This window comes from Streptococcus sp. NPS 308, from assembly GCF_002355895.1.
Taxonomy (GTDB): Bacteria; Bacillota; Bacilli; order Lactobacillales; family Streptococcaceae; genus Streptococcus.
On the sequence record NZ_AP017652.1, the window covers coordinates 1,786,476 to 1,844,146 of the forward strand.

At 43.3% G+C, this 57,671-nt stretch carries 49 protein-coding genes (1 of these 49 only partly in view); 14 read left to right on the forward strand and 35 right to left on the reverse strand.

The annotated features are described in order from the left end of the window. Nucleotides 1-487, forward strand: partial view of an HAD-IA family hydrolase gene (locus tag SNAG_RS09075; RefSeq protein WP_096408588.1) — the 3' portion only. The gene continues 143 nt to the left of window position 1, outside the view; the window shows 487 of its 630 coding nt (coding positions 144-630); the start codon falls outside the window, past its left edge; its stop codon occupies nt 485-487. Nucleotides 488-619: 132 nt separating this feature from the next. On the opposite strand, the gene SNAG_RS09080 is transcribed toward SNAG_RS09075, so the two are convergent. From SNAG_RS09080 to SNAG_RS09090, 3 genes are all read right to left on the reverse strand, one after another. Next, on the reverse strand, nt 620-1,042 hold the full coding sequence (locus SNAG_RS09080) for a DUF805 domain-containing protein (protein WP_096408590.1): 423 nt from the start codon (nt 1,040-1,042) through the stop codon (nt 620-622). Between the two features lie 166 nt (nt 1,043-1,208). Next, nucleotides 1,209-3,065, reverse strand: a complete 1,857-nt coding sequence (locus SNAG_RS09085) for a polysaccharide biosynthesis protein (RefSeq protein ID WP_096408593.1) — start codon at nt 3,063-3,065, stop codon at nt 1,209-1,211. An 82-nt stretch (nt 3,066-3,147) separates the two neighbouring features. Then, nucleotides 3,148-3,978, reverse strand: coding sequence for a glycosyltransferase (locus tag SNAG_RS09090; protein ID WP_096408595.1), 831 nt, complete (start codon nt 3,976-3,978; stop codon nt 3,148-3,150). Nucleotides 3,979-4,199: 221 nt separating this feature from the next. Between SNAG_RS09090 and SNAG_RS09095 the strand changes: the two genes are divergently transcribed. The 5 genes from SNAG_RS09095 (at nt 4,200) to SNAG_RS09115 (ending at nt 8,355) form a co-directional block, all read left to right on the forward strand. After that, on the forward strand, nt 4,200-5,366 hold the full coding sequence (locus tag SNAG_RS09095) for a CynX/NimT family MFS transporter (protein ID WP_096408598.1): 1,167 nt from the start codon (nt 4,200-4,202) through the stop codon (nt 5,364-5,366). A 135-nt stretch (nt 5,367-5,501) separates the two neighbouring features. Continuing rightward, nucleotides 5,502-5,828, forward strand: a complete 327-nt coding sequence (locus SNAG_RS09100) for a PadR family transcriptional regulator (protein WP_000273861.1) — start codon at nt 5,502-5,504, stop codon at nt 5,826-5,828. Beyond that, entirely contained in the window at nt 5,815-6,408 is a 594-nt protein-coding gene (locus SNAG_RS09105; RefSeq protein ID WP_096408600.1) for a DUF1700 domain-containing protein, read from the forward strand. The genes SNAG_RS09100 and SNAG_RS09105 overlap by 14 nt, the downstream gene beginning before the upstream one ends. Next, nucleotides 6,401-7,330 carry a DUF4097 family beta strand repeat-containing protein gene (locus SNAG_RS09110; protein ID WP_096408603.1) on the forward strand — a complete coding sequence of 310 codons (930 nt, stop codon included), beginning with the start codon at nt 6,401-6,403 and terminating at the stop codon, nt 7,328-7,330. Before SNAG_RS09105 ends, SNAG_RS09110 begins: the two co-directional genes overlap by 8 nt. A gap of 62 nt (nt 7,331-7,392) precedes the next feature. Then, the gene (locus SNAG_RS09115) at nt 7,393-8,355 is read left to right on the forward strand and encodes a DUF6574 domain-containing protein (RefSeq protein WP_096408604.1); all 963 of its coding nucleotides are present in this window, start codon (nt 7,393-7,395) and stop codon (nt 8,353-8,355) included. Between the two features lie 62 nt (nt 8,356-8,417). Here SNAG_RS09115 and SNAG_RS09120 read toward each other — a convergent pair whose 3' ends face one another. The 14 genes from SNAG_RS09120 to SNAG_RS09190 form a co-directional block, all read right to left on the reverse strand. Beyond that, nucleotides 8,418-9,278 carry a DUF4299 family protein gene (locus SNAG_RS09120; protein ID WP_096408607.1) on the reverse strand — a complete coding sequence of 287 codons (861 nt, stop codon included), beginning with the start codon at nt 9,276-9,278 and terminating at the stop codon, nt 8,418-8,420. A gap of 423 nt (nt 9,279-9,701) precedes the next feature. Beyond that, entirely contained in the window at nt 9,702-10,076 is a 375-nt protein-coding gene (locus SNAG_RS09125; RefSeq protein WP_096408609.1) for a TfoX/Sxy family protein, read from the reverse strand. 9 nt (nt 10,077-10,085) lie between these two features. Next, a complete protein-coding gene (locus SNAG_RS09130; protein ID WP_096408612.1) occupies nt 10,086-10,499 on the reverse strand; it encodes a VOC family protein in 414 nt (137 codons plus the stop codon). Nucleotides 10,500-10,555: 56 nt separating this feature from the next. Beyond that, a complete protein-coding gene (locus SNAG_RS09135; protein ID WP_096408614.1) occupies nt 10,556-11,359 on the reverse strand; it encodes a helix-turn-helix transcriptional regulator in 804 nt (267 codons plus the stop codon). Nucleotides 11,360-11,599: 240 nt separating this feature from the next. Continuing rightward, a complete protein-coding gene (locus SNAG_RS09140) occupies nt 11,600-11,908 on the reverse strand; it encodes a putative quinol monooxygenase (RefSeq protein ID WP_096408617.1) in 309 nt (102 codons plus the stop codon). A gap of 15 nt (nt 11,909-11,923) precedes the next feature. After that, nucleotides 11,924-12,910 carry an oxygen-dependent tRNA uridine(34) hydroxylase TrhO gene (trhO, locus tag SNAG_RS09145; protein WP_096408619.1) on the reverse strand — a complete coding sequence of 329 codons (987 nt, stop codon included), beginning with the start codon at nt 12,908-12,910 and terminating at the stop codon, nt 11,924-11,926. A 173-nt stretch (nt 12,911-13,083) separates the two neighbouring features. Continuing rightward, nucleotides 13,084-14,277: an L-lactate MFS transporter gene (locus tag SNAG_RS09150; protein ID WP_096408622.1), complete on the reverse strand. Its 1,194-nt coding sequence runs from the start codon at nt 14,275-14,277 to the stop codon at nt 13,084-13,086. Nucleotides 14,278-14,716: 439 nt separating this feature from the next. Next, on the reverse strand, nt 14,717-16,201 hold the full coding sequence (locus SNAG_RS09155) for an ABC transporter substrate-binding protein (protein WP_000800426.1): 1,485 nt from the start codon (nt 16,199-16,201) through the stop codon (nt 14,717-14,719). Between the two features lie 107 nt (nt 16,202-16,308). Next, nucleotides 16,309-17,229 (reverse strand): carbohydrate ABC transporter permease, encoded by a 921-nt coding sequence (locus SNAG_RS09160; RefSeq protein ID WP_096408625.1) that lies wholly within the window; start codon nt 17,227-17,229, stop codon nt 16,309-16,311. Nucleotides 17,230-17,242: 13 nt separating this feature from the next. Next, complete coding sequence (locus SNAG_RS09165) at nt 17,243-18,172, reverse strand: ABC transporter permease (RefSeq protein ID WP_049538037.1); 930 nt, start codon at nt 18,170-18,172, stop codon at nt 17,243-17,245. A 357-nt stretch (nt 18,173-18,529) separates the two neighbouring features. Beyond that, nucleotides 18,530-20,410 (reverse strand): beta-N-acetylhexosaminidase, encoded by a 1,881-nt coding sequence (locus tag SNAG_RS09175; RefSeq protein ID WP_096408627.1) that lies wholly within the window; start codon nt 20,408-20,410, stop codon nt 18,530-18,532. Then, nucleotides 20,404-21,273 carry an ROK family protein gene (locus tag SNAG_RS09180; RefSeq protein ID WP_096408630.1) on the reverse strand — a complete coding sequence of 290 codons (870 nt, stop codon included), beginning with the start codon at nt 21,271-21,273 and terminating at the stop codon, nt 20,404-20,406. Before SNAG_RS09180 ends, SNAG_RS09175 begins: the two co-directional genes overlap by 7 nt. A 96-nt stretch (nt 21,274-21,369) precedes the next feature. Continuing rightward, on the reverse strand, nt 21,370-24,015 hold the full coding sequence (locus SNAG_RS09185) for an alpha-mannosidase (protein ID WP_096408632.1): 2,646 nt from the start codon (nt 24,013-24,015) through the stop codon (nt 21,370-21,372). A 250-nt stretch (nt 24,016-24,265) separates the two neighbouring features. Next, nucleotides 24,266-25,546 carry a glycoside hydrolase family 125 protein gene (locus tag SNAG_RS09190; protein WP_096408635.1) on the reverse strand — a complete coding sequence of 427 codons (1,281 nt, stop codon included), beginning with the start codon at nt 25,544-25,546 and terminating at the stop codon, nt 24,266-24,268. 171 nt (nt 25,547-25,717) lie between these two features. Here SNAG_RS09190 and SNAG_RS09195 point away from each other — a divergent pair, with 171 nt between their 5' ends. After that, nucleotides 25,718-27,802 (forward strand): GH92 family glycosyl hydrolase, encoded by a 2,085-nt coding sequence (locus SNAG_RS09195; RefSeq protein ID WP_096408637.1) that lies wholly within the window; start codon nt 25,718-25,720, stop codon nt 27,800-27,802. A 39-nt stretch (nt 27,803-27,841) separates the two neighbouring features. Here SNAG_RS09195 and SNAG_RS09200 read toward each other — a convergent pair whose 3' ends face one another. Continuing rightward, the gene (locus SNAG_RS09200; RefSeq protein WP_172842419.1) at nt 27,842-29,521 is read right to left on the reverse strand and encodes an alpha-L-fucosidase; all 1,680 of its coding nucleotides are present in this window, start codon (nt 29,519-29,521) and stop codon (nt 27,842-27,844) included. Between the two features lie 752 nt (nt 29,522-30,273). Between SNAG_RS09200 and arcA the strand changes: the two genes are divergently transcribed. The 5 genes from arcA to SNAG_RS09225 all read left to right on the forward strand — a co-directional run bounded on the left by arcA (nt 30,274) and on the right by SNAG_RS09225 (nt 36,805). Then, nucleotides 30,274-31,500, forward strand: coding sequence for an arginine deiminase (gene arcA / locus SNAG_RS09205; protein WP_000094628.1), 1,227 nt, complete (start codon nt 30,274-30,276; stop codon nt 31,498-31,500). Between the two features lie 77 nt (nt 31,501-31,577). Next, on the forward strand, nt 31,578-32,594 hold the full coding sequence (gene argF, locus SNAG_RS09210) for an ornithine carbamoyltransferase (protein ID WP_049538027.1): 1,017 nt from the start codon (nt 31,578-31,580) through the stop codon (nt 32,592-32,594). Between the two features lie 312 nt (nt 32,595-32,906). Further along, on the forward strand, nt 32,907-33,854 hold the full coding sequence (gene arcC / locus SNAG_RS09215) for a carbamate kinase (RefSeq protein WP_096408642.1): 948 nt from the start codon (nt 32,907-32,909) through the stop codon (nt 33,852-33,854). Nucleotides 33,855-33,944: 90 nt separating this feature from the next. Then, nucleotides 33,945-35,456: a YfcC family protein gene (locus tag SNAG_RS09220; protein WP_096408645.1), complete on the forward strand. Its 1,512-nt coding sequence runs from the start codon at nt 33,945-33,947 to the stop codon at nt 35,454-35,456. 20 nt (nt 35,457-35,476) lie between these two features. Continuing rightward, complete coding sequence (locus SNAG_RS09225; protein ID WP_096408647.1) at nt 35,477-36,805, forward strand: dipeptidase; 1,329 nt, start codon at nt 35,477-35,479, stop codon at nt 36,803-36,805. A gap of 54 nt (nt 36,806-36,859) precedes the next feature. Here the strand turns inward: SNAG_RS09225 and SNAG_RS09230 are convergent, their stop codons facing one another. The 14 genes from SNAG_RS09230 to SNAG_RS09295 all read right to left on the reverse strand — a co-directional run bounded on the left by SNAG_RS09230 (nt 36,860) and on the right by SNAG_RS09295 (nt 53,064). Next, complete coding sequence (locus tag SNAG_RS09230) at nt 36,860-38,365, reverse strand: zinc ABC transporter substrate-binding protein AdcA (RefSeq protein WP_096408650.1); 1,506 nt, start codon at nt 38,363-38,365, stop codon at nt 36,860-36,862. Nucleotides 38,366-38,374: 9 nt separating this feature from the next. Next, entirely contained in the window at nt 38,375-39,181 is an 807-nt protein-coding gene (locus SNAG_RS09235; RefSeq protein ID WP_000950023.1) for a metal ABC transporter permease, read from the reverse strand. Continuing rightward, nucleotides 39,174-39,878: a metal ABC transporter ATP-binding protein gene (locus SNAG_RS09240; RefSeq protein WP_096408652.1), complete on the reverse strand. Its 705-nt coding sequence runs from the start codon at nt 39,876-39,878 to the stop codon at nt 39,174-39,176. The genes SNAG_RS09235 and SNAG_RS09240 overlap by 8 nt, the downstream gene beginning before the upstream one ends. Beyond that, on the reverse strand, nt 39,878-40,318 hold the full coding sequence (adcR, locus tag SNAG_RS09245; RefSeq protein WP_001249321.1) for a zinc-dependent transcriptional regulator AdcR: 441 nt from the start codon (nt 40,316-40,318) through the stop codon (nt 39,878-39,880). Before adcR ends, SNAG_RS09240 begins: the two co-directional genes overlap by 1 nt. 148 nt (nt 40,319-40,466) lie before the next feature. Then, the gene (gene nt5e, locus SNAG_RS09250; protein ID WP_096408655.1) at nt 40,467-42,503 is read right to left on the reverse strand and encodes a cell surface ecto-5'-nucleotidase Nt5e; all 2,037 of its coding nucleotides are present in this window, start codon (nt 42,501-42,503) and stop codon (nt 40,467-40,469) included. Between the two features lie 140 nt (nt 42,504-42,643). Next, nucleotides 42,644-43,912: a D-alanyl-lipoteichoic acid biosynthesis protein DltD gene (dltD, locus tag SNAG_RS09255; protein WP_096408657.1), complete on the reverse strand. Its 1,269-nt coding sequence runs from the start codon at nt 43,910-43,912 to the stop codon at nt 42,644-42,646. Beyond that, nucleotides 43,905-44,144, reverse strand: coding sequence for a D-alanine--poly(phosphoribitol) ligase subunit DltC (gene dltC, locus SNAG_RS09260; protein ID WP_061853292.1), 240 nt, complete (start codon nt 44,142-44,144; stop codon nt 43,905-43,907). Before dltC ends, dltD begins: the two co-directional genes overlap by 8 nt. A gap of 13 nt (nt 44,145-44,157) precedes the next feature. Next, a complete protein-coding gene (gene dltB / locus SNAG_RS09265; protein ID WP_096408660.1) occupies nt 44,158-45,402 on the reverse strand; it encodes a D-alanyl-lipoteichoic acid biosynthesis protein DltB in 1,245 nt (414 codons plus the stop codon). Beyond that, nucleotides 45,399-46,949: a D-alanine--poly(phosphoribitol) ligase subunit DltA gene (gene dltA / locus SNAG_RS09270; RefSeq protein ID WP_096408662.1), complete on the reverse strand. Its 1,551-nt coding sequence runs from the start codon at nt 46,947-46,949 to the stop codon at nt 45,399-45,401. The genes dltB and dltA overlap by 4 nt, the downstream gene beginning before the upstream one ends. Nucleotides 46,950-46,969: 20 nt before the next feature. Continuing rightward, nucleotides 46,970-47,101, reverse strand: coding sequence for a teichoic acid D-Ala incorporation-associated protein DltX (locus SNAG_RS09275; protein ID WP_061407648.1), 132 nt, complete (start codon nt 47,099-47,101; stop codon nt 46,970-46,972). A 226-nt stretch (nt 47,102-47,327) separates the two neighbouring features. Continuing rightward, nucleotides 47,328-48,032: an MIP/aquaporin family protein gene (locus SNAG_RS09280; RefSeq protein ID WP_096408665.1), complete on the reverse strand. Its 705-nt coding sequence runs from the start codon at nt 48,030-48,032 to the stop codon at nt 47,328-47,330. Between the two features lie 70 nt (nt 48,033-48,102). Continuing rightward, the gene (gene glpO, locus SNAG_RS09285) at nt 48,103-49,929 is read right to left on the reverse strand and encodes a type 1 glycerol-3-phosphate oxidase (RefSeq protein WP_096408668.1); all 1,827 of its coding nucleotides are present in this window, start codon (nt 49,927-49,929) and stop codon (nt 48,103-48,105) included. Between the two features lie 41 nt (nt 49,930-49,970). Beyond that, nucleotides 49,971-51,479 (reverse strand): glycerol kinase GlpK, encoded by a 1,509-nt coding sequence (glpK, locus tag SNAG_RS09290; RefSeq protein WP_061853297.1) that lies wholly within the window; start codon nt 51,477-51,479, stop codon nt 49,971-49,973. 157 nt (nt 51,480-51,636) lie between these two features. Beyond that, nucleotides 51,637-53,064 (reverse strand): helix-turn-helix domain-containing protein, encoded by a 1,428-nt coding sequence (locus SNAG_RS09295; RefSeq protein WP_096408670.1) that lies wholly within the window; start codon nt 53,062-53,064, stop codon nt 51,637-51,639. Between the two features lie 164 nt (nt 53,065-53,228). Between SNAG_RS09295 and hslO the strand changes: the two genes are divergently transcribed. Next, complete coding sequence (gene hslO / locus SNAG_RS09300; protein WP_096408673.1) at nt 53,229-54,101, forward strand: Hsp33 family molecular chaperone HslO; 873 nt, start codon at nt 53,229-53,231, stop codon at nt 54,099-54,101. Next, on the forward strand, nt 54,088-55,068 hold the full coding sequence (gene dusB, locus SNAG_RS09305; RefSeq protein WP_000183317.1) for a tRNA dihydrouridine synthase DusB: 981 nt from the start codon (nt 54,088-54,090) through the stop codon (nt 55,066-55,068). The genes hslO and dusB overlap by 14 nt, the downstream gene beginning before the upstream one ends. Before the next feature lie 65 nt (nt 55,069-55,133). Here the strand turns inward: dusB and SNAG_RS09310 are convergent, their stop codons facing one another. From SNAG_RS09310 to pnuC, 3 genes are all read right to left on the reverse strand, one after another. Beyond that, nucleotides 55,134-55,817: a hypothetical protein gene (locus tag SNAG_RS09310; protein WP_000730902.1), complete on the reverse strand. Its 684-nt coding sequence runs from the start codon at nt 55,815-55,817 to the stop codon at nt 55,134-55,136. Between the two features lie 297 nt (nt 55,818-56,114). Then, entirely contained in the window at nt 56,115-56,888 is a 774-nt protein-coding gene (locus SNAG_RS09315) for an NUDIX domain-containing protein (RefSeq protein ID WP_042767589.1), read from the reverse strand. 1 nt (nt 56,889) lies between these two features. Then, nucleotides 56,890-57,669, reverse strand: coding sequence for a nicotinamide riboside transporter PnuC (gene pnuC, locus SNAG_RS09320; RefSeq protein WP_096408675.1), 780 nt, complete (start codon nt 57,667-57,669; stop codon nt 56,890-56,892). Between the last annotated feature and the right edge of the window lie 2 nt (nt 57,670-57,671).

The window sequence follows — 57,671 nt, forward strand, 5'->3', positions numbered from 1 at the left end:
TCCGCCTCTTGAAAGTAGTTTTGCGACCTGCCTTCCCAAGGAACAAATCTCAGAAGCTGTTCAAATCTACCGTTCTTACTACAAGAAAAAAGGAATCCACGAAGCGCAGCTTTTCCCCCGAATGACGGAATTGCTCCAAGAACTCTCTCAAAACTACCCTCTCTATATCACTACAACAAAGAATACTCCTACTGCTCATGATATGACTAAAAATCTGGGAATCCATCATTTCTTTGATGGCATTTACGGCTCTAGTCCTGAAACGCCGCACAAGGCGGATGTCATCCGTTATGCCTTGCAGATGCATCAACTGCCCGCAGACCAAGTCCTCATCATCGGAGACACCAAGTTTGATATGATCGGAGCCCAAGAAACTGGCATTAAAAAGTTCGCTGTTACTTGGGGATTTGGAGAGGAGGCTGATTTACTCAGCTATCAACCTGACTGGATTGCCCATACCATTGACGATATCATTAACCAGCTATAAATGATACACCATACAAAAATACTCCTAACACTAGTGAACTAGGTTGAGGAGTATTTTTTTGTATAGGTTGTTACTATAAGCGATTATTTGCTGTGAAACGACTCAGCCGTTTTTAACTAGACTAAAAATAGCTTAATATTTTCGTACCATGTCTTCAAACTGAGAGTCTTTCTTATTCTCTTCATTTTTTTCACTATTTTTTATTACTTTTTCTTCAAAGCGTTGACTGGGCATAGCGAGCATAATTAACAGTGTTAATGCACCCAAAGGGACAAATACAATAAAGATATAGGCCCAATGGATACCCACATCTCGTAAGCGACGTACTATCAGTGCTAGTAGAGGAACAAACTCAACTAGCAACAAAATAATATACATACTGAAAAGCGCTATATTGATGATGGGGTTGTCAAATTCTAATCCAGTGAACAGCGAGTAGTAGACGGGAAAGAAAATCACCATATTTAGCAGCCAAACCCACCAAAACTCTGGACGTGTAGAATGACCAGAAAAATTTAAATACCCCTTCCAAAAATTTTTATAAGCATTCAGCATGCATGGACCTCCTTTCATTATATCTATTCACCATCTAGCCCATATCTTTATCTTGGTTTCGAAAATAAATCTATCGTTTCAGATCTACTTAATTCTCAAAAACCAGCCTCCTGCTTTAAACAGAAAACTGGTTTAGCATTTTCATTTTAAAAATCAGTCGAAATCCTTACTCAGCATGGGTTGTCTCATTTGCAAAAGAAATGATTGCTTCTTTGAGCTCATCTCCACTGAGTGAACGGAACTCCTCTATTTTTTGATTGATGGCTTCTAGAGGCATGACATTTACCTTACCAACGAAAATCTTGTCCATGACTTGATTATCAACCAATTCGGTCGAAACCAAGAGTTCTTCATAGAGTTTTTCCCCTGGTCGAATCCCAACTTCAACGATTGGAATTTCACTTTCTGTATGTCCGCTTAGAAGGACCATTTTCTTAGCCAAGTCATAGATCTTGACTGGTTTGCCCATATCAAGGATAAAGACTTCTCCGTCCTTGGCATAAGCGCCAGCATGAATTACCAGACGACTGGCCTCTGGAATGGTCATGAAGTAACGTGTCATACGGAAGTCTGTCACCGTAACAGGACCACCTTCAGCAATTTGACGTTCAAAGACAGGAATCACGCTACCACGGCTACCAAGAACATTTCCAAAACGAACTGCACAGTAGGTTGATTTGCTACGTTGGTTAAAGCCAGTGACAATCAATTCTGCCACGCGCTTGGTTGCCCCCATAACATTGGGTGGATTGACCGCCTTGTCAGTCGAAATCATGACCATCTTAGGTACTTTGGCCTCATCCACAGCATTGGCAACATTGTAGGTTCCGAGGATATTGTTTTTGAAGGCTTCTTTTGGATTGCGCTCCATCATCGGAACGTGCTTGTGGGCAGCAGCATGGTAGACAATGGCTGGCTTGTACTGCTCAAACACTTGTAAGAGACGGTCATAATCCTGAATATCTGCAATGACAGGAACATAATCAATCCCTTGGAATGTACGGATCAATTCATGATAAACGAGGTAGATGGAGTTTTCGCCATGCCCCAGCAAGATGACACGCTCTGGATTGAAGCGGCTAACCTGACGACAAATCTCCGAACCAATCGAACCACCAGCTCCTGTCACCAAGATAGTCTTGCCTGTCAGTTCTGAACCCAGACGGGACTCATCCAGACGTATTTCCTGGCGTCCTAAAAGGTCTGTAATATCAATTTTCTGGAAGCCGCTGCCTCCACCCGGTTGGTGAAGTCCTTGCACAACTGTCTCAACCTTAGGCATCTTGTAACATTTAACGCCTAGCTTATTACACATCTGCAAGATGCGTTCGTACTCTGAAGGGTCAAGTGAAGGAATCGCTACGATGACACGCTCGATTTGGTGACGTTTAGCCAATTCAGGCAGATTGTCATAGGAACCCAAAACTGGGATGCCACCTAGTTTTTGTCCCTTTTTCTTTTCATCATTATCCAAAATTCCCACTAGTTCAAGCTCGCTAGTTGGATGTTGGTAGCTGTTCATAAAGAGGGCACCACCATCACCAGCACCAATCAAGAAGGTCCGACGGTGTTCTCCATCTCCACTACCTTTTTTACGTTTGGAGTAAATCAATTGCCAAGTGATACGAGGAAGCAAGATGAGGAAGGTACTCAACAAGATGAAGAGCACGATGAAACGGATAGAAAACAATGGAAGAAAGGCATAGCAGATTCCATAGGAAAGAACACTACTAAATGTTACTCCAAAAAAGATTTTCATGAAATCCGTAATCTTACTGTAGCGGCTAATACTAGCATTCAGCCCCCAAAAAGCAATCATGATTTGATAGAAGAAGAAGGCTAAAAGAGTGTAGATCACGTAGTCCACAGGCGCAGGATTTATTAGGCCATAAAACAAGATATAAGATACGATGATGGAAACCACCATACTCAGAATGTCGAATATCCCCCAAAACACCTGTTTTTGTTGTTTATTCAAAATTTCAACCAGATCAATAACATAATCTGCTAGTTTTTTATTCATCGAAGTTTACTCCCCCTTAAAAGAGTCGGATAAAGCTGTTTTCATCATAATATGCCTCGTTTCATCATACTCAATCCGAGGCTTATTTGCTTTTTCTTAGAAGTTTGACAAAGATAAACTGACGTACAAAGCCTGGGCAGAGTGCAACGATTGCTTGAATGGCAATGCTTTTTGCATATTCCATGTAGGAAATTTGCCCTCTCTCAAGCATGCGCTGACGAGCCTGGCGATAGAGTTTGAGGTAGCGCAAACCACCACGACGTTCAAACATCCCTGCTCCGACACGAACCTGACACAAGATCTGATCCAGATTTCCAATCTTAGCTCCTGCGGCAATCATATTGAGCCAGAGGAGATCATCCTCCATGTAAAGGCCATCTTCATAGTTACCCGCCTTGAGGACCATGTCCTTTTTGAACATCACTGTCATATGGTTGAAGGCACTTCTCATTCTTTGGTAAGCCACAATGTCTGCATGCCGAGTTGGGACACGACGGTAAGAAACAATCTCGTCAGGATTGTCAATAAATTCTGCAATATGTCCACCTAAGAGATCCAGATTTTCCTGTTCCATTAGTTGGACTTGCTTTTCAAAGCGGTCAGGTACTGCTATATCATCTGTATCCATACGAGCGATGATATCGTACTGACACTGTAAAACACCGTATCGAAGAGCCAAGCCTAAACCTTGATTTTCTTCTAAGGGGCAACGCTTAACTGGAATTTCTGACTGAGCTTCCACTTCATCTAGCACCTGATAGAGTTCTGGTGTGAGAGGCCCATCCTCTACGAGAACAAGCTCACTCGGTTTTAAGGTCTGGTTTTGAACACTTTTGATGGCATCTCTCAAAAATGTCGGATTTTCCTTTACATAGACCGACATCAAGACGCTAATTTTTTGCTTTTCAGACACAGTTTTTCTCCAATATATAGATTTCCTTCCACTATTTTATCACAAAATTTCCTAGTTTCCTATTTTTATATCAAATCAAGAAAAATTCTAGTAAAGAAATCTGTCTTCTTTCTGTATATTTTCAGTTAAATCTTTCCAGCTTTCCTCCCAGTCTTTACTTGACATTATGTAGAAAAAACCTTAAAATAAGCTGTTATTAAAGTCGTCTTATCGAGGTTTTCATGAAAAAACAATCACTCTTTTTTGTTCTTGGAATTGTCTTAATCGGGACTGTTTTACGCTCTCCTTTTACTGCTCTTCCAACCATTTTAGGAGACATTGCTCAGGGACTAGGAGTTGAGGTCAGTTCTCTTGGGATTTTAACCAGTCTCCCTCTCTTGATGTTCGCCCTTCTCTCTACTTTTACGAGTCGCTTGGCGCAAAAGATTGGGCTAGAGCATCTCTTTACTTACTGTCTTCTTCTCTTAACTATTGGCTCTGTCATTCGGATTTTCAATCTTCCCCTTCTCTATCTAGGAACTCTAATCATCGGAGCGAGCATCGCTATTTTTAATGTTCTTCTCCCAAGTATGATTCAGGCAAATCAGCCTCAAAAGATTAGTTTCCTAACAACTCTCTATGTCACTGCTATGGGAATTTCGACAGCCATCGCTTCTTATCTTTCGGTCCCTATCACCCAAGCTAGTTCTTGGAAGGGACTCATCCTCGTTCTCAGCTTTCTCTGTCTGGTCACTCTGCTAGTCTGGTTTCCAAATCATCGCCACAACCACTATCTAGAAGGACAAAAAGAAAATCAAGTCAAAGAGAATATTCTAAAAAGTAAAGATGTCTGGGCTATCATTATCTTTGGCGGGCTTCAGTCCTTGCTCTTTTATACAAGTATGACCTGGTTGCCAACTATGGCTGTTAGCGCTGGTATTTCTAATAGTGATGCTGCTCTTCTGGCTTCTATCTTCTCGCTGATCAGCATTCCTTTTTCGATGACCGTTCCAAGTCTGACTACTCGTCTGTCAGATGGTCATCGTCGAATCATGCTGGCAATTATCTCTATCGCTGGGATGATAGGAATTGCTATGCTGTTGTATCCAGCCAATAATTTCCTCTACTGGTTAGTCGTCCATCTCTTGATTGGGACTGCCTGCAGTGCTCTCTTTCCCTACCTCATGGTTTGCTTCTCTCTTAAGACCAGCTCGCCTGAAAAGACTGCGCAACTCTCAGGTCTAGCGCAAACAGGGGGCTACATCTTAGCTGCTTTTGGTCCTACCTTGTTTGGTTATAGTTTTGACATGTTCCAATCTTGGGTCCCTGCTGTTTTGGCCCTCCTCATCATTGACATCATCATGACGATCTCCCTCTTTATGGTGGATCGGGCTGATAAGATTCTTTAAACTTCTAGTTTTTACTAGGAGTTTTTTATATGTAAAATTTTTACACATATCTCTTGACAGGGCTTTCATATTGAGATACAATATATTTGAAAAGAGTATATATAAAATTTTTATATAATATAAAGGAGGTTTCCCATGTACTTCCCAACATCCTCTGCCTTGATCGAGTTTCTCATCTTGGCTGTACTGGAGCAGGGGGATTCTTATGGTTATGAGATTAGTCAAACCATTAAGCTCATCGCCAATATCAAAGAATCTACGCTCTATCCTATTCTCAAAAAATTGGAAGCCAGTGGCTTTCTGACCACCTACTCTAGAGAGTTTCAGGGGCGTATGCGCAAATACTACTCCTTGACCAATCGGGGCGTAGAGCAGCTCGTTACTCTAAAGGAAGAGTGGACGCTCTATACCGAAACCGTCAACGGCATCATAGAAGGGAGTATCCGCCATGACAAGAACTGACTATCTGACTCAGTTAGAAACCTATCTCCATAAACTACCTGAAGCTGACCGCATCGAAGCTATGGACTACTTTAAGGAACTATTTGACGATGCCGGTTCAGAGGGTGAAGAGGAGCTCATCGCCAGTCTGGGAACACCAAAAGAAGCGGCTCATGATGTTTTATCTAACCTCCTCGACAAAAAGGTCAATGAAGCTCCTGCTCAAAAGAATGACCGCCAACTGCTACACATTGCCCTACTTGCCTTACTAGCAGCCCCTATCGGAATTCCTGTCGGAATTGCAATTATCTTAACCATTATCGGGCTTTTTATCGCAGCCGCCTCCGTCATTCTAGCCTTCTTTACCGTCTCTGTGACGGGTATCCTGCTAGGTGGACTCTTTATCATAGAGAGCTTTAGTGTTCTGGTCGAAGCCAAATCTGCCTTTATTTTGATTTTCGGAGCCGGTTTGCTTGCTATCGGTGCTTCTTCTCTTGTTCTACTAGGCATCTCCTATGTAGCTCGTTTCTTTGGGCTCCTGGTCGTCCGCTTGGTGCAATGGATTCTTAAAAAAGGAAAGAGAGGTGACAGACATGCGTAAATTGACAAAAGGATTTCTCATCTTTGGTGTGGTTTCTACAATCCTTGGTTTTATCATGATCATTGTAGGCGCCCAGTCCAATGGTATTCAAAGTTTGCTTGCCATGTCAAAAGACCCCGTCTATGACAGTCGTATCGAAGAAGTGACCTTTGGAAGCGAAGTGGAAAAACTTGATTTGACCCTTGAAGAACATAGCCTAACCATCACAGAGTCTGTAGATGACAAGATCCATATCAGCTATCATCCTTCCGTATCTGGTCGTCACGATCTGACTACTGGCATGAGTGACAAAACGCTGACCGTCACTGATAAACAAGCCTCCCAACATCGCTTTCTAGGTTCAGGGATCGAAGGCCTACTTCGTATTGCCAGCAGTTATTCTCATCGTTTTGACGAAGTCGTTCTCTCCCTACCCAAAGGAAGAAAGCTGCAAGCTATCACCGTCTCAGCTAATCGTGGACAAACTAATATTCGTCAAGCCAATCTTGAAAATGCGACAATTAAAACAAAAGGCTATCTCTTAAGACTAACAGAAAGTTCTATCAAGAACAGCACACTAACGACACCCCATATCATCAATATCTTTGATACCGAATTGACAGATAGTCAGGTCAAGACGGAGGGGGGACACATCTATGCTGAAAATATTCAGGTTCACGGTAAGGTTGAGCTAGAGGCCCATTCCACTCTAACACTCATTCTCTCCCAGAAAGAGACCGACCGTATCAATCTAGAAATTTCTTCTCAGCATGGTGGTATCTATCGTCAACCCAAAGAAGAACATCGTGGACAAAAAGAGAATGTACTTGCCAACCCTTATAAAACCGAAAAAGCCGATGTCAAGGACCTACTCATTGCAAAAGCCAACCAAGATATCTACCTACCAAAAGAGGAGCACTCTGCTCCATCTAGAAACCATTGACAAAAACGCTTTCATCTGCTAATCTAAAAATAGAAAACGACCATTAAAAAGGAGGTTCCACCATGACACAAGAATGGTTTGAAAGCGCCGATCTTGAGAAGAAATCAGCTCAGACGAAATCGGAAATCCAGCCCGACCAACCAGAGACTTCGGATACTGTAGAGACCGAACCACAAGCAAGCCAAGAAACTCCTATCTCACCTAAAGAGTCGGAAACGCATGAGGAGGAAGCTCCCGAAACGATAGAAGAAACCCAAACCGAGGAAGAGGGAGAAGGGAAAGCTGAAGAGGAACACAAGCAAGAAAAACCTGCAAAAGAAAAAAGCATCCTCAGCAAGGCTTTAGAAAGTCCCTATATCCCAGACATTGACCCCCGCAAAACTGCTCGATTCAAAGAAGAAATCGCACTATTTTGGACTTGGCTGCTGGACGCTATCCAAGAACCAACTACCAGCAAGAATACGGACCAAAAGCATCGTTATAGTGTCTTTGCCCTACTCACCTTGCTGTCGTCAATCAACCTTTTCTTTAGTATCTATCATATCAAGCACCTCTACTATGGCTATATGGCCTCTATTGCCAATAGTTTACCTAACCAGCTCCCACCTTTAAATCTCTTTGCTGGACTCTCCATCTTGGTCGCTAGCGCTCTATTTTACTTTTCCATCATTCTGGGAGGCTTTACTGTCCGACGTGTGCTGGATCAGGAGAGTGACTTCACATTCCAAGAAGCCTTTGATCGGTATAGCAGACTCTTTGCTATCCCGCTTGTCCTCACAGCTCTAGCAAGTTTCTTTGCACTCTTTGGTGGCTTGCGATTCGCTGGCATCCTCACTCTTCTAAGTATGGCCATCTTTGCTCTTGGCAATCTCTTTGTGATTAGCAAGCCAAGTAAGACCAGTAGCCTGGACCCATTTTATCGATTCTTGCTAGCTGTCTTACTTGATGGCGCTATTCTCTTGCCCTTCTTCATTGCAGAGCTCGCGCTGACAGTGGACTACCTTCGCATCCTGACATTCTTTTAACCAAAATCCCTGCCATTTATTAATGACAGGGATTTTTATGCTTACTCTTTTTTGAACAATGTCTACTTGATAGTTGCCAATCCTTCAAAGTCTTGTCCTAGGATGGCTTGTACTTCTAATTGATTAGCATCTATTTGCTGGTAAAATGCTTTTGGTAGTGACTCTAGGAATTTTTCATAATCCAAGCGGACAATGGCTTCATAATCTTCTGCTTTTGAGCCATCACCAGAAATCTTCACTAGGTCAATCTCCCAAACAAGCTCCTTGCCTGCTAGCTGCTCGGTATAGGGTGCTGGTACAAAGGGTTCCTTTGGCAAAATCGTCTTGACTCCCTGGGCTAGGTGGTAGATACCGTGCACCTTGCCTTGGGCGTCTGGGTAAAATTTCACACTGGCAAGGTAGGCATCAGAGCCTTGAACCTTCTTGACTAGCTCTTCAAAACGTGCCAATCCATCCTCAACCAAAAAGCTCTCGAGGTATTCCTTGTTAAGATAGATAGGGGCCAAGAGCCCTTGGCAATAGACTAGACGAGCTGCTTTGTCAGCTAGATAATTCTGAACTATTTGTCGGAAATAAGCTTCAAAGTCAAAGTCTTCTAGCCCTTCTACCGCTTCCCCCAACTTGTTTGATAGGGCTTGGAGGAGAGCTTCTACAATCTCCCAATCCTCTCTAGTAAGGAAGTCTGGAATCACCACTTGATAGCCTTTTCGACTATCCGCATAGTTGATTTTGAAAAGAAATTGCGACTGGCCTACAATCCCACACTCCATGTATTCGAGACGATTGAGGGGCTGACGGAGATAGACTGCATCATAACTATGCGACTCCAAGCCCTCCACCAAGGCCAAGATGGACTTGGCAGTCAAGACCTCCTGTTGTCCTAGAATACTATCTTTATTTGGGATAAAAAATGTTTTCGCCATAACTGGTCTCCTTTGAAATCGTTTACATACAGTATAACCTATTTTCCTGAAAGATACAGAAACAAACTTTAGTTTTTTAGATAAAAAGCATAGAAAAACAGCCCCTGAAAATTGCTTGACATTCAGCAGACTAAAAGTAATCGGTATTCACACACCCCAGAAATGCAATAAAGACGACCAAAGGAATCGTCTTTATTTAAGGTAAGTATTTCTTTATAATCTTATATATCTTTTTATGATTGTAGATCTTTTTAATTTGCTTATCAATTTAATTGCCTATATGTTCCTTCTTAGCATCATTTCTTCGTATAGGATTTATTTTCATAAAATCTTGCTAATTAAAGTCACAAAATCAATACATATTCTGAGAATATATTTGAACTTCATAAAAAGGCAATGAATAAACTTCTAAGAAAGCAAGACTCATTCTGAGCTCTTCTTACTTTTATCCTGCTGCGTCAGCTCCTGATTATAGGACAAGGCTAGACCAATCCAGTAAGACAGTTCTTTTTGTGCTTCACCATCTAAATCAATATAGCCATGATAAAGCCTACCCTTCATTAAAGTCACGCTAGCACCATTTTTAGACAGGACCTGCTTTTCCATTTCCTTACCAATGCGTACCATGACGAGCTCTTGACTTCTCGAACTAACAGTAACGGCCATCTTACCACGGACCATAAAAGCCAAACCACCAAACATCTTCTTCTCTTCCACCTCTTCTTCAAAAACATGAGGAGGAAGTTCAGTAGCTAAAATGGCACGGACTTGCTGGGCTAAGGATTCACTATAAGCCATCCTTCTACCTCATTTCATCACATCCCAGCCGATACCAAAGCGGTCAATCAAGCGACCATAAAACTCTGCGAAAGCTTGTTCCTCTAAAGGATAGAGAATTTGACCACCTTCAGCAAGCTTAGCAAAAAGTTCATCAGCTTCTTCTCTACTGTCTGGGCTCAGAACCAACCATTGATTGGGCTGGTGATTGCTAGGAATAGATAGGTCGTTAAAAATGCCTACATCTTCACCATTCAGGGTTAAGTTTTCCGTATCTAAGGCAATCCAAGCAAGCTTATCCCGTTTTTCTGCAGGAAGGTCAGCTGGACCCATCATCTCACTGGCTCGGACAAGTCCCTTAATCTCTGTCTGAAAAAGGTCAGCATAAAAACGAAAAGCTTCTTCGGCCTGACCATTAAAACTTAAAAACACGTCTAATTTCATTATTGTTCCTCCAATTTTATATATCTGAGAATAAATCTCTAGTATCAGTTTATCAATTAAGATAAAAATTTTCTTATTCTCAATTGCGCTTGTTTGGCTAGAGAGCGCATGATTAAAACTGGAAGATTAACTGTAATAGGGGGATCGCTGGGCAAGGGCCTGCGCATGCTGATTTCCTCTTGATAGATGCTATCGCCTGCAAAAATGAGAGGCTCATCGCTGCCCCAGCGAAAGTTATGCTTCAAGATATAGTTTTTAGACAGGCGTAAATCCTCCAGCAATTCACAGGCCAAAAGATAGTAGCGACCATCTGGTACATTTTCAAAAGTAAACTGTCTCTCCTGACTTAGTGCCACTCCGATAACTGGCTCTTCTTTAGGTATGCGGGTTTTAAAAAGCCCAATACAGCTAAGGCGCGGTTCATAGCCCTCAGGATAAGATAGCGCCACAGTCAATCGATTGCCACTTTTACAGTCGGGATCCTGATGCAATAAAGCTCCCTTCTCATCCAGCTGTTTTACCATAAAATCATAAGCCTTGGTTGATTCTTGGTAGTATTTTTTAGGCGAGAGTCCAGTATGCCGCTTAAAAGTATTGGAAAAACTGCCTAGACTATCATAACCAGCTTCCATAGATGTCTCGGTCACATTTTGCCGGCTTTCTACAATCTCCTGAATCCCTTTTTCCATCTTAAGAGCTTCCACATATTGCTTGATAGAAAATCCCATCTTTTTCTTGAAAGTTCTGGATAGATGGAAAGGACTATAATGGAAATGCTCAGCCAAATCGGTCAGACTCAGCTCTTCATCTGCATGCTGACGCAGATAGGCTGCCACTTCTTCCATGATAGCTTTAGACATAGACCTGCTCCTTTCCCATTTATTTAAGCTCATTATATCACATCAAAAAGAAAGGACAAAAAATCAAAACCGAAGAAAGAAAATCAGAAATCAAGTGATACTCCGCGAGATGCCCCAAGAACATGAGGAAATAGTCTGCTTTCCCAAATCTCTGTCCAACAAACCTTTTACCTGTAGATAAATGATGAAAAAAACTTTAGACGTTTGAATCGCCTAAAGTTTTTAGTTTTTCTTAGGAATTTAGAAACTTGCCTTACCATCAAAAATAGTCAGCTTATGCAAATTTTCTATGCCTGCAATAATGGGTCTAGCTTTTGCAATGAGATTTTGAAAAACTTCCAAGGTCAGACTGTCATTGTGAGCTTGCTCGCTCTCCCAAACTTCGTAAATATAGATGCTGTTGGGTTCATCTGCTTTCTCTCCTAAGATATAGCAGAAACAAGTATCAAGATTTTGCATTTCTTTGACAACTTCTTGCATATAAGCAGCAAGTTCCTGCGCCTTCCCTTCTTTGGCAATTAATTTACCATAAACGCAAAATTTTTCCATTAGGATCTCTCCTTATTACTGAACTACCAACGTTTCCAAGCTTTCACCGATAGCAGCTAAGCGCTCCACCACTTCTGCTTGTGTCAATTCATTTTCTGAAACATAGCGGTTGCGTGGGTGAACACGACACTCGTGTGAGCATCCACGAAGGTACTTGTCTTCATTTTCTTCTGATGTTAGGATACGACGGTTACAGAAGGGATTTCCACAGTTGACATAACGTTCACATGGTGTTCCATCAAACCAGTCTTTCCCTACGATGGTTGGGTTAACATGGTTAACATCAACGGCGATACGCTCGTCAAAGACGTACATTTTCCCATCCCAAAGTTCACCTTGGACTTCTGGGTCTTTACCGTAAGTTGCGATTCCTCCGTGCAATTGACCGACATCTTTGTAGCCTTCACGGACCATCCAGCCTGAGAATTTCTCACAGCGAACGCCACCTGTACAGTAAACCACGACACGCTTGTCCATGAATTTTTCCTTGTTGTCACGGACCCATTGTGGCAACTCACGGAAGTTGCGGATGTCTGGGCGGATAGCCCCACGGAAATGTCCTAGGTCGTACTCATAATCGTTACGTGTGTCAAGGACAACGGTATCTTCGTCAAGAAGGGCTTCTTTGAACTCTTTTGGAGACAAGTAAGCACCCGTTGTTTCAAGTGGGTTGATGTCGTTGTCAAAGTCATTATCTTCCAAACCAAGGTGGACAATTTCTTTCTTGTAGCGAACAAACATCTTCTTGAAGGCTTGTTCATTTTCTTCGTCAATCTTGAACCAGAGGTCTTCCATTCCTGGGAGGCTGTGAACATAGTCCATGTATTTTTGAGTTGTTTCATAGTCACCTGAAACGGTTCCGTTGATTCCCTCGTCAGCGACTAAGATACGACCTTTAAGGCCGATTGATTTACAGAAAGCCAAGTGATCTGCCGCAAATTGCTCTGCATTTTCAATTGGAGTATAGAGGTAGTAAAGTAAGACACGAATATCTTTTGCCATAAGATTTGTTCTCTTTTCTATTCTTAAATTTTCAGAATTTTTCATTCAACTATTCTAGTATACCCACTTGAGAAAACGAATGCAATTTATTTGACCGGAAATTAAAAAGGAGCTAATTCCAACGAATGTCTATTCCAATTTAAAAAATCCTTGGATTTCCCAAGGATTCTTTTTTAAACCTTTTTAGCTTTAGCCATATAGAAGAGTTGGAGTAGAATACCAATGATAGCCATACCGATAACGATAAAGAAGGCCATTGTATAATCTCCTTGGTTTGCCTGTGCAAGACGTGCCCCTAACTGAGGACCAGCAATAGCAGCTACACCATAAGCAGTAAACATCCATCCATAGTTTGTCCCTACGTAGGTCACGCCCCAGTTTTCAGCAGTAATTCCTGGGAAGGAACCGAGGAAGCCACCAAATGACAAGGCAACCATCATGATTCCAAGGATGGCCAAGATGCTTCCAGGACCTTTGAATAAGGCTGTGAGCAACAAACCAGTAGCGACCGCTCCAAACATGGCAATAACGGTAGGATAGCGGCCAATCTTATCAGAAACCGTACCCCAGAAGATACGACCAAATGTATTTGCAATGGATACCAGCATAACAAAGAGGGTCGCTTCTCCAACAAGTTGGTATTGGTCTGAGATTGCTGCTGCAGTTCCGATAATCATCATTCCGCCTGTAGCACCAAGAACATAGATCAACCATAGAAGCCAGTAATTTCCATCACGGAGCATTTCTTTATAAGTTTTTCCTTCTGGTTGAGCATTCCCAGCCGTTGGAGCAACAGTAGGAGCTTTGGCCATAACTAGGGAAGATGTACAGATCACTAGTAAAAGGACAATACCTAATACCTTAAAGGTAGAGTAAATCCCCATAGAAGCAATCAAAGATTTTGCAACCGGTCCGATAATTAGTGGACCCAAGCCAAATCCTGCCGCTGTCAATCCACCAGCTAGGCCTTTTTTGTCTGGGAACCACTTTGTCGCAACGGACGTAGATGCCCCATAAGCAGAGCCGATACCAAGTCCTAGGATGACACCGTACGTTAGATAAAGCACGGGTAGTGAGTTGGCAAAACCAGTCGCAAACATCCCTGTACCAAAGAGAATACCACCTAGAAAGACAAACTTTTTAGGTCCAACCGAATCTACTTTGGGACCGAAAAGAATCATTCCAACAGGTACCATAGCAAAAGAAATGCTAAAGGCTAAGGAAGTCTGAGCTTGAACCCATCCTTGACTAGCATTGGTTTCTAGGAGTGCCTTCTGAAAGACCGACCAGGCATATCCTGCACCTAGAGAGAGATTCGTTAAAATGGCCGCAGCCAAAATTAACCATCGATTGGGTGTTTTTTTCATATGAATAACCTCATGTAATATTTCTTGTTCCCAAAAGGGATAGCAAACAACTTTTTATCGGATTTTCACTTGCTGTGTTTCACTTGAATCTTTCATAATTTACAAAATATGAACAAGCTGAAATCAGACATAAATGAAACATTTAAGAAGAAATCCTGTCCACTTCTTAAATCAAAATCCAGTTAAATTTCACAATGTTAAGCGCTTTCATCGTACTCTTATTATAAGCTAGTTCATTCTAAAAATCTACTTAATTAAACTAATAGAGGTATTAGTCCAATTAATCGATATCTATATTTTATACTGGTATTTCACAAAGTTTTTAACAAGATTTTTTTACTTTTAGCTACTCTAATAAAAAAACCACTACCTCCCCCGGGAGTCCCAGAGGAGGTAGTGATAACATTTTTTAGGAATGAATACACGAAATCAGTTTGTCTTATGATTTTTTGCTTTTCAAGAATTCGTCGTATTGTTTTTGCATTTCATCCAATACTTTTTGGTATGCACCTTCAGATTTCAGTTTTTCCATCAATTCTGGAATAGCTTTATCAGGGTCTACAGTACCAGTGTTGATAGCTGTATCGAATTGTTGCATTGTGTTAGTGATTGCAGAGATTTCAGATTTTACGCTATCAGTGTTAAAGATGAATCCAAGCGCTGGAGATTCTTTAGCTTCTGCCAATTGTTTCTTAGAATCTTCGATTTGTTGGTCTGTAACGTTTTCGTTGATGTAAAGGATCCAGTTGTTACCAGTGTTCCATCCACCCATGTGAGTGTTTCCTTTGTATCCTTCAAGGACACGTACACGGTTTTCTTTACCTGGAATTTTCTCCCAGTTCTTGCCTTCTGGACCGTAAACAAGTCCATTCAAGAGTTCAGGGTTAGTGTTCAAGAGGTTCAACACTTCCATTGATTTTTCTTTGTTCTTAGAGTTGTTTGAGATAACAAAGTTAGCAACTTGAGTTGTTTGGTTTTTCTTGATGAAGTTAGTGAATGGTTTGATTTGGATGTCTTTGTTAGCAACACGTGAGAGCAAGCTGTTACCGTAGTCAGCTGGTCCTACTGTTTCTTCACGAACGAACCAAGTGTCTTGTTGAAGGTCAAATGAAGTGTCGCTTGTTGCTACGTCTTTTGGAATGTATCCTGCTTCGTAGAATTTGTGAAGAGTCTTCAAGTGTTCTTTGAAACGAGGAACGTCGTAACGGTTTACGATCTTAGTAGTATCCCCTTCAAGGTCGATAACGAATGGAAGTCCGTTTGCTACTGGGTAGTCAAAGTTTTCAGAAGGGATGAAGTTCTTAGTAACTGCAAATGGTACTACATCTGGAGCTTTTTCTTTGATTTGTTTCAAGACTGGTTCAAGTGTTTCGTATGAATTTACACCTGAAATGTCGATACCGTATTTAGCAAGAAGAGTTCCGTTGAAGGCAAAGTTTTGTGAAGATGCAACGTTAGCCGCAACTGGAACAGCGTAGATCTTACCGTTTACAGTGTTACCTTTGATGTAAGCTGGGTCAAGTGCTTTATAAAGCTCTGCTCCTTCTTTCTTGTACAATTCTGTCAAGTCAGCATAAGCACCTTTTTGCGCGTTTACGATGTAGTTATCTGCGAAAGCGATATCGTAGTTTTCACCTGATGATGTGATAACTGACATTTTCTTACCGTAGTCACCCCATCCAAGGTATTGGATATCCAATTTAGCACCAACTTTTTCTTCGATGATTTTGTTTGCATTTTCTAGCAATTCATCCAAGTTATCTGGCTTGTCACCGATTTGGTACATTTTAATAACAGGTTTTTCTCCTGATCCTGAGTCAGCAGCTTTTTTGTTGTTACCTGAAAGGTTTCCACAAGCAGCAAGACTTGCAGCCAAAGCTACTACGCTAGCAGATGCAAAAGCATATTTTTTCCAGTTTTTCATGATAAAAACTCCTTTTTTTATTTTTAAACTTATAAACGATTTAATGATTTTAACTTCAGTCACTAAGATGAAGTTGGAAAGGGAGAAACGATGTTTCTCAGTAAGTCCTATTCTTTCACACCACCGATGGTCAAACCTTTTACAAAGTAGCGTTGGAAGAATGGATACAGAATGGCAATCGGAAGGGTTGCAACGACAACCATGGCCATACGTCCTGTTTCCTTTGGAAGAACGACTCCCAATTGACCAGAAAGGCCGACTGCTTTGGCGATGTAGTCCATATTTTGTTGGATTTGCATGAGCAAATACTGCAATGGATACAAGTTGTCACTCTTGATGTAAAGAAGGGCGTTGAACCAGTCATTCCAGAAACCAAGAGCTGTCAAAAGCGTGATGGTTGCGATACCTGGTAATGACAATGGCAAACAGATTTGGAAGAAGATCCGGGCTTCACTAGCACCATCGATACGAGCGGACTCCAGAATGGCTTCTGGAATGGTCTTCTTGAAGAAGGAACGCATCAAGATGATGTTAAATGGTGAGAGAAGCATTGGAACAATCAAGGCCCAAACTGTATCACCTAGTTGAAGCAAACGAGTTACCACGATATAGCCTGGAACCAAACCGGCGTTGAACAACATACTAAGTAGGACGAAAACTGTAAAGAATCTGCGGTACTTAAAGGTTGTCCGTGAAATGGCGTAGGCATAAGTTGTTGTGATAAAGACGTTTGTCAAGGTTCCGACTACTGTTACAAATACTGAGATAAAGAGCGCTTGTAATATCTTATCTTTAAACTGAGCCAAAAACTCGAAGCCATCTAATCCAAACTGTGATGGGAAAAAGCTATATCCATGTTGAAGGATGCTCTTTTCATCTGTGATGGAAATCATGATGACAAAGATAAAGGGCAAGATACAAGAGAGAGCAATCAATCCAGAAATAATACTGAAGAAGATATCTGCCTTCTTACTAAAGGAGTGAATGCCGACATTATCAATTTTTGCTTTTTTAATTTTTTCTGCCATGCTTTCCTCCTTTCTAGAATAGTGCTGAATTTGGATCTACTCGTCTTGCAAGTATATTTGATAAGATAACGAGAATCAAACCAACAACTGACTGATAAAGACCAGCTGCTGACGCCATACCAATATCCGCTGTCTGAGTCAAACCATTATAGACATAGACGTCTAGTACGTTGGTTACATTGTAGAGCTGACCAGCATTGTGAGGGATTTGGTAGAAAAGACCGAAGTCTGCACGGAAGATGTTTCCGACTGCAAGGATGGTCAAAACAGTTATCAGCGGTGTCAACTGTGGAATCGTTACATTGCGAATCCGTTGCCACTTGCTAGCCCCGTCCACTGTTGCTGCTTCGTAGTAGGTAGGGTCAATTCCCATGATAGTCGCATAGTACATGACACTGCTATATCCGAATCCTTTCCAGATACCTAAGAAAAGGAGAAGATATGGCCAAATACCTAAGTCAGCGTAGAAGTTAATTTCCTTCAATCCGATGGAAGAAAGGAAGTGGTTGATCACACCCTTGTCAATGTTGAGGAATGCATCTGTAAAGAAACTGATGATAACCCATGACAAGAAGTACGGGAACAACATAGACGTTTGAAAAATTTTAACCATTCTCTTAGAACGAAGCTCACTGAGGATGATGGCAATTCCAACCGACACAATCAAACCAATAAAGATGAATCCAAGGTTGTAAAGGACGGTATTTCGAGTAATGATAAAGGCATCTTTAGAACTAAACAAGAACTTAAAGTTATCGAGGCCGACCCACTTACTATTCATAATACTGTGGATAAATCCTTCACCACTCATATGGTAATCTTTAAAGGCGACCACATTTCCAAATACTGGGATATAGAAGAATAGAATCAACCAAAGTGCCCCTGGTAAAACCATCAAGAGAAAAATCCAGTTATCTCTCAAGGTCTTTGAAAACTTTTTCATAATTTCCTCCCATTTTATTCCTAAAAACTGATTTCATCGAATTTTTAGGTTTGATAACGATTACATAATTAGTATACTCTTATTTTAAGAATAGTTTAAACTACTAATTATAGAAAAAACTCCACAAATTATTTTATGTGGAGAAGTTTTTTATAAGAAATAGGTTTCACGAGAAACACTCTGAACAAGGGACACTGTTCTTGTTTTTATACTCAATGAAAATCAAAGAGCAAACTAGGAAGCTAGCCACAGGCTGCTCAAAGCACTGCTTTGAGGTTGCAGATAAAACTGACGAAGTCAGTAACATCTATACGGCAAGGCGAAGCTGACGTGGTTTGAAGAGATTTTCGAAGAGTATTAAGTCGTATAAATCGTCGATGCGGTCGCAATGGTGTGCCACTGGTTGGCTGTTGTGGCTGCAAAGTCCTTGTCTCCATAAAAATCATTAAATGGAAGGATTTCAACTTCTAATTCTTCGATACGGTCAATCTGACCTGCCAGATAAGCCTCGATGCGACTCTCTGCTCGCTTGATTCTTTGTAAGAGTCCGCCCATACGGATATCAACCGTATCCAAACCAAAGACCTTGTTTTCTTTCAGCCATTGTTGACTAAAGAGTTTGTGGAAGGTTTCAATCTCACTTCTGAGTTTTGGTAATTCTTCTCTGGCGATTTGCTGCAAGCTGACTTTGTCACCGACTTTATAAGTTTCACGAATGCGTCGTCCTACATCAACCTTGCTACTTAAAATAGCATTCAACTGAGCCTGAGTTTCAAAGAGATAGGCGTAGATGCCTGCTTTGTCTTTGATAGCATCAAGGGTCTCAGCGGCCTGAGCGAAGTGCGGTTTGTCCTGTTCAGGTGTCGTGTGTCGATCAAGAATCGGACAGAGAACATCCTGATAAAGGACATAGCGGTTAGGATTGATCCCACTGAGATTGCCTGGTAGATCTGGCAAGAGGTTGGCTAGGTCAATCTGCATGAAATCCTCAACTGATAGACCCGTATTGGTCTTGAAGTGTGCAGACAAACGGTCTAGGTCATTGCGGTAGCTGAGTTCTGCCCAGATTTGCAAGCTTGGGAGAATAGAAAACTGGGCTGTTTCCCCACCATTGTCCCCCCAACCTGTCACGATAACTTCTTTGATCTGATTAGCACGACAGGCTTTATTGGCCTCGATAGCCACTAGACGGCTGAAATGGTTGTGTGGGGTAAAACCAATCCACTTCCAAGCACCACCTGCAAAGGCGATATCTTGGCTAATCTTGTGGTGATTGCGGAAATTACGATTGTACTTTTCTTCGCTGTCCTGGTAATAATCCCAATAAACCAAGGTTACACGATCTTTGAGACGGTCTAGGTAGACACGAGTTTCCTCAGGAATTTCCACATCGCGGTCATACTGGCCATCTGCTGACATGAGTTTGAAGAACATGTCACTCCACATCTGGCAGTGGAAACCATATTTGTCAGCAATATCCAGCACGCGCTCCAAGTGTTGACACATGAGGAGACTACGGTCCACAACACCGTTCAAAATGAGGTAGCGTCCCAAACCAACCAAGTGAGCTTCGTCCATCCCGATATTGACCTTGCGTGTCTGCAGTTTAGACAGAGTGGCAAACATCCCGTCAATCAAATCATAAACCTTTTCTTCACCGATAAGGAGAATGTCCTCTACATCACGGAGTTCTTGCACTTCTTTGACACCCCATTTAACGAAGGCCGACAAATGAGCCAAGGTCTGGATGCAAGGCACAAAGGTCATATCAAACTGCTGGGCATGGGCTTCGATTTCCTGCAACTCCTCTGTTGAATAGGCTCCACGGAAGTAACCAAAGTATGGTTGCCCCTCAATCTGGTAGGTGTCTTCCATGTAAAGCTCAAAGGTTGAGTAGCCCATGAGAGCCAAAACCTCAATCATCTGCTTAGCTGAAGCTACATTTAGCACTGCATTTCGGGAACAGTCTGCCATGTAAGCCAAATCTTCGTAAGCAGCTTGTTCTTCAATCTCTACCTTATCACCTTCTACTAGAGCTGTTGCCAATAAGGACAAGGCGCGGTAAAGTTGGTGAGGTTTGCGATAAGTCAGTTGATAGTGGCCATCCTCACCCTTGATAGAGATAGAGGCTTGGTCATACTGAGCGACTGCTACCTCTACATCTGCTAGCGAAATATGCTTTTTAAGCAACTCTAATGCTTGCTCTTGTTTGGGACTAAGTCCTGTAAAAATTACCATTGGTTTTCCTCCTGCAACCAGTTGACAAGGGCACCATAGAGATTGGCATCTGCATGATAGGTGCAAGCTTGGATAACTGGTGCGACTGTGTATTCTTCGTAGGTTTCGACAAATTCATCGACAGCTTTTTTGACACCTTGGATAAAATCTGGATTTTGACTGATAGAGCCTCCCAGACTAATGACATCTGGATCGATCAGATACTGGATATTGAGCAAGCCTTGAGCCAGATTACGGTTCATGCGCTCAATGGCTTCTTGACAAAGGGCATTGCCTGCTGCAGCTTCTTGGTAAATCTTGCGACCGTCCCAGTCAGTCTGACCTGACTTTTCAATTACGTAGCGGACCATGTTTCCTGTAGATGCTAGTTGCGACCAGTTGTTGAGCTTTTCTGCTGGTGCAATGATTGTCATATAGCCAAACTCACCACCTAAGCCGTGGCGACCTCGGTGAAGTTTGCCATTGATAATCATAGCTCCGCCGATTCCTGTCCCAATCACGACACAGGCTGCATTTTCAATCTCTGGATGAGCTAGCAGTTCACTAAGTCCAACACAGTTGGCATCATTTTCTAGATGGACAGGTAGCTGATGATGAGCAAGGGCCTCATACCAAGAAAAACCGTGAATATAAGGTACGGCACTGATTCCCTCAATTACACCTGTTTCTTGATTGACCGCGCCTGGAACGCTCATGGCAATGCCCTTATAATCTTTCTCTGCCAAGCATTTGTCTAGCCATGCCAGTAAATCTTCTAGGGTTTCTGGTGTCGGTGTACTTGTCTTATCTAGTATTTTTCCATCAGGAGTCAGACTGGCAAACTTAATCCCAGTCCCTCCGATATCAATGGTTGCAATGGTCATATTTTCACCAAAAAAGGGACGAATCAGTAGTTAATCCTTACTCTTTCGCCCCTCCTTTCTATCTCATAGTATTCGTTATCAAACACTTTAAAACTGTTAAATGTCTTCTTTTTTAATCAATTCTGTACGAATTTCTTGTGGAGCCAATAGTCCTGAATGAACTGGATATGGTCGTTCAAGTAAGTCCAGAATGGTTTGTTGGTGTTCAGATATGCGCACATTTTCTTGGCTCATATTGTAGTAACGGAGGACATATCCTTCTTCATTTTCCGCCACTTTAAAGGCTGTTGGGCAAACTTGTGGTAAGCTGAGTGCCGCATGACTCAAGAGGCTACCAGTCGCAGCAACACTTCCTTCTTGTTTAGCAACCTGAAGGCTAGTGAATGGTGTTTGGAAGGCTTTGGCACGACGGAAAGCTGAGAAGCGTTCTTGCGCTTGGTGGCATTCAAGAGCAAACTCGACTTCAAACTCACGCAAGCACTGAGCCTCTGGCGTTGGGAAGTAACCCCAGTCACCTAGCTCGCCTGAAGCACGAAGGATGGTCACTGCAATGGTATCGTCTCCAAGGATTTCATACTCGTGCAATCCTTTATTGGCCACCGTCACTCCTTTTTCATCATCATAAAGGCTGACAAAGGCTTGTTGGTGTTGTGGATTTTCAGGATTTTCCCAAGAAGCAGCTGGTTTATTTGGTCGTGTCACCACCTCATAGATGCTTTCAGAGTCATTGCTTGGACGTGTGTTATGAGCCTTGACCAAGAGACGGATACGGTGGTCCTTGGCTGTGTTAGTAAAGCGAGTCTTGAAGCGTATTTGTGGATTATCAACAAAGACGGTCATCTCTGTTTCAAGAAGAATGCTTGCCAATTCTTCTGAGCGCCCAGCTTCACGCGTCATAAACTCGATGATGCCTCTTTGTTCTGCATCCAGTTTTTCGTCTGCACTTACTGGAATTGTCAATTCATGTTTGAGCAAGATCTTGGCAAAACGAGCTGTATTTTCCAAAACTTCACAGCCTTTGAGTTCTGCGTAGATAGGCTCTGTTCCTTTTGGTTGGAAATAGATGTACTCATTTCCAATGTCACCACGATCTTCAAAGCGAATAACATCTTCATAAGCTTCATGAGTTGTCTTGTCGTAGACCGTGATGTTTTCATCCACACTGACCGTTACAAATGGCGTATTAATCACTCCATTTTGGTAAATACCGTCACGGTGTTCTTGTTCTCCTTCAAGCAATTGGAAGGTTGTCCAAGAGAGAGGGGCTAGATGAACAGGGACTGTCACGCGCACTTGTCGAGCGATACGAGCCTGACGGAACTTGTCTTTTGGCAAATCATACTCAAAATTAGCTCCCAGATCTTCGATTCTCGCTTCTACAGCATGGCCTTCCAAGTCTTCGACACGGTAGTTTGGCAAGGTCAAGGCTGCCATTTTCTTGTAGCCTTCTGTTGGGTGCAATTCCTTGAAATCACAAATCGCCACATCAATCACTGTGCTGACAGTGTCAACCTTGTCATGCAAGCCTGTATTGATGACGGTAAAGAGATGGTCGCTTTGAGCTTCGTGGGTTGCAATTTTAACCTTCCACTCGTTGAGAAGGTTGCTCTTAACGAAGTTTCCGACTTGGTTGACCTTGGCAAAACGTGTTTCCATCTCACGGTGAACTTCGTCAATACTACAGCCACAGATACTATCATGGGGCGCATTTTGTAGAAGGACTTTCCAAGCATAGGTCAACTGGTCCTTGTGGTTATGTCCACCAGTGATGACAGTCAATGGTTCCACTACTTGTTCTAGCAGGTTGCTATTTTCTTGGAAGGCTTGTTTGAGGTAAATCCGTGAAGAAGAAGTGTTGGCAAGTGTGTACCAACCGTCTGTTTCTTGACTGGTCAACTCGCCTGTAACCGTTGATAGTTGCTCCGGCAGAGCACTTTCTACTGCGTGGATGTAGTCATCAAATGAACTATGCACAAAGGTCACATCTGGGAAGAGTTCATTTGCCACACGAATGGCTTCGCTCAGATTTCTCTGTACAGGCTGATGGTCACAGCCGTTCATCATCAACCATTGGTTGGTCGAGGCGTAGTCACGCACATCGGACAGTTTTTGTTTCCAGAAAGCCAAGGCTTCGTCCTTATCAACTGGGATTTCATTCCCGTTACTGTACCAGTTGGCAAAGAGGATACCGAGAACACGACTTCCGTCTGCACCCTGCCAGTACATTTCTGAAAACTGGGAAGTAAACTGCTCATCTTCGAGGACTTGGTTGTCAAAGCCAATCGGCTTGACACCACGGCCAAAGGCTGCCACGTGAATGCCTGATTTTTGAAGGATTTGAGGAGCTTGTCCCATATTTCCAAAGGTATCTGGGAAGTAACCAACCTGGGTTGATTTGCCCCATTTTGCACATTCTGCTTGGCCAATCAAGGTATTGCGGACGTTGGCTTCACTGGAAATCAAGTAGTCATCCTGCAAGATGTAAAAGGGACCAATTTTGAGTTTGCCTTGGTCGATATAACCTTGGACTTTGTCGCGATTTTCAGGACGAATTTCTAAGTAGTCATCAAGGACAATGGTTTGACCATCCAAGTGGAAGCTCTTGAACTCAGGATCATTTTCAAAAAGGTCAAAAAGATTGTCAAATAACTCCACCAACTGCATACGGTGGCTTTCAAAAGGCAAGTACCACTCACGGTCCCAGTGACTGTGTGAGATAATATGTACAACAACATTTTCCATGAAGTAAAACCTCATTCTAAATTAATTTTTTATTTTTAACGTTTTAAATGTAAAATTGTGATTCTTTCCTAGAATCAGTTGAGCGAAAGCGTGCTCCTTATACTCAATGAAAATCAAAGAGCAAACTAGGAAGCTAGCCGCAGGCTGCTCAAAGCACTGCTTTGAGGTTGTGGATAGAACTTGACGAAGTCAGTAACCATACCTACGGCAAGGCGAAGCTGACGTGGTTTGAAGAGATTTTCGAAGAGTATTAACGGATACCCAGGTAATCCAAGACTAACTCACAGAACATCATGTTGGCCCATGAGAACCATTCGCGAGAGTAGAGCGTTGGATCATCTACGTGGAAGCTTTCGTGCATGACACCTGTGCCACCATCGCAGGCAACGAGCTGATCGAGCAAGAATTTCTTCTCCGCCTTATCTCTTGTTGTCAAGCCTTGGATAGAAAGGGCAATCGGCCAGATATAGCGATAGAAGGTGTGAGAACTTCCAAGTCCACTAGCATATTCACCTTGGTAGAAGTATGGATTTTCAGGGCTCAGAATGGTGCGACGAGTTGCTTGATACACTTCATCATCCACATCACAGTAACCAAGATAGGGAGCAGCCAGTAGACTCGGTACATTTGGATCATCCATGATGCTGGCATTTCCTAGACCATCCACTTCAAAGGCGTAAATCTTTTCACCCTTGCTATTGGTGGTGTAGGCATAGTTTTCGATCCCTTCTTGAATCTCAGCCTGCAGACGTTTAGCGTCTGCCACGATGTTTTGGCTATCAGCTAGATTCAATTCTGCAAAGATTTCTTGGACATAACCCAAGACAACGACTGCAAACATATTGGATGGAATCAAATAGCTATACTGACAGCAATCATCACTTGGACGGAAGGCTGACCAGGTCATCCCTGTCACGGCAAAGTCAGGACCAAAGCCGTCATTTACCAAAGTGTCTTCCTTACGGTCAGTATCACGAACAAAGCGATAAGGAGAGTTCTTGTGGTCTTGCTCAACGGTCCAGAGATGAAGAATTTCCTTGGTCGCTGCGACAAAAGTCTCATCAAACTGACTGGTCTCGCCAGTCTCTTTCCAAAGGAGATAAGCCAACTGCAAAGGATAGCAAAGCGAGTCCACCTCATACTTGCGTTCCCAGATCCAGCCGTTAAGATCTGTGTGGTCAGTCTCGTGGTGGCCCTTCCAGTTCTCCTCAATGTTAAAGGAATTGGCATAAGGATCCTTGAGTACCAAGGTCATCTGACGCTTGACCAAACCTGCAATGGTCTGACGCAAGAGAGGATCTCTTTTAGCCACATGAAGATAGGGTCTGAGTTGGGCAGTCGAATCCCGAAGCCACATGGCAGGGATATCCCCTGTTAATACAAAGGTCGAACCATCTTCTAGAATCTCAACCGTATTGTCCAAGGTGTCGGTATAGCAACGCTCAAAGACATCCACCCACTCCGGATGGTCCTTGGCACGCTCTGCTACTTCATCCAGCCACTCTCTGACGATTTCTTTAGAATAAACCATTTTTAATTTTACCTCTTTCAAACAAGTTTCATGTTCAGTATATAGTTTTTGAGACAGAAAATACATACACAAATGATAGTCATTTTTCTACAAAATTGCTTACTTTCGAACCCCATATCTAAAGGTCTCATTTTTCTGATATAATGTAGAAAAACAGCTAAAGGAAATACCATGAAACCACTACTTGAAACCATCGATACCCGCTTTGGTACTGCTAGCAAGCATGCCTTCTCTCGGGGAAATACCCTACCATACACAGGCGTGCCTTTTGGGATGAATTATTTTGTGCCCCAGACTAGTGACCAGGACGGATCTTGGTTTTTCGATCCGCATCTGCCCATCTTTCAGGGAATTCGCTTAACCCACCAGCCCAGTCCTTGGATTGGGGACTACTCATGGCTCCTTCTGACACCTGTCACAGGCCAGCTTGGGGGAGACAGTCTCTTTCACCGCCAGTCTTCTTATGATATAGATAAAGCTTGCTTCCAGCCTCACTATTTGAAACTCTTTTCTCTGCGCTATCAGATTGAAACCCAGCTCACACCGACTTGCTATGGCGCTTCTATGCGCCTAGAGCAAAAGCAAGGCAAAGCCCTCGCCCTCTACCTTCATGCAGCAGATGACCTAACAGTGGAGCAAGTAGATAAGCGGACTCTGGCCCTACGACAAGAAGGCAAAACAGAGACCAATAAAAATCCGCTGATACTCTTCACCGCCCTACAAATGAACACGGATATTCTTGCTGTCAGCCAAGAAAGCGGAGACTGGCGAATTGACCTCGCAGATAGCCATGCTGAAATCCAACTAGCGACTTCCTTTATTTCTCCTTCTCAAGCGCTGCTTAATCTACCTCAAACGGACTTTGATAACTGTAAAGCAAATGCCCTAGCAGACTGGGAAAATCTCCTCCACCGTTTTGATATCGTGGAGACAGGGGAAGCCGACCGAACCTTTTTTGACCACTGCCTCTACAGACTCTTCCTCTTCCCACAGACATTTTATGAGGTGAACGAGTCAGGGCAAGCCATCCACATGGATTTGTCTACTGGTACTGTCAAGCCTGGTGTCCTCTTTAGCAACAATGGTTTCTGGGATACCTTCCGCACCACCTTTCCCCTCTTTGCCCTTATCATACCAGAACACTATCACCGCTTTCTAGAAGGTTTCCTCAATAGCTACCGTGATACTGGATTCCTGCCTAAATGGCTGGCTCCAGATGAACGTGGTATGATGCCTGGTACTCTATTGGACGGCATTATCGCAGATAACGCCTGCAAGGAAATGGCTCCCGACTTGGAAGAAGAACTCCTCCAAGCCATGCTGGAGACAGCCACCAAGTCCGACCCTCTCGGCATCAATGGTCGCCATGGACTAACCCAATACCAAGAGTTAGGCTATCTCTCTACTGACCACCACGAAAGCGTCAGCCACACCCTAGACTACGCCTATAGTGATTTTTGCATCGCCAGCTGTGCCGAAAAACAAGGTCAGAATGACATCGCCCAGACTTATAAGGTCGCATCGCAGAATTTCCGTCATCTCTTTGACTCTGAGACAGGCTATATGCGTGCGCGAGATCGTCAAGGCAACTTCCGACCTGACTTCTCTCCTTACAGTTGGGGACGAGACTACGCCGAATGTTCTGCCATTCAAGCGACTTTGGGCGTTCTACACGACATCCCTGGCTTAATCCAACTGATGGGTGGAAAAGAAACCTTTAGCCACTACCTTTTGAAAGCCTGTCAGGATGCTCCTCTCTTTGAAACGACTGGCTATGGTTATGAGATTCACGAGATGAGCGAGATGGCTACTGCTCCTTTTGGACAAGTCGCCATTTCCAACCAACCTAGTTTCCACATCCCTTATCTCTTCCGCTACAGTGACTACCCTGACTACACTGCTCTTCTCATCAAATCGATACGTCAGAAAGCCTTTCACCCAAGTTGGCAAGCCTATCCTGGCGATGAGGATAATGGCAGTCTCTCTGCTTGGTACATCTGGTCGGCTCTTGGATTCTACCCGACCTGTCCAGGAAAACCAAGCTACGATCTCGGAATCCCCCTCTTTGATCATCTCCGTGTCTACCTGGCTAAAGAAAATAAATGGTTGGATATCTATGCTGAACAAAACTACAGCCATTTTAACTTTGTCAAAGAGTGTCGATTGGACAAGACCCCTGTATCTAGCATCCAACACCAAGACCTCTTGAAAACTGAGCAACTGACCTTCACCCTCAGCTGGCTACCAAATCACTAATAACCAAAAGAACCTTTGCATCGCGCAAAGGTTCTTCTTTTATGAAACTTGGACTTGAAGTTGATCCACAAGCTGACCACCCACCATTAGATTCAGATAGAAATCTAAGGTTTTATCTCCTGCGAAATACAAGGTTGGTAGCGTCAACCTTTTTTCAGTCTCGCCAGCTTGAAACGCAAGGACTTGAATCTCATCCTGATAAGCGACACCATGCACACCCGTCCCTGGTTGAATCGAAATCTTAGCTTCTAAAGGACCACTACATTCTCTGCGCTTAACTGTAAAATAGGCATTTTCTCCCTTGGTCACAGCGAGACTGTTTTCTGAAAACTCCAGTTGCTGAACAGCTTCTTTTTTTGACAAGCTAGGTGTTTTATAAAGTGAAATCTTAGTTAATACTGGCAAATCCTGTGCCTCTGTAATGGTCACACGAATCTTCTGAGCCTCTACCATGGATCCGCGCAAAAGGCGTTTATAGCCTACTGTAAATCCTGATCCAAACTCCTGCCAGACACCATCCAACTCTACCTGAACATGGAAAGCAGCGATTCGTTGCCCTAGCTTCAAATCTTCTCTTAACTCAATTACATCAAAAGTTTTAGGTGACTCTAAATCGAGCTCTAACTGAATTGGCAGTTCTGCATCACTTGCCCAAGAACTAGTCTCCAGTCCATCTGTCAGATGATGACAGGCAAAGTCTGCGGAGAGAGTAGGACCAGATACCTTGCTTCCCAGAGCCAAATCTTCTTTATAGAGTTCGTCACGGTAGGCCCTAAATTCATACAATCGCTGGATATCCCTTTCATCAAAGAGACCATCTTTATTAGGAGGAATATTGAGCAAGAGAGGGGTTCCCCGCCCCACTGAGTGAAAGTAGATTTCGACCAATTCCTCAAGAGACTTGGGATCCTGATCCTCATGGTAAAACCAACCCGGCCGAAGGGATACATCCGCCTCACCGATTGAAAACAACGTACCCGAGGGATCACCGTGCTGTAAATAATCTAATGCAGCCTCTGTCCCCAACTGATCGGGCTTGACTTTTTGCCACAAGGGATCCCCTGCATAGCCCCGTTCATTGCCAATCCAGCGAATACTAGTTCCCTCAGTTGAGAAAATCAAACAATCGCCCTGCAAGTCACGAATGGTTTCAAACCAATTCTCAAACTCATAGTTGACCTGCTGAGCCCCTTCCCCTCGAGCACCATCCATCCAGACCTCAGCAAATTTCCCTCCATTTCCATAGTTAGAATTTGATAAGATTTCCTCCAGCTGTGCCAGATAATAGGCATTGTAGTCTGCTTCTCGGTCCACATGATAGAGGGGACTATGGGCATCCCAAGGAGATAAATAAACTCCCATGTCTATGTCAAACTCAGTTGCAGCTTGGGAAACTTCAAGGAGCAAGTCCCCCGCTCCTTTCCTCCAAGGACTAGCCTTGACCGAATAGTCTGTATGTGCTGTCGGGTAGAGCACAAAACCATCATGGTGCTTGACCACCAAAATCAGTTTTTTAAAACCTGTTTCTTTGAGCACCCGAACCCACTCACGTGCATCCAACTTGGTCGGGTTAAAGCGTTCAGGCTCCTCCTGGCCTGTTCCCCATTCCTGGTCATAAAAGGTATTGGGGCCAAAATGGATGAAGGCAGCTAGTTCATCTCCCAGATAAGCTAGCTGGGCCTGACTTGGTAATGGTCCATGCGGTTTTATTTTTATCATCATCTCATATCTCTTTCTCTGATTATTTCTCTTATTCCCAAAGTTATCCACAGGTTGTGGATAAGAAAACCTGCCTAAAAACTAGCTTTCCCAAACTCCAGCTCTTAGACTTTGAAACTGTCACCCTCAGGCAGCCTGCTCAAATCTCCACTGCGATACGATTTCTACTAGAAAATTAGCTCGTTACTAGTTGCCGATACTATTCTCAAGATACCTCTAGGCTACTAACTGAATGTCCTGCTCTCCCCAGACTTATCCACAACTTGTGAATAAACCATTCTTCCTAGTTGTTACCTCGTTGACTATAACAAAAAATCTAGGTAGCGTCAATAAGACAAGGCTGTCTTCCTAAATACTCAGAAAAGATTCTATAATTTGTACAATATACATTTTACACTTTCCGTAAGAAAGGCTTTTCAGATAGATTTCATATAATTTACCATCATTCTTTCAATTACAAACTCAGCCGAATCCCTTATTAATTCTATGTATGAAAGTAATTTTTTCATCTCAAATCATAAAATTTAATATAAAATTTTAAAAATTTTTCTATTCGTTTTATTGTATGTATATCCATTTTATCTTTGTTTTCTATCCCCTACTGCATATTAACATAAAACACTATAAAAACCATATTTTGTCGAAATTTTCTCTATATTTTCGTCCTTGACAAGCATTATTGTTTGTGTTATAACGAACATGTAAGCGGTATCAAAAAGGTATCAAAGCAAAATTTTAAAGGAGGAAACCACATGTCTTCACATCCAATTCAGGTATTCTCAGAAATTGGGAAACTGAAAAAAGTTATGTTGCATCGTCCGGGCAAAGAGTTGGAAAACTTAATGCCGGACCACCTCGAGAGGCTACTCTTTGATGACATCCCATTTTTAGCGGACGCCCAGAGTGAGCACGACGCTTTTGCTCAGGCACTTCGTGACGAAGGAGTCGAAGTCCTTTACCTAGAGCAACTGGCTGCTGAATCATTGACTACTCCAGAAATCCGAAATCAATTCATCGAGGAATATTTAGACGAAGCCAACATCCGTGGCCGTCAAACTAAGATTGCAATTCGCAAGCTCCTCCAAGACATAGAGGACAATCTCGAATTGATCGAAAAAACCATGGCTGGGGTTCAAAAAACAGAACTCCCTGAAATCCCTGAATCAGCAAAAGGATTAACCGACTTAGTTGAGTCAGATTATCCATTTGCTATCGATCCTATGCCCAACCTCTACTTCACTCGCGATCCATTTGCTACTATCGGACATGCTGTATCGCTCAACCATATGTATGCCGACACCCGTAACCGCGAGACCCTCTACGGTAAATACATTTTTAAATACCACCCCGTTTACGGTGGCCTTGATTTGATTTACAATCGTGAAGAAACGACACGCATCGAAGGAGGCGATGAACTTGTTCTCTCTAAAGATGTTCTAGCTGTAGGAATTTCTCAACGGACGGATGCGGCATCTATAGAAAAACTACTTGTCAACATCTTCAAAAAAAATGTTGGCTTCAAAAAAGTATTGGCCTTTGAATTCTCAAACAGCCGTAAGTTCATGCACTTGGATACTGTCTTTACTATGGTGGACTACGATAAATTTACTATCCACCCAGAAATCCAAGGCAACCTCCGAGTCTTCTCTGTGACCTATGAAAATGAAGAATTGCAAATCGTCGAAGAAAAAGGCGATCTTGCAGAACTCCTTGCCCAAAACCTCGGTGTTGAAAAAGTAACCCTCATCCCATGCGGGGACGGAAACATCGTTGCTGCTGCTCGTGAACAATGGAATGACGGTTCTAACACCCTTGCAATCGCACCAGGTGTGGTAGTCGTTTATGAACGCAATACCGTTACCAATAAGAAACTGGAAGAATACGGTCTTCGCCTCATTAAGATTCGCGGAAGGGAATTGGTACGTGGCCGTGGTGGACCTCGTTGCATGTCTATGCCGTTTGAACGCGAAGAAATTTAACTTCCTCACCCTTCTGATAGATAGACAGATTATACTTGGCCAAGTCCCTTAGGACGAAGTATTAGAAAGAGGTTATCATGACACATTCCCTATTTCAAGGACGTAGTTTTCTAGCAGAAAAAGATTTTAGCCGAGCAGAGCTCGAATACCTTATCGGTCTTTCAGCTCACTTGAAAGACCTCAAAAAACGCAATATCGAACACCGCTATCTAGCAGGCAAAAACATTGCTCTCTTGTTTGAAAAGACTTCTACTAGAACCCGGGCTGCTTTTACAACAGCAGCCATTGACCTAGGTGCGCATCCTGAATACCTAGGTGCCAACGATATCCAACTTGGCAAGAAAGAATCAACTGAAGATACCGCTAAAGTTCTCGGACGCATGTTTGACGGAATTGAATTTCGTGGTTTTAGCCAGGATATGGTAGAAGAACTGGCTCAGTATTCTGGCGTTCCTGTTTGGAACGGTTTGACTGACAAATGGCACCCAACTCAAATGTTGGCCGACTACCTTACAGTACAAGAAAACTTTGGTCATCTAGAAGGATTGACCTTGGTCTACTGTGGAGATGGTCGCAACAACGTTGCCAATAGTCTCCTTGTGACGGGAGCGATTCTCGGAGTCAACGTACATGTCTTCTCTCCAAAAGAACTCTTCCCTGACCAATCTGTTGTAGAATTGGCAAAAGGATATGCAAAAGAAAGCGGCGCCCACATCCTGATTACAGAAGATGCTGATGAGGCTGTCAAAGGAGCTGACGTCCTCTACACTGACGTTTGGGTATCTATGGGCGAAGAAGACAAATTTGCTGAACGGGTTGCCCTACTCAAACCTTACCAAGTCAACATGGAGTTGGTGAAGAAAGCTGGAAACGACAAGTTGATTTTCCTTCACTGCTTGCCAGCCTTCCACGACACCAATACCATTTACGGTAAACAAGTAGCTGAAAAATTTGGCGTAGAAGAAATGGAAGTAACGGACGAAGTCTTCCGCAGTCAATACGCACGACACTTTGATCAAGCAGAAAATCGGATGCATACCATCAAAGCTGTCATGGCAGCGACTCTTGGAAATCTCTATATTCCTAAAGTCTAATATGTAGTAACCAAGCACCTTAGGGACTCCGGCTAGTAAGCATTACAATCCATATTTCTAGAAATAAGAAGTTCGTTTAATCAATTGCCACCTCTAAACAAACCTTCCTATCATCCTTTTATCACTAGTCTAGTCCCTTTGGTGGTTTAACCCACTCTTATCCATTTTTGAACTCCCTTCGTCCAGATTACCTCAATGCATCTACCTCTCACCTCATCAGAATAGTGCTTGCTCCAAGCATCCAACCTTGGTCTTGCTTTCAATCTTTTCTTTGAGGTCTGATAGGTTTGTATCTTAGTGAAAGGAGAGATCATGTCTCATCGGAAAATCGTCGTCGCCTTAGGCGGAAATGCCATCCTCTCCACAGATCCCTCTGCCCAGGCTCAGGAAGCTGCTCTGGTAGAAACAGCTCGTTATCTGGTCAAACTGATTCAAAACGGGGATGAACTCATCATCACCCATGGCAACGGCCCTCAGGTTGGAAATCTCCTGCTCCAACACTTGAAGGCTAATTCTGAAAAAAATCCTGCCTTTCCACTGGATTCTCTAGTCGCTATGACCGAGGGCAGTATCGGTTTTTGGCTCCAAAACGCCTTGGAAAATGCCCTAGTAGACGCTAACATCGAAAAGAACGTCGCCTCTGTAGTCACTCAAGTCATCGTCGACAAGGACGACCCAGCATTCGCTGATCCAAGCAAACCAATCGGTCCTTTCTATAGCGAAGAAGAAGCAAAAGCAGAAAGTGAAAAGACAGGTGCTACCTTTAAGGAAGATGCTGGTCGGGGATGGCGTAAGGTAGTCGCTTCACCTAAACCAATTGGCATCAAAGAAATCAATAGCATCCGTACTTTACTCAATGACGGACAAATCGTCATCGCTGCTGGCGGTGGAGGCATTCCTGTCATTGAAAATGAAAACGGTTACTTGGACGGTGTTGAAGCCGTTATAGACAAAGACTTTGCTTCTCAACTGCTGGCAGAATTGGTTGAGGCAGATGTTTTTATCGTGCTCACTGGCGTAGACTACGTCTACATCAACTACAATAAACCAAATCAAGAAAGGCTGGAACGCGTTACCGTTAGTCAACTTCAAGAATACATCAAACAAGGACAATTTGCTCCAGGTAGCATGCTACCCAAGGTCGAAGCTGCCATTGACTTTGTCACCCACCACCCTGCTGGTAAGGCTGTTATCACCTCACTCAGCAATCTCGGTGCCCTGATTGAATCCGAAAGTGGAACAATTATTGTGAAAGACTAGTCAATTTTTAAACAAGCTTGATTAGGAGTACACAGGCAGACCAACATCATTCGTTTTATACTTTGTGACATAGTTTAGGAGGAAAAACAAATGAGTGAAAATACAAAAAAAAGGTTCCAAATGCCGTCATCTTACACTGTTTTGATCATTATCATTGCTATTATGGCAATCTTGACTTGGATCATCCCAGCAGGTAAGTATGATACAGACGAAGCAGGTAACCTCATTGCAGGTACCTATCAAACCGTTACCTCTAATCCCCAAGGGATTTACGATGTTTTAATGGCTCCGATTCGGGCTATGCTCGGTCACGAACCTACAAAAGCCGCTATTGACGTTGCCTTCTTTATCCTCATGGTTGGGGGATTCCTTGGCGTTGTCAATGCAACTGGCACACTAGATGTTGGTATCGCCTCTATTGTTAAGAAATACAAGGGACGCGAAAAAATGCTGATTCTCATCCTCATGCCCCTCTTTGCACTAGGAGGAACAACTTATGGTATGGGTGAAGAAACCATGGCATTTTACCCACTCCTCGTCCCTGTGATGATGGCTGTTGGTTTCGATAGCATTACTGCTGTTGCCATTATCCTACTCGGTTCTCAAGTTGGCTGTCTCGCCTCTACACTCAATCCATTCGCAACTGTTATCGCTTCTGATACGGCAGGTGTATCATCTATGGACGGTGTCATTCTCCGGATTATTTTCTGGATTGTGATGACGGGTATGAGTACCTACTTCGTTTACCGCTATGCAGAAAAAATTCAAAAAGATCCTACAAAATCACTCGTTTATTCTCAAAGAGAAGAAGACCTCAAACATTTCAAAGTCACTGACAATGATGATGCTCCATCTGTCTTGAGCAAGAAACAAAAACATGTACTTGCCTTGTTCATCTTGACCTTTATCATCATGATCGCCAGCTTTATCCCTTGGGTAGACTTGCATATCACCTTGTTTGAAGATCTGAAGAACTGGTTGATTGGTCTTCCTGTTGTCGGTGGAGTGATCGGTTCATCTGCTCAACCTTTTGGTAGTTGGTACTTCCCTGAAGGGGCTATGCTCTTTGCCGTCATGGGGATCCTCATCGGTATCGTATACGGCCTCAAGGAAAGTAAAATCATCTCTACCTTTATGAATGGTGCAGCAGATCTTCTCACAGTAGCTTTGATTTGTGCGGTAGCTCGTGGTATCCAAGTTATCATGAATGACGGTATGATCACTGCGACAATCCTTCACTGGGGCGAAGTCGGCCTTCAAGGTCTCTCACCTCAAGTCTTTATCGTCTTGACCTACCTCTTCTACCTCCCTATGTCCTTCCTTATCCCATCTTCATCAGGTTTAGCTAGTGCTACAATGGGTATCATGGCACCACTCGGTGAGTTTGTCAATGTTAAGGCAAGCCTCATCATCACTGCCTACCAATCTGCATCTGGTGTACTTAACCTCATCACTCCTACTTCTGGTATTGTAATGGGAGCTCTCGCACTCGGTCGTATCAGCTTAGGAACTTGGTGGAAATTTGTTGCGAAACTCATTATCACTATCGTGATTGTGAGCATGCTTCTACTTATCCTAGGCACCTTCCTGCCATTCCTATAAAATAGTGCGAGGTAAAACGAATGACCGTCTACATCACTGATTCTATTAAACAAAGCTTTGTAAAGAGCCTACAAATCTTGATTTCTTATCCATCTGTTCTTCACGAAGGGGAGCAGGGGACACCTTTTGGACAAGCTATTCAAGACGTCCTAGAAAAGACGCTGGAAATCTGCCATGAACTTGGCTTTCGAACCTATATTGATCCCAAGGGCTATTATGGCTATGCCGAGGTTGGCGAGGGAGAGCTCCTTGCCATCCTCTGTCACTTGGATGTTGTACCTGCAGGAGATCTATCAGATTGGCAGACGCCACCATTTGAAGCAAGCATTAAAGAAGGAATCCTCTACGGAAGAGGGGCACAGGACGATAAAGGTCCTTCACTGTCAGCTCTCTACGCAGTGAAAAGCTTGCTTGACCAAGGCATCCAATTTAAGAAGCGCGTGCGTTTTATCTTTGGTACGGATGAAGAAACCCTTTGGAGATGTATGGCACGCTACAATGCCCTCGAAGAAACAGCCAGTATGGGATTCGCCCCTGATTCGTCATTTCCTTTGACATACGCTGAAAAGGGGCTCCTTCAAGTCAAGCTTCATGGCCCCGGCTCTGATCAACTCAAGCTCGATATCGGAGGTGCCTTTAATGTCGTACCAGACAAGGCAAGTTACCAAGGTCCTCTTTATGAAGCGGTTTGTAGAGGTTTAACAGAAGCTGGTTATGATTACCAAACTGCAGACCAAACAGTGACTGTTATCGGTTTGCCCAAACATGCCAAAGACGCTAGTCAGGGTATAAATGCCGTCATTCGACTAGCCAGTGTACTCGCAAACCTTCACTCACATCCTACTCTCCATTTTCTAAGCGACAAAGCCGGGCAGGACGGCAAAGGGCTGAAAATATTTGGGGAGGTCGCTGATGAACCGTCCGGTTCCCTTTCCTTTAATGTTGCGGGCTTGACTATCAATCCCGATAGCTCCGAGATTCGGATCGATATACGCATACCTGTGCTAGCAGATAAGGAGAAACTGGTGGCACAGCTCACTCAGTGCGCCAAAGACTACCAACTTGACTACCAAGAATTTGACTATCTAGCACCCCTCTATGTCGCAAGAGATAGCCAACTTGTTACTACCCTTATGCAAGTCTACCTAGAAAAAACCGGAGATAAAACTCCTCCTCTCTCATCAGGTGGTGCTACCTTTGCCCGCACCATGCCAAACTGTGTAGCCTTTGGCGCTCTTTTTCCAGGAGCACAACAAACTGAACATCAGGCAAATGAAGCAGCTGTCCTAGACGATCTTTATCGCGCTATGGACATCTACGCAGAGGCGGTTTACCGTCTCGCAACCTAACCAGATAAAGTTTCTACCAAAAAATCCCGCAGATTTGCGGGATTTTTTCTTACATCAATGCGCCAACATTTCTTGGGCGATTTCTTGACCAGATAGCTTATCTGGATAGTAGGTTGGCCAGTTATCCATCTCCTCAAAGAGAGCTTCTTGACTGGTGCCCCCAAAGAAGATATGGAAATGTTCTGCCTTGACTGGGGCGATATTGTGGTCGCTAAACTGAACATACTTGAATTGTCCAGCATCTACATCGGTCGCTTCAAAGAGGAAGCGCACCCCACGATTGCCTTTTTTATAGGTCAAGATTTTCTTGCCGACATACTTATACGTAAATTTCTTACTTTGTCCACCTTGAACAAACTCCATGGTATTGTCCGTGATATTAATCTTAGTCACATCTGTCTGATAGCCTTTTTGATAGTAGGCCTTGTACTCATCTTTGGTCATCTTGCCAGTCAACTTAGCCTTGTAGTCAAAGACTTGGTCAAAAGTTCCATCCTCAAGGAAAGGATAAACTGATTGCCAGTTTCCTGCATAGTCACTCAAGGCGCGGTCCTTGACATCTGCGTCCTCAAAGTAACCGTTGTGAACTGTCTTGGTGTTTTCTTCCTTCTCTGGCTCAATTTCCGGTCCTTCTTGATCTGTTGTCTGCTTGAGAGCCTTGAGGTTTTTCTCCATGATAGAGATATAGTCCTCACCAGCCTTGGTTGCTTCTTCTGTCAGACTTTCTAGCGGATTGAGCACATCTAGTTTGACACCCGTTTCTTTGGAAAGGGTATTGGCAAGGGCTTGAGAGGCATTCTCTTCAAAGTAGATATAGGAAATCTTGTTTTTCTTGATATACTCTGTCAATTCCGCCAAACGCGCTGCTGATGGTTCTGCATCTGGTGAGAGACCTGAGATTGATACTTGCTTGAGACCGTAGTCCAAAGCCAAGTATCGGAAGGCTGCATGCTGGGTCACGAAACTTTTTTGTTTAGCTTGAGACAAGCCATCTGTATAGGACTTGTCCAAGGCTTGTAACTTTTCAATATAGGCAGCGGCATTCTTTTCAAAAGCCTCTTTTTTATCAGGATAATCTGCTGACAAACTATCTCGGATATGCTCTACCAGCTTGATAGCACGTGCTGGTGAGAGCCATACATGAGGGTCATATTCGTGATGGTGACCTTCAGCACCGTGATCATGACCTTCCTCTTCTTCCTCTCCTCCTGGTAAGAGCAGCATATTGCCTGTCGCCTTGATGGTCTTGACTTTTTTCTTATCCAAGGATTCTAGCAATTTGGGAACCCAGGTCTCCATGTTTTCATTTTCATAGACAAAGGCATCTGCGTCTTGGATTTTGGCAACTGCCTTGGCGGATGGTTCGTAGTCGTGGGGTTCTGTCCCAGCACCGATTAGGAGTTCTACATTTGCGGTATCTCCCGCGACTTGCTTGGTAAATTCGTAGACAGGGTAAAAGGTTGTCACGATATTTAATTTCCCATCTGCCTGTTTTTGATTGGAACAAGCCACTAAAAACAGGGCACATAGACTAGCCAGTAGTAAGCTCAGTTTTTTCATTTCATTCTCCTATTTGATAAAACGTTTCAGTAGACTGACTAACAAAAAGACAGCTACAAAGATAATGGTGATACTAGCGCTGGCAGGTGTTTCCGCATAGTAGGAAATATAAAGTCCTGCCACCATTCCCAAAAAGCCAATAGCGCTGGCTAGTAACATAACGGATTTGAAGTTTTTCCCCAGACGAAGGGCAATACTAGCTGGCAAGACCATAATGGTCGATACCAAAAGAGCTCCTGCTGCTGGAATCATAAGGGCAATGGCCACTCCTGTCACCATGTTAAAGAGGATGGACATGGTACGAACTGGCAAGCCATCCACAAAGGCCGTATCCTCATCAAAAGTCAGGATATACATTGGTCGCAAGAACAAGAAAGTCAAGAGCAAAACGACCGCAGCAATGGCAAAGAGGAATATCACCTGCTCCTGGCTAATGGTCACAATCGAACCAAAGAGGTATTGATCCAGACTCATGGAACTCGAACTTTTCCCCTTACTCATCACGATAAGGGAGACTGCAAGCCCTGTCGACATGAGGATGGCAGTCCCGATTTCCATAAAGTTCTTGTAAACCGTACGGAGATACTCCAGAAAAACCGCTGCAATCAAGACAATAGCAATGGTTGAAATCGTTGGAGAAATTCCTAAAACCAGACCAAAGGCTACCCCTGATAGAGAAACGTGACTGAGGGTGTCGCTCATGAGACTCTGACGACGTAAGATAAGGAAGGTCCCAAGAACTGGAGAAAAGAGACTCATGGCAATGACAGCCAAAAAGGCTCGCTGCATAAAGTCATAGGATAACAAACTAAGCATGCTCCACCTCCTGGTCGCTTTCGTGAACGTTGAAACAACGCCATGGCGAATCTTGGTTACGAACTAGATGAATATTGCGATCCGCATAGTCCTTGACCTCTTCAGGGTCGTGCGTAATCATCAAAACGGCCTTGCCATGATGGTGGGCACTGTGGTGCATGAGTTCGTAAAATTCATTTTTGCTCCCCGCATCCATCCCTGTCGTCGGCTCATCCAAGACAAAGATATCTGGGTCAGAAGCAAACATCCGTGCAATAACCGCCCGTTGCTTTTGCCCACCAGAGAGGGAACCAATCCGTTTATCACGGTGTTCCCACATACCAACTGAGCCTAGACTAGCCTTGATATGCTCCTCATCGTGGGCATTCAAACGACGGAACCAGCCCTTTCTCGGATAGCGACCCGACTTGACAAATTCATAAACTGTACTTGGAAAACCAGCATTAAAACTGGCAATCTGCTGGGGAAGATAAGCTATCCTAAGCTTTTTCCCATGAGTGTTTGTCTTTGAGATGGTTACCTTGCCAAGTCTTGGCTGCAAGATGCCTAGACTAGCCTTGATCAGCGTCGTCTTGGCAGCTCCATTTTCACCAGTCAGGGTGACAAACTCCCCACTATCAACACTGTAGTTGATGTGCTCGAGGACAGGTTCTTTGTCATAATAGAAAGACAAGTCCTCTACTGTAATATACCGCATTATTTGATTTCTCCTACTAAAGCAGTTAAAAACCGCTGGATGACTTCTTGTTCATTTGGAGTAAACTGATTTGCTACTTGTTCATAGGCTGAGAGCGTGTGTTCATGATGATGGTGGTGTTCTGCCGCTACTGGTCGAGCTAGCTCTGTCAGTTTATAAAAGATCACACGCGCATCCTTGGGATCTCTGGATGTCTCTAACATACCCTCTTTGACCAAAGACTTGATAGCCTTGGTCACTGCCGCCTGACTGACATTGAGACGACGAGCCAACTCCGAGTTGGTTAAGGATTCTTCTGACAGGAGCATGAGGATGTGTTCCTGAGTATTGGTCAAGGCTACATCACTGGTACAATGCCCGATCAGAATTTCATGCTGGTTCTCAGATCTCAAGATCACCTCGTTTAAAAAGTTATCGATTTCCTGTGCAAGCTGTCTCATGTGTTACTCCTTCCCTATCTATCTTTTCCATAAAAAACTTAGATAGCCACCGATTCTTTACTGGTTAATTATATCATAAACCAAAAAAGAGTCAAGGGAAAAAGGCGTAAAAACGTTTCCCTAAACTCTTCTAGATGTGAAATTTAACCTATTTTAGCTTTGGTTTTCGGCTCGATAAGATACCTGCCAGACCAGCTACCATTCCCATCAAGAGCAAGAAGATGGATTGTTCACTTCCTGTATTTGGAAGAGCTTTTTCTGAGACAACTGCCTTCTTGCTAAATTGACCTGCCACCTCATAAGTAAGTGGTACATTCGTAGTCGCATCGCTAGCAGCTGCATTCGTTTGAGGAGTTTCTACTGGTAGACTAAAGTTTTTAGAATCCACAGAAATCGTCCGTGAGTTCGGATTGATCTTTTCATACTGGGTCAAATCAGCGGTTTTCAGATACTCTTCAAAAGCTGCATCCATAGATGGGCCTTCTTCACGCGCGCCACCTAACATCGTGTAGCCATCGCCACCCGCAGCTAGGAAATCATTGGTTGCAAGGTAGTAAATTTTTGCGAGGTCTAGGAGATCATAACGACCAGTCGTGCGGTTTTTGACCTGGATGGCCAAGACACGTTTACCTGATGGTAGATTGGTATCATAGTAAACCTTCACACCTGAAACTTGCAAGAAGCCACCACTTGGTTCTAGCAATGGTTGCCCGTTCTCATCCAAGACCTTCTTGCCATCCTTATCGACCTGCAAGATAGATCCGAGTGACTTTTCAAACATATCCAATACTTGTTGCCCAGTCACTTGGATTTGTGAGATGGTATTTCCAAATGGAAGAACAGCAATGACATTTCCTTTAGTGATCGGTTTGCCTTTTGCAATAGTTTCACGCAAGCCACCACCATTTGTCACAGCGATGTCAGTAGGATGGCTAAATCCTGTTTGACCATACTGATAGAGGGAGTCCGCTACGACGTTTCCGAGGTTGGTTTCACGAACCCGAACATTCTCACGATCTCCGTTGAGTTCTACAGGGCTGTTTGAAACGACTTCAACAGCATTTTCAGCATCGTATTTTTGTTTAATGTCTTTGACTAGTTTTTCAACTGTTGGATTGGCTGGTAATTTTTTAGCATCAGCAGCCGGAATCTGAGTTGGATTGCCCAAAAGCTGACGTGATTTGTAGGTGATTTTCCCTACATTATGAAGGTAGCTTCCTGTCTGGTTATAGGTAACATTGTCTCCATAAGTCGTTGATTCTACTGTATGAGAGTGACCGTCGATTACTGTTACGCGTTTCCCTTTCAAACGAGGATTTTTAGACAAGGCTTCTGCCAAAGTTGAACCACGCCATTCGACTGGAGTTGTAGTATCCACACCCAAGTGAGCCAGCACAACATAGTGTTTGTAGTCCTTACCTTCTGCACGAGCCTTGGCTTGAACTTCTTCGATGACCTTATTGACTTCAGAGATTGGATCTGTAAAGGTTACCCCTTTGACATTTTTAGGGTGAGTTTTGGTAGCTGTTTCAGGTGTTGTCACACCGATTACAACAAACTCATCACCTTCCACAGTCTTATCTTTATCAACGATTGTAGAAGCTTCAAAAAGACGAGCACCATTGACGTAGGTATTTGAACTAAGTAATGGGAATTTTAAGATTTCCTTGTATTTTTTAGCTTCGTCTAAACCAAAGTCAAACTCATGGTTTCCTACTGCCATGGCATCATACTGCATCTGATTGAGAATTTCGGCGCGTGCTTCACCCTTTGTAGAGTTGGAAATCGGTAAGCCTTGGAAGGCGTCTCCCGCATCTACGACGAGAGTCGTTTGATTTGATTTCGCGCGTTCCTGCTCGATGACAGTCGCTAGCTTGGCATCTCCAATAACTCCCTTTTCCTCTACGATACGACCGTGGACATCATTGGTGTGCAAGATAACGGTATCTTTTTCTTCGCTTTTAGGAGATTCAACAGGAGCTTCCTTTACTTCCGCCGATTCAGCACTTGTGGGAGTTGCCGCCTCAGTTGTTGGAGCTACAGGAGTTTCTGAAGTTGCTGAATTTGCTACAACTGCAGGGCTTTCTGCAGGGGCAGTTGCTTCTTCAGCATAGACTTGTCCAGCTAAGAAGGCTGGAGCTAACAGGGCTGTCGACAAGACAGGTAACAAAGAACGTTTGTTCATTTTAAAATCCCTTTCTTTTCTTCTTTTCTATTACATTATACGCTATTTCTGAAAAAATTTAAACTTTTGACCTATTTCTCTCTCAAATATTCGCTATTTAACAAAAAACCTGAACCAAAAAGTTCAAGTTTTTTCTTAATCTATTGAAAATCTTTGATTTTTCCATCATAGGTCGCCCAGTCCTTGCTGAAGAAGCGGTCATTCATTTTATAGTCTGGAGCTGGGGTCGGATCCGTTAAGAAGGGATTGACAACCTTATCAAAAGCTAGCCAACCCAACCAACCAATGTGAATCGTATCCTTGACAAAGTAGGGATCTCCACCTTTTTTAGAAAAGTCAGCAATGTTGGTGAAACCTTGACTTTCTAACTGGTAACGAATTTTTTCAACAGCATGTTGGTACATTTCCTCGCTGAGCCCTGTATGGGTCATCCATTTTTTATTGACAGGCTGGATCACAAAAAGGACATTGACCTTTGATTTGGCAAATTGATTGAGAACCAACTGCAAATCATTGTATTCAGACGACTTGAGGAAATTGTAATTTTTTTGATAGCCCTTATACTTCTCGAGGTAGTCTTTCACCTGAGTCTTATAAAATTGATTTTCAATTCCCATATCGTTATTATTGGTATTGGCTTCTGCATCCTTTCGAGCAATTTTTTCTAACTCCTCATAAGAAAATTGATCCGGAAGATCTTTTAAATAGTTCTCCACATGTTCCTTGTACTTGAGTTTTCCTCGAATGGAAAATTGTCCAAATAGTGAAGCCTGACGCTCATTAAAACGCGCAAAAGCCTTGATAATAGCACGATCAACCTCTGATAATTCCTCACCCTTTGACAACTTCTCAACGATACCCTTCATAGAGACTCCTGGATTTTGCTTTAAGAGACGTTTAGCCGCATGTTTGGCTGCAATATCTCCCGATTGATTTTCTAGAAAGGCTGTCAACTGATCGTTGTTAAAGTAATTTTGGAAGAAGGCTGGCTCATAGTCCTCCTCTGTAAACCACTGAGGGGAAATGACAAATACCGCCTGTTTTTCCTCGATTTCTGGTAAGATTTGCTGCATACCGAAATACTGGTTAAGCGAGGCCGCTCCTGCTTGTCCCAAAAAATAGGGCCGGTAGGGGCGACTATATTTCTCCGCCAAGACCGCAGGATGCATACTATCAAAACGAATCCACTCACTTGAGCCAAAAAAGGGAATAAAGCGCATATTTGGTTCCGTAAAGGCTCTCACTTTTTGACTTCTCTCTTTAAAGCTCTCCGAACTAATCGCTGCTGCAGAATATTTTTCTTCAGTCAAATTATGACTCGGATTGTTTGGATAGAAAAAGATTAGTAAGAAAACAAGAAAACTAGCAAGAAGCAGAGGGCCAAAGATTAACCACAAACGCTTAAGCATTCTGCAACTCCCTAATGCCTGCTACGATTTTATTGGCTGTATTCCAGTCGTCGCGACCGAACTCCGTCACTGGGACACGAATGTCAAAACGATTTTCAATCTCAACAATCAATTCAACCGTTCCCATGCTATCCAAGACACCTGCATCAAAGAGGTCCTCATCCATCATGTCAGAAACATCTTCCATAAACAACTCATCAATAATTTCGATAACTTCTGATTTGATATCCATATTTTATTTCCTTTTATTTTTTAAACCACAAATCATTCAAGAATCCAGAAAAGATCAAGAATGAAAACATGACGACATGGAAGGTAACAACCATGCCAAGCAACTGAATCCAGCGATTGTCAGGTAAGGCAGCCTTCCCAGCTTTTTTGCGTTCTTTATTGAGTGCTTTTTTCTTGCGAACCCAAGCGTCATTGATGACCAGTCCAATCCCATGAAAGAGTCCGTAGGCGATGTAGTACCAGGTCACTCCGTGCCAAAATCCCATAATCAGCATATTTACAATATAGGCGACACTTGAAGTCACATTGCGATTCTTAAAGACCTTCTTTCTGGTCAACACCATCACCATCCGCATAAAGACAAAGTCACGGAACCAAAAAGACAGGCTCATGTGCCAACGATTCCAAAACTCCTTTAAATCCCTTGACAAAAAGGGCTTGTTAAAGTTGATAGGGCTACGAATCCCCATTAAGTTTGAAATGGCTAAGGCAAACATAGAATAGCCTGCAAAATCAAAGAACAATTCCAAACCAAAGGTGTACATGACCGCTAGGGCATAATGGTTAAAGAAGCCACCAGTCTGCAGGGCCAAGTTCTTTAAAGGAGGTAGCAAAATCTCTCCTAGAATATGGGCCAAGATAAACTTGTAGAGAAAGCCTAGCATGATATACTTGACAGCCTCTTCTAGCATATCCATCAACTCTTCTCGCTCAGGAATGGTCTCGTAATTTTCATTGAAACGTTTAAAGCGATCGATAGGACCACTCGAGAAAGTCGGCATGAAGAGGAGAAATCGGAGAAATTCCCACAAGGTGAAATCCCTAATCACCCCATCTCTCAGCTCAATGATCATCCCAACCGAACGAAAGGTCAGGTAAGAGATTCCCAAAAAGCCAAGCAAGGACTGGGGAGCATGAATAGCAGGAGCTACTTTCACAAAGATAATCGGCAATAGAGATAAAAAGCTAACCAGATAAAAGACCCACTGACTATCCCGCTTTTTTCTGTATCTTTTGTAGGAAAAAACAAGTAGCAATTGCCAAACGACATAAAGAAGGAGAGCACTTATTTGATCAGTCTTCCCACCTGTCAACATGGCTAGGATAAAGAAGAGACTAACCAGCACCTCATACAAGGCAAAACGTTTCTTGAAAAAGAGGCCGATAAAGATGGGCAAGGTCGCACCGATGATGTATAGAAAATACTGTGGATTCCCATAAGGTTCCAAATGAGGAAACTGTTTGAAAAATTCCATCATCTATTGTTTACCTCGTTAATCAAGCCCTTGATGTCAATTTTCCCATTAGGAGTCAGCGGTAGGCTGTCTCGGTATAGGAATTTAGACGGCATCATATAGGACATCATGATATCAGCCAAGTCTTCCTTGATAGCCTTGGTAATATCGATATCACGTTCAAACTGCTGACGGACACCGTCCTTTAGAATCACATAGGCCAGTAGATTCTGTACCTTGTGGTCCTTGTTATAACGTGGGACAGCAACTGCCGAATCAATATATTTTGATTTATTAAGATTTTGTGAAACATCTTCAAGCTCAATACGATAACCATTAAACTTAATCTGGAAGTCCATCCGTCCACCGTAGAGAAGCAAGCCCTCATCTGTCATAGTTCCCACATCTCCTGTGTGGTAGGCTGGAAGTCCTTCGAACTCAAAGAAGGCCTCTGCCGTTTTTTCAGGATTGTTTATATAGCCTTTTGAAACAGCTGGTCCAGAAATGATGATTTCTCCCTGCTCACCATTTGGAACTTTCTTACCTTCCTCATCAAGGATAAAGGTCGGAGAATCCGCCTTGGTATAGCCGATTGGCAGGCGTTTGAGAGTCGCCAACATCTCATCTGTCACGGCAACTGCTGATAGGGCTACTGTCGCTTCTGTTGGTCCGTAGGCATTGATGATACGGGCATTTGGGAAACGCTCACGCAGTTTTTGCGCTGTTTTGACAGTTAATTCTTCCCCATCAAAGTAGAAATGCGTGATTCCTGGCATTTTCTCACTATTAAAGTCTTCTGACAACATAGCCATATCTGCAAAGGAAGGCGTCGAAGTCCAGATAGCGATGGGCAAGGAAAAGATGGTCGCAAAGAGTTTTTTGAAGTCCTGAGTAATGGCTGAAGGAAGAGCGAAAAGTGTACCACCTAGTGCCAAGGTTGGTGCCCAGTACATAACAGACAGGTCAAAAGAATAAGGCGGCTGGGCCAGCATTTGCGGACGACTCGGCGTCTCAAACTCTTTATCTGTAATCATCCAGTTGGTAAAGCTGAGGAGATTGTCATGGGAAATCTGCACTCCTTTTGGCTTACCAGTCGTCCCAGATGTAAAGATGATGTAGTAGTTGTCATCTCCTTTTACTGGATGCGTGATGGTATAGCTGGAACGTCGAGAAAAGGCTTCATGGACTTGCTCTAAATTCAGTGTTGGTATACTTGTCTGCTCTAATGGAAAATCTGAGATAGCAATAATCAAGCTCGGTTCTGCTACTTCTACGATAGCAGCTACCCGTTCTAAGGCTGAATGGCTATCGATGGGAATATAGGCATGACCTGACTTGGTTAGGGCCACAAAGGTAGCCAACATCTCATACTCCTGCCCGCCATAGACAACAACAGGAGATTTTTCTGGCAAATTCAACTGATCAATGGTTGCAGCCAAACTATCCGAATCAGCCTTCAGATCACCATAAGTATGCTCTTGCCCCAAAACATTGTAAACAGGATAACTAGCTTGTGTCTGAGCAAAGCGCTCAATCGTTTCAATCATATCAACTATTGGTTTATTTGACACAATAGATTTTCTCCTTTGAATTAAAATTCATTATAGATAAAGCCGCCTTGTCCCTGTCCAAGGTAACTAAAAAAATATAGCAAGCCTAGTAAAATAACAAAATACAGGAATGTTTGAGCCCAAAAAATATAAAATGTTCTCTTTTTTTTCATATTCGACTTCTTTTCTGTAAACTTTCAGGAATATTGTGCAAATAAGCACTTACTATCTTATCTTTTTACCATTTTACCACTTTATGATGCTAATTTTCAACTGTTTACCGTCACTTAAAAGTTGGTTTTAGCTTATTTTAAGACAAGTTAAGATATTAATGTTTTGGCCATCAAAAAAGAGCCTGAGACTCCCATCTCAAACTCTGTTGCAAAAAGCTCTTTTATCTTAGAAAAGTGAAAATACGAGGACTGCCAAGGCTGCACCGATAACAGGTCCTACAACAGGAATCCAAGCATAAGACCAGTCTCCGTCTCCCTTATTTGAAATCGGAAGGATACTGTGCATGATGCGAGGACCGAGGTCACGAGCTGGGTTCAAGGCATAACCAGTTGTCCCACCTAGTGAAAGACCGATACCGACAATCAAGGTCCCCACTGCAAAGGTCCCTAATCCTGCCTGAAGGTCATAGAGCCCCAAGGCAAAGATTGTCAAGAGCAAAACAAAAGTTCCAAGGATTTCGCTAACCAAGTTGGATACTGTGTTCTTGATTGCTGGTCCAGTACTAAAGGTCGCTAGGATATTGCCTGCATTTTCTTCTGCATCATAGTGTGGTTTGAATTGCAACCAAACTAAAATTTGAGCAAGCATCGCTCCAGCGAACTGAGCTAGGATATATGGGAATACTGAAGCCCAAGGCAAGTCACCTTTTAAGGCTACACCAAGCGTCACAGCTGGGTTTAAGTGTGCAGGACTAAGTTTGCCAGATACAAAGACGGCAACCGCAACGGCGATCCCCCATCCCATCGTGATGACGATCCACCCTGAATTGTTACTCTTGGTTTTAGGAAGAACCACACCTGCTACAACACCATTTCCTAGGAGGATAAGGATCAAAGTCCCCAAAAATTCTCCAAATAATTCTTTCATCATATCGTTGTCTCCATTTAAAAGAAGGAAAGAGAAGGCAAGGAAGGCCTACCTCCCTCTCTTCTAGTTTTTCTTAATTTTTTAATGCCACTAGATCATTTTGAGCAAGAGCTGCTTCAACATCCGCACGGTAGGCTGCTTTTTCTTCTTCTGACCAGTCATAGAATCGTCCCATTTCATCCAGAACTGGCTCCACAATGCTATCCAAACTATCACGCATAAAGAGCATGTGGTTGGTACGGCGAAGGAGGAAGTCAACTGGGCTCAGAGCCAACTCATTGCGCATTGCATAGTGAAGGGACAAGGTATCTGCCAAGCTGAGTCCTGCCGCTTGTTCCAAGCTGTGAGCAAGGGCAAAGACCTTCGGTGCATTTGAACCGTATAGATTTGCGAGATAGTGAGCTTCCTTGCTATCCAAGCCACGTGACACTCCAAGTTGAGCAAAGGCTTCAATTTCTGAGTCCACATTTGCTGGGTTCAATTCTCCACCTGAAACAGGATAAGTTTTCGAGTTGATGAGTTTAAAGCTACGGTCAAATTCTGCTTTGAGGATGTCAACCACGCGCTCCATAGCCCCTTCAGCCATCTTACGGTAGTCTGTGATTTTACCACCAGCAAGGGTCAAGAGGCCATTGTCATCACGGTCCAAGCTCGAACCACGAGAAACTGCAGATGGGTCCAAATGTTTCTCAGATGTGCTGCTTTCAAGCTTGCTAACAGCAGATTCAACATCTTCACGCGTTTTTTCTTTCGATAGATAAGCCTCGACAGTCGCAATCAAGCTATTGAAGCTTTCGTCGCTAATGGTACCGTTATTTCCGCCATTGTAGTCAGAAGCGCTATTGCCTGCGATCAATGGACGAAGACCAGCCCAGCTACTTTCGATATCATCAATGGTGATGTTTGCTTCTGGGAAGCGGTTGTTGACAATGCCAAGTAGATAATCTACATCTTCCTGCGTCACTTTTGGATGTTCCAAATCACCTGTGTAGTCTGTATCGGTTGTACCAAAGTAGGTCTTGTTTTCACGTGGGAGAACAAAGACCATACGACCATCTCCCAAACCTGTGTCAAAGTAAACTGGCTGTGAAACCTTGATCTTACTTGAATCCACTACCAAGTGAACTCCCTTGGTTGGACGCATTTGTGAGAATTGCGTTCCCTTATTAGACAGATTGCGTACCTTGTCGCTCCATGGACCTGTCGTGTTGATAACCAGACGAGCCTTGATCTCAAAGACTTGGTCTGTCAACAAATCACGAGCTACAACACCTGTAATCTTGCCACTTTCGTCAAAGAGGAAACCTTCTGCCTTAACGTGGTTGGCAATGAGGGCACCATCTTGGTTGGCACGTTTGATGTTTTCAATCACGAGACGCGCATCATTGTTACGGAAGTCAAGGTAAACCCCACCTCCTACCAAGCCTTCTTTCTTCAAGTTTGGCTGGCGTTCCAAGACTTCTTCCTTACTCAAGACCTTGTTAGCAGCTGGCGTATTGCTAACACCTGCCAAAAGGTCGTACAAGTCCATGGCTACTTTAAGACGGAAGAGGCTAAAGGTCGCTCCATCTTCGTCGTAAACTGGCAAGAGCATTGGATCTGGTTTTGGAATATGTGGAGCGATTTGTTGAACCACTGCACGTTCAGAAACTGTATCTGATACCACTTCCACGTCGAATTGTTTGAGGTAACGCAGACCTCCGTGGACCAATTTTGTTGAACGACTAGATGTTCCTTCTGCGAAGTCCTGCATTTCAATCAATCCAGTGTCAAGACCACTAGCTGCTGCCTGCAAAGCTACACCAGCTCCTGTAATCCCTCCACCAATAATCAAGAGATCCAAGGTGCGTTCCTGCATTTTTTTAATTGACAATTCACGTGTTTTCTTTGAAAATTCCATATTTACACACTTTCTAACTGAGTCGCTTTATTCTTTCAGTATTAGTCATCGATTTCCGCAAAGACTTGCGTTGCTTTCACAGCCTTCTTCCAGCCCTTATAGAGTTGTTCCTTACGAGATTCGTTCATCGATGGTTCGAAGAGTTCTCCTGTCTCGTTCAAGAGTTTCAACTCATCCAAGTCCTTCCAGTAGCCCACTGACAATCCTGCCAGGAAGGCTGCACCTAGGGCAGTTGTTTCCAAGTTTTTAGCGCGTGCTATATCAATTCCCAAGATGTCAGCTTGGAACTGCATGAGGAAGTTGTTCATGGCTGCACCACCATCTACCTTCAAGACTTGGATCGCTGTCTGCGCATCCACTTGCATGGTGTCAATGATGTCACGTACTTGATAAGCGATGGATTGCAAAGTCGCCTTGATAAAGTCTTCTTTAGTTGTTCCACGAGTCAAGCCAAAGACAGATCCTCGAGCGTTTTGGTTCCAGTATGGTGCCCCTAGACCTGTAAAGGCAGGTACGACATAGACTTCGTCATTATTGTGAGAATTGAGAGCATATTTTTCAGACTCTGGTGAGTTTTCCACCATGCGAAGACCGTCACGAAGCCACTGAATGGCACTTCCTGCGATGAAGATAGAACCTTCCAAGGCATAGTAAACCTTGCCGTTAATTCCATAACCAATCGTTGTCAAGAGGTTGTTCTCAGACAACTGCATCTCTTCACCAGTGTTCATGATGATGAAGGAACCAGTTCCGTAAGTATTCTTAACCATACCAGGATCAAAAGCCAACTGACCAAAGAGGGCTGCTTGTTGGTCACCAGCCATACCAGAGATTGGTACTTCTCCACCGTAGAAATGGAATGGAGCTGTCTTGCCATAGATTTCAGAGTTAGAACGAACTTCTGGAAGCATAGCCTTAGGAATATTAAGGATTTCTAAAATCTCATCATCCCATTTAAGATCCTTGATGTTGTAGAGCATGGTACGGGCTGCGTTGGAGTAATCAGTCACGTGAGCTGCGCCGTCAGTCAATTTCCAAACCAGCCAAGTATCAATGGTACCAAAGAGCAATTCACCCTTTTCAGCTCGCTCTTGAGCACCTTCTACATGGTCTAAAATCCAACGAACCTTAGTCGCTGAGAAGTAAGCGTCAATAATCAAACCAGTCTTTTCATGGAATTTTTCCACATAACCTTGGCTTTTCAGTTGCTCAGCCAAAGGAGCAGTTTGGCGTGATTGCCAAACGATAGCATTGTAGATAGGGAGCCCTGTTTTCTTATCCCAGACGACAGTTGTTTCACGTTGGTTGGTAATCCCGATTGCCTCGATTTGGTTTGGTTTCACACCGCTTTCGATGAAGGCACCCGCAATAACTGACTGAACCGAGTTCCAAATTTCATTGGCATTGTGCTCAACCCAACCTGCTTGAGGGAAAATCTGAGTGAACTCTTTTTGACTAGAGCTGACCTTTTCTCCTTTTTTGTTAAAAATGATGGCGCGAGAACTGGTCGTTCCTTGGTCAATAGCCATGATGTATTTTTCTTGTGACATGTGCTGTCCTCCTGATAAAATCTTGAGGGGGTTCCTCTTTACAGTAACTAGTATACAAAATAAAGCGCTTTCTTGTTTATCAATTTTTTTAAAATTTTTAAAAAAAGTGAGGAGATTGTGCGAATTTCACAAAAAAAGACCTGAAAATTCAGGCCTTTTAAGCAAAGAGCATCTGACGAATCTTCGCCAAATCTTCCATATCCAAATCATTTTTCAAATAGTAGATAGGTGTCTGTTCTTTCTTATGGATAGGGTTATTGGTAACCAGCAAGTCATAATGACGAGTACGGTCATAGGCTTCGATGCTAATGAAGCGATTGTACTCCAAATATCGTTTTAAAAGGGCTGACATTCTCGAAAAAACAAGGAAGCCTGCTGTTAGATCTAGCCCTATTCTCAGATGTTGACCACCATTTTCTGCCATATACTCGATCAACTGGAGCCATTCCCAGAGGATTTTCTTATCCAAATCCGTCCCCTGATGAAAGGCTGGCAAGGAGGCGAAAATTTTCTGAGCAATATCTCGAAAGTCATGCTCCATCAGCAAATAAGGGTGCCGATGCTCAATCTGATACTTGTATCGATCTTGCAAGATATAGCCCTTATAGAGATAAACTTGACCACAAAGCTGACTCAGTTCATAAGTGATATGGTCCTCTGTGTAGTCCCCCAGCAACTTCTCCTTCTTCATTTCCTGGATCATTTGTGTCAGTAAAGCTGCAAGTTCTCCCCCAAAACCGAGGATGTACTCCATGGTATGAAGGGGCAAAATGCGATGAGACAAGAGGAAAGAGAAGAAAATCATCATCTCCCCATCCTCAGTTCCTAGAGGAATGTGCTGCCCACCAAAAAAAGAAGAAGCCTTGCCAAGTAGACGAAGGTAGAAAATATTGTCAAAATACCCTCGCATTTTTTCTTCTATGACTTGAAATTGACAGGCGTTAACTCGAAGACGCTGTTGACTGATATGAGTCCAGAGAACCAAGTCTAATTTCTGACCCGAAGACAAGCTAGCACCGCAGATTTCTTCTAGGGTAGCAATATCCTGCTTTCTCTCCGCTTTCTGCATATGACTTTCCCACTCCTGACTGGACCAGACCTTGCGGAAAAGGCAGAAATAAAAGTAACGAATCTGATGCTCTGGACCTCGCCAACGACCATTTTGGATGGATAAGTCAAACTCTGACAAAATATGATTCAAGCTAGACAAATGGCGACCAAGCGTGGCTTCGCTAATCATCAATTCTTGAGCCAGTTGATGGGCTAGGAACTGTTGGTGATAGAGAAGGTAAACCAAAATTTGGTACTTAATGGCATTGTCTAAAAACAAGCTCCGAATCTCTCTCCCCTTTGTGGCAGTACCGACAGACAGACGCAGACTTTCATCATCCAAGTGGATGGTCAGCTCTAACCCTCTTTCCAAGGCATTTTCGTTAATCAGAGAGATGTACTTGGTTAGAGTCGCCTTTGAAAAGCCTGTTTCTTCCATGGCTTCCTTGACGGTTGTCTGCGAATCTTGTAACAGAAAGGAAAGGACTAAAAATTGACCAGATTCGGCTTTTTCCATCAAATCACCTAAATACATTTGTTACCCCTTTCATTTTCTTCTTCAAGAATAGCATAAATCTTAGAAATGCGGAAATAATCTGTTTCTCATTTTATTTTAAAGCCGATTTCCTCGTCCTTATTCCACAGAAACAGCAAACACACGACTCCCCCTTTGGGCATTTTTATGCTAAAATAGTAGCTATGGATAAAATTATTAAAACTATATCAGAAAGCGGTTCTTTTCGTGCTTTCGTCCTTGATAGCACGGAAACTGTCCGCACTGCTCAAGAAAAACATCAAACTCAAGCCAGTTCAACTGTCGCACTTGGCCGTACCCTTATCGCTAGCCAAATTCTTGCAGCCAATGAAAAAGGAAATACCAAACTAACAGTTAAAGTTCTGGGAACGAGCTCTCTCGGTGCCATTATCACAGTTGCAGATACCAAGGGTAACGTCAAAGGCTACGTTCAAAATCCAGGTGTTGACATCAAAAAGACTGCAACGGGTGAAGTCCTTGTTGGACCTTTTGTCGGCAATGGTCAATTTCTCGTTATCACAGACTACGGTACTGGAAATCCTTACAACTCCATGACACCTCTCATCTCTGGGGAAATCGGTGAAGACTTGGCATACTACCTGACTGAAAGTCAACAAACGCCTTCAGCCGTCGGCCTCAATGTTCTTTTGGATAAAGACGACAAGGTCAAAGTCGCAGGTGGCTTCCTTCTCCAAGTCTTGCCAGGAGCCAAGGAAGAAGAGATTGCTCGCTTTGAGAAACGCATCCAAGAAATGCCAGCCATCTCAACCCTTCTGGAAAGCGATGACCATATTGAAGCCCTTCTCAAGGCCATCTATGGTGACGAATCCTACAAACGCCTATCTGAAGAAGAAATTCGTTTCCAATGTGACTGCAGCAAAGACCGTTTTATGAACGCTCTTGCCAGCCTTCCAAATTCAGATCTTGAAGAAATGAAAGAGGAAGACCACGGGGCAGAAATCACTTGTCAATTCTGCCAAACTACTTACAACTTTGATGAAAACGACCTGGAGGAACTCATTCGTGACAAATCTTAATACACCTTTTATGATTGGCAATGTTGAGATTCCCAATCGTACCGTTTTAGCACCCATGGCTGGTGTCACCAACTCAGCCTTTCGTACCATCGCAAAAGAGCTCGGGGCTGGACTCGTTGTTATGGAAATGGTCTCTGATAAGGGAATCCAATACAATAACGAAAAAACCCTGCACATGCTTCATATCGATGAAGGTGAGAATCCCGTTTCTATCCAACTTTTTGGTAGTGATGAAGACAGTCTCGCTCGCGCAGCAGAATTCATTCAAGAAAACACCAAGACCGATATCGTCGATATCAACATGGGCTGCCCAGTTAACAAAATCGTGAAGAACGAAGCTGGTGCTATGTGGCTCAAGGACCCAGATAAGATCTACTCTATTATCAACAAGGTCCAATCTGTCCTTGATATCCCCCTCACCGTCAAAATGCGCACTGGCTGGTCTGACCCATCTCTTGCAGTAGAAAATGCCCTCGCTGCTGAAGCAGCAGGTGTTTCTGCCCTCGCCATGCATGGCCGTACCCGTGAACAAATGTATACAGGTCACGCAGACCTCGAGACCCTTCACAAGGTCGCTCAAGCCTTGACCAAGATTCCCTTCATCGCAAACGGTGATATCCGTACTGTCCAAGAAGCCAAGCAACGCATAGAAGAAGTCGGTGCTGACGCAGTCATGATTGGCCGTGCTGCCATGGGAAATCCTTACCTCTTCAACCAAATCAACCATTACTTTGAAACAGGAGAAATTCTCCCTGATTTGACCTTTGAAGACAAGATGAAAATTGCCTACGAACACTTGAAACGCTTGATTAACCTCAAAGGAGAAAACGTCGCAGTTCGTGAATTCCGTGGCCTCGCTCCTCATTACCTCCGTGGAACATCTGGCGCTGCCAAACTCCGTGGAGCCATTTCGCAAGCTAGCACCCTAGCAGAGATTGAAGCCCTCTTGCAATTAGACAAAGCATAATAGAAAAAACCGTAACTCGCTTGGAGTTTACGGTTTTTTTAGATTCTAGGAAATCCTAGATACTATTATTGAATCAAGGCAACGCTGGAAACTTTACCATCCGCACCTGTTGTAATTTGGATGATTTTTCCTCCACCGATTTTGGCATTATACTTGCCATCATCAAGAGTGTAAGAGTAGCCTCTGATAGAATAGTTTTCTTTCTTTCCATCTGCAGTTTCTACTGTGAATTGCCCCCCTGATGAAACTGTAATGGTTTCGCCATTCGCTCCCTTCCAGTTGCCTGCTGCAGCTGAGAAGTCACCATCCACCATGGTTAAAACTCCCTTGTAGCGTTTGTTGTGTTCTGCTTGCTTGTCTTGAAGTTTGCGGTCAGTTGTTGGATCATAGCTTGACTGGTTAGACTGGGCTTGAGAACCTTGCTGGGTTGACGGAGCCTGAGAAGGGGCTGGTTGACTAGGAGTTGCTTGTTCTTGTCTTGATTCAGGTGCTGGTTTCGCTTGTGACTGATCTGCCGTTGTAGAAGACTGATCAGAAGATGCTTGAGCTTTTTCAGATGAAGCTGAGCTTGAAGATTTTTGAGTCTTGCTTTCTTTGTTAGAAGAAGCTGCTTTAGAACTTGATGATTGGCTTGTCTTTGCAGAGCTGCTGGTTTGAGTGGTTTCGTTTTTATTTCCACAAGCTCCCAGTAGCAACGTAGAAGCCAATACAGTCGCTGCCATCAATTTGATATAGGTTTTCTTTTTCATTTTTCTACTCCTTTGTAACATTTTTGAAATGTTAAGAAATCTTTTTGTAATATAATTGTAACATTGGACTTTGAATCTGTCAACTATTTAGAGAAACTATTTTAAAAATTATTCTCTCTACTATCTCTATTCGTAATCAAAACGAAAAAATAGGAAAATTTCCTAGATTAGAGCTATTTTTTTACATCCTACTTTATATAGTCGCTTGCATTGTTCTAAAATAAAAGCAATCGAAACAACAAAACTATCTCATGATGGTACATAAAGAGGTCGGGAACTTTATCCCGACCTCACTTTTTATTTCAATCGATAGGTTTTTCTTGGTTTCTTTTTGGGCACTCGCTTGAGTCCGACTTCTTCTACATATTCTCCGTATTTTACGAGAAAGTTATTGCTGACGATGGGGCGACCGGGGTTGATGAGATTGACCAGTTCAGTCCCTTCATAGACCGTAAACTCCTCCTCCAGCAGATAAAGGAAGGTCGGATTCCAATCGAGACGGCCTTGGATTCGTTTGATGGATTCTTGGATTATGGCATAATGGTCAAAGGCGAAGGCTCTCTCCTCCAACTCTACTCCCTCTAGGAAGCACTTGCCCGTCTGAAAATCGACATCTACAAAAACCACATCCTTAGCATCATCTCCAGCCTGAACGAGATCTAAGGCACGACTAGGCAGGTACACCAAGTGGGCAATGGTCACCGTCCAGCCACGTGGATCACGACCAGGAGTCGATACGGTCATCAATTGCTCGATTTTTTCCAAAGGAAGATCCAGATTGACTTCTTCTCTCACTTCGCGCTGACAGGCATGTGCAGCATCTTCTCCCTTGTCCATAAAGCCTCCAACCAGAGCCAAACAGTTTTGATAAGGGTGGGCCTTGCGACGGATCAGTAAGAGCTTGATTTTTCCTTCGACAAAGCAGTAGGCCACCATATCTACTGTCACACTTGGTTTTTCATATTGAGGGAGTTCCTGCCTGTAGTACCAGTCTAAAAACTCCTCCTGACTGGCATGAATTTCATAATATTCTTTTTCCGTCATCCCCGCTGGAATCTTCGTGTCTACCATTTTAAGCCTCCTTTCGAACTGCCTTGGTCCATTGGTACCATCCCACTAGACTGTTCAGTGTGTAAACCCAGTACATTCCTTGAATGTGGATATTTTCACCCCACCAGAGGTAGATACTAAAGAGATTGGTTGCAATCCAGAAAATCCATTGCTCGCGGTAAAGACGTGTCATCAAGAGCTGACCAACACCATTGGTCGCATCGGTAACACTATCACGGAAAGGGCGAGCGCTATGGATACTTTGATAAGCCAAGCCCATACCAATCCAGATAATGGCAGTCAAGGCTAAGTACTTGAGCCAGTCAAGAACAGATAATTTCTTAGCTTCAAAGTGGGATTCTTCTGGTTTTCCTTGGTCGTTGATACGATTGGACAACCAAGCATAGAGACCAATCGGCTGCATTACAAAGAAGTAAACGGTCGTCAAGACTTCGCCATAAAAAGTCGCATTCATAGCCAAAATTAAATAAATAGCTGAGTTAATAGCCCCAAAGAGATAATTGCTTGCACGCCCTTCTGCTACCAAGATAACACAGACAATCCCAGTCCAAGATGCAAACAAGCTCAACCAGTCATGGCTTTCTGCATTTTGTGTGAACTCTAAGATCAAGGGAACACTCGACAAGGCGATGAGATACAACCACTGGAAAAGACTACGGCCGACAAAGAGATCTTTCCAGAGCAAACGCATGATTCCTGCAAAACCGATTTTGCGGGCTTCTGCATGGACATTTTTAAAGTTTTCGATAAATTGTGTGATTTTTTTAGTTACTGTTTTCATCA

Bases quoted from the DNA above. Each gene is read 5' to 3' on its own strand.
- SNAG_RS09080 (WP_096408590.1), bottom strand. From the start codon at position 1,042: ATGCTGAATGCTTATAAAAATTTTTGGAAGGGGTATTTAAATTTTTCT.
- SNAG_RS09085 (WP_096408593.1), bottom strand. From the start codon at position 3,065: ATGAATAAAAAACTAGCAGATTATGTTATTGATCTGGTTGAAATTTTG.
- SNAG_RS09095 (WP_096408598.1), top strand. From the start codon at position 4,200: ATGAAAAAACAATCACTCTTTTTTGTTCTTGGAATTGTCTTAATCGGG.
- SNAG_RS09100 (WP_000273861.1), top strand. From the start codon at position 5,502: ATGTACTTCCCAACATCCTCTGCCTTGATCGAGTTTCTCATCTTGGCT.
- SNAG_RS09105 (WP_096408600.1), top strand. From the start codon at position 5,815: ATGACAAGAACTGACTATCTGACTCAGTTAGAAACCTATCTCCATAAA.
- SNAG_RS09110 (WP_096408603.1), top strand. From the start codon at position 6,401: ATGCGTAAATTGACAAAAGGATTTCTCATCTTTGGTGTGGTTTCTACA.
- SNAG_RS09115 (WP_096408604.1), top strand. From the start codon at position 7,393: ATGACACAAGAATGGTTTGAAAGCGCCGATCTTGAGAAGAAATCAGCT.
- SNAG_RS09120 (WP_096408607.1), bottom strand. From the start codon at position 9,278: ATGGCGAAAACATTTTTTATCCCAAATAAAGATAGTATTCTAGGACAA.
- SNAG_RS09125 (WP_096408609.1), bottom strand. From the start codon at position 10,076: ATGGCTTATAGTGAATCCTTAGCCCAGCAAGTCCGTGCCATTTTAGCT.
- SNAG_RS09130 (WP_096408612.1), bottom strand. From the start codon at position 10,499: ATGAAATTAGACGTGTTTTTAAGTTTTAATGGTCAGGCCGAAGAAGCT.
- SNAG_RS09135 (WP_096408614.1), bottom strand. From the start codon at position 11,359: ATGTCTAAAGCTATCATGGAAGAAGTGGCAGCCTATCTGCGTCAGCAT.
- SNAG_RS09140 (WP_096408617.1), bottom strand. From the start codon at position 11,908: ATGGAAAAATTTTGCGTTTATGGTAAATTAATTGCCAAAGAAGGGAAG.
- trhO (WP_096408619.1), bottom strand. From the start codon at position 12,910: ATGGCAAAAGATATTCGTGTCTTACTTTACTACCTCTATACTCCAATT.
- SNAG_RS09150 (WP_096408622.1), bottom strand. From the start codon at position 14,277: ATGAAAAAAACACCCAATCGATGGTTAATTTTGGCTGCGGCCATTTTA.
- SNAG_RS09155 (WP_000800426.1), bottom strand. From the start codon at position 16,201: ATGAAAAACTGGAAAAAATATGCTTTTGCATCTGCTAGCGTAGTAGCT.
- SNAG_RS09160 (WP_096408625.1), bottom strand. From the start codon at position 17,229: ATGGCAGAAAAAATTAAAAAAGCAAAAATTGATAATGTCGGCATTCAC.
- SNAG_RS09165 (WP_049538037.1), bottom strand. From the start codon at position 18,172: ATGAAAAAGTTTTCAAAGACCTTGAGAGATAACTGGATTTTTCTCTTG.
- SNAG_RS09175 (WP_096408627.1), bottom strand. From the start codon at position 20,410: ATGGTAATTTTTACAGGACTTAGTCCCAAACAAGAGCAAGCATTAGAG.
- SNAG_RS09180 (WP_096408630.1), bottom strand. From the start codon at position 21,273: ATGACCATTGCAACCATTGATATCGGAGGGACTGGGATTAAGTTTGCC.
- SNAG_RS09185 (WP_096408632.1), bottom strand. From the start codon at position 24,015: ATGGAAAATGTTGTTGTACATATTATCTCACACAGTCACTGGGACCGT.
- SNAG_RS09190 (WP_096408635.1), bottom strand. From the start codon at position 25,546: ATGGTTTATTCTAAAGAAATCGTCAGAGAGTGGCTGGATGAAGTAGCA.
- SNAG_RS09195 (WP_096408637.1), top strand. From the start codon at position 25,718: ATGAAACCACTACTTGAAACCATCGATACCCGCTTTGGTACTGCTAGC.
- SNAG_RS09200 (WP_172842419.1), bottom strand. From the start codon at position 29,521: ATGATAAAAATAAAACCGCATGGACCATTACCAAGTCAGGCCCAGCTA.
- arcA (WP_000094628.1), top strand. From the start codon at position 30,274: ATGTCTTCACATCCAATTCAGGTATTCTCAGAAATTGGGAAACTGAAA.
- argF (WP_049538027.1), top strand. From the start codon at position 31,578: ATGACACATTCCCTATTTCAAGGACGTAGTTTTCTAGCAGAAAAAGAT.
- arcC (WP_096408642.1), top strand. From the start codon at position 32,907: ATGTCTCATCGGAAAATCGTCGTCGCCTTAGGCGGAAATGCCATCCTC.
- SNAG_RS09220 (WP_096408645.1), top strand. From the start codon at position 33,945: ATGAGTGAAAATACAAAAAAAAGGTTCCAAATGCCGTCATCTTACACT.
- SNAG_RS09225 (WP_096408647.1), top strand. From the start codon at position 35,477: ATGACCGTCTACATCACTGATTCTATTAAACAAAGCTTTGTAAAGAGC.
- SNAG_RS09230 (WP_096408650.1), bottom strand. From the start codon at position 38,365: ATGAAAAAACTGAGCTTACTACTGGCTAGTCTATGTGCCCTGTTTTTA.
- SNAG_RS09235 (WP_000950023.1), bottom strand. From the start codon at position 39,181: ATGCTTAGTTTGTTATCCTATGACTTTATGCAGCGAGCCTTTTTGGCT.
- SNAG_RS09240 (WP_096408652.1), bottom strand. From the start codon at position 39,878: ATGCGGTATATTACAGTAGAGGACTTGTCTTTCTATTATGACAAAGAA.
- adcR (WP_001249321.1), bottom strand. From the start codon at position 40,318: ATGAGACAGCTTGCACAGGAAATCGATAACTTTTTAAACGAGGTGATC.
- nt5e (WP_096408655.1), bottom strand. From the start codon at position 42,503: ATGAACAAACGTTCTTTGTTACCTGTCTTGTCGACAGCCCTGTTAGCT.
- dltD (WP_096408657.1), bottom strand. From the start codon at position 43,912: ATGCTTAAGCGTTTGTGGTTAATCTTTGGCCCTCTGCTTCTTGCTAGT.
- dltC (WP_061853292.1), bottom strand. From the start codon at position 44,144: ATGGATATCAAATCAGAAGTTATCGAAATTATTGATGAGTTGTTTATG.
- dltB (WP_096408660.1), bottom strand. From the start codon at position 45,402: ATGATGGAATTTTTCAAACAGTTTCCTCATTTGGAACCTTATGGGAAT.
- SNAG_RS09275 (WP_061407648.1), bottom strand. From the start codon at position 47,101: ATGAAAAAAAAGAGAACATTTTATATTTTTTGGGCTCAAACATTCCTG.
- SNAG_RS09280 (WP_096408665.1), bottom strand. From the start codon at position 48,032: ATGATGAAAGAATTATTTGGAGAATTTTTGGGGACTTTGATCCTTATC.
- glpO (WP_096408668.1), bottom strand. From the start codon at position 49,929: ATGGAATTTTCAAAGAAAACACGTGAATTGTCAATTAAAAAAATGCAG.
- glpK (WP_061853297.1), bottom strand. From the start codon at position 51,479: ATGTCACAAGAAAAATACATCATGGCTATTGACCAAGGAACGACCAGT.
- SNAG_RS09295 (WP_096408670.1), bottom strand. From the start codon at position 53,064: ATGTATTTAGGTGATTTGATGGAAAAAGCCGAATCTGGTCAATTTTTA.
- hslO (WP_096408673.1), top strand. From the start codon at position 53,229: ATGGATAAAATTATTAAAACTATATCAGAAAGCGGTTCTTTTCGTGCT.
- SNAG_RS09310 (WP_000730902.1), bottom strand. From the start codon at position 55,817: ATGAAAAAGAAAACCTATATCAAATTGATGGCAGCGACTGTATTGGCT.
- SNAG_RS09315 (WP_042767589.1), bottom strand. From the start codon at position 56,888: ATGGTAGACACGAAGATTCCAGCGGGGATGACGGAAAAAGAATATTAT.
- pnuC (WP_096408675.1), bottom strand. From the start codon at position 57,669: ATGAAAACAGTAACTAAAAAAATCACACAATTTATCGAAAACTTTAAA.